The 57671-nt window shown below is 69.0% G+C and carries 46 protein-coding genes (1 of these 46 running past the window's edge); 19 read left to right on the plus strand and 27 right to left on the minus strand.

Translation table 11 applies throughout. The annotated features are described in order from the left end of the window. The coding region (locus tag AC16DP_RS18210; protein WP_483956812.1) for a hypothetical protein at window positions 1-680 on the plus strand (680 nt) is incomplete at its 5' end. Between the two features lie 77 nt (window positions 681-757). On the opposite strand, the gene AC16DP_RS18215 is transcribed toward AC16DP_RS18210, so the two are convergent. From AC16DP_RS18215 to mraZ, 18 genes are all read right to left on the minus strand, one after another. Then, entirely contained in the window at window positions 758-7048 is a 6291-nt protein-coding gene (locus AC16DP_RS18215; RefSeq protein WP_329725765.1) for a DEAD/DEAH box helicase, read from the minus strand. Then, window positions 7048-10461 (minus strand): STY4851/ECs_5259 family protein, encoded by a 3414-nt coding sequence (locus tag AC16DP_RS18220; RefSeq protein ID WP_329725766.1) that lies wholly within the window; start codon window positions 10459-10461, stop codon window positions 7048-7050. Before AC16DP_RS18220 ends, AC16DP_RS18215 begins: the two co-directional genes overlap by 1 nt. Before the next feature lie 277 nt (window positions 10462-10738). Further along, complete coding sequence (gene ftsA / locus AC16DP_RS18225; protein ID WP_047859677.1) at window positions 10739-11971, minus strand: cell division protein FtsA; 1233 nt, start codon at window positions 11969-11971, stop codon at window positions 10739-10741. A gap of 45 nt (window positions 11972-12016) precedes the next feature. Then, a complete protein-coding gene (locus AC16DP_RS18230; protein WP_329725767.1) occupies window positions 12017-12868 on the minus strand; it encodes a cell division protein FtsQ/DivIB in 852 nt (283 codons plus the stop codon). A 132-nt stretch (window positions 12869-13000) separates the two neighbouring features. After that, window positions 13001-13945, minus strand: coding sequence for a D-alanine--D-alanine ligase (locus tag AC16DP_RS18235; RefSeq protein WP_329725768.1), 945 nt, complete (start codon window positions 13943-13945; stop codon window positions 13001-13003). Next, window positions 13942-14877, minus strand: coding sequence for a UDP-N-acetylmuramate dehydrogenase (gene murB / locus AC16DP_RS18240; protein ID WP_329725769.1), 936 nt, complete (start codon window positions 14875-14877; stop codon window positions 13942-13944). Before murB ends, AC16DP_RS18235 begins: the two co-directional genes overlap by 4 nt. Window positions 14878-14880: 3 nt before the next feature. Continuing rightward, the gene (murC, locus tag AC16DP_RS18245; protein WP_414640665.1) at window positions 14881-16311 is read right to left on the minus strand and encodes a UDP-N-acetylmuramate--L-alanine ligase; all 1431 of its coding nucleotides are present in this window, start codon (window positions 16309-16311) and stop codon (window positions 14881-14883) included. Between the two features lie 13 nt (window positions 16312-16324). Further along, window positions 16325-17542 carry an undecaprenyldiphospho-muramoylpentapeptide beta-N-acetylglucosaminyltransferase gene (gene murG, locus AC16DP_RS18250; protein WP_329725771.1) on the minus strand — a complete coding sequence of 406 codons (1218 nt, stop codon included), beginning with the start codon at window positions 17540-17542 and terminating at the stop codon, window positions 16325-16327. Beyond that, window positions 17539-18708, minus strand: a complete 1170-nt coding sequence (ftsW, locus tag AC16DP_RS18255; protein WP_329725772.1) for a putative lipid II flippase FtsW — start codon at window positions 18706-18708, stop codon at window positions 17539-17541. Before ftsW ends, murG begins: the two co-directional genes overlap by 4 nt. 4 nt (window positions 18709-18712) lie before the next feature. After that, a complete protein-coding gene (gene murD, locus AC16DP_RS18260; RefSeq protein WP_329725773.1) occupies window positions 18713-20089 on the minus strand; it encodes a UDP-N-acetylmuramoyl-L-alanine--D-glutamate ligase in 1377 nt (458 codons plus the stop codon). A 22-nt stretch (window positions 20090-20111) separates the two neighbouring features. Further along, window positions 20112-21293, minus strand: a complete 1182-nt coding sequence (gene mraY, locus AC16DP_RS18265; RefSeq protein ID WP_329725774.1) for a phospho-N-acetylmuramoyl-pentapeptide-transferase — start codon at window positions 21291-21293, stop codon at window positions 20112-20114. Then, window positions 21294-22694 (minus strand): UDP-N-acetylmuramoyl-tripeptide--D-alanyl-D-alanine ligase, encoded by a 1401-nt coding sequence (locus AC16DP_RS18270; protein ID WP_329725775.1) that lies wholly within the window; start codon window positions 22692-22694, stop codon window positions 21294-21296. 21 nt (window positions 22695-22715) lie between these two features. After that, entirely contained in the window at window positions 22716-24233 is a 1518-nt protein-coding gene (locus AC16DP_RS18275) for a UDP-N-acetylmuramoyl-L-alanyl-D-glutamate--2,6-diaminopimelate ligase (RefSeq protein ID WP_329725776.1), read from the minus strand. 49 nt (window positions 24234-24282) lie between these two features. Further along, the gene (locus AC16DP_RS18280; protein ID WP_329725777.1) at window positions 24283-26289 is read right to left on the minus strand and encodes a penicillin-binding protein; all 2007 of its coding nucleotides are present in this window, start codon (window positions 26287-26289) and stop codon (window positions 24283-24285) included. An 11-nt stretch (window positions 26290-26300) separates the two neighbouring features. Beyond that, a complete protein-coding gene (gene ftsL / locus AC16DP_RS18285) occupies window positions 26301-26711 on the minus strand; it encodes a cell division protein FtsL (RefSeq protein WP_329725778.1) in 411 nt (136 codons plus the stop codon). After that, window positions 26708-27667 carry a 16S rRNA (cytosine(1402)-N(4))-methyltransferase RsmH gene (gene rsmH / locus AC16DP_RS18290; RefSeq protein ID WP_329725779.1) on the minus strand — a complete coding sequence of 320 codons (960 nt, stop codon included), beginning with the start codon at window positions 27665-27667 and terminating at the stop codon, window positions 26708-26710. Before rsmH ends, ftsL begins: the two co-directional genes overlap by 4 nt. Then, on the minus strand, window positions 27624-28001 hold the full coding sequence (locus AC16DP_RS18295; RefSeq protein WP_329725780.1) for an STAS domain-containing protein: 378 nt from the start codon (window positions 27999-28001) through the stop codon (window positions 27624-27626). Before AC16DP_RS18295 ends, rsmH begins: the two co-directional genes overlap by 44 nt. 47 nt (window positions 28002-28048) lie before the next feature. Further along, window positions 28049-28498 (minus strand): division/cell wall cluster transcriptional repressor MraZ, encoded by a 450-nt coding sequence (mraZ, locus tag AC16DP_RS18300; protein WP_329725781.1) that lies wholly within the window; start codon window positions 28496-28498, stop codon window positions 28049-28051. 270 nt (window positions 28499-28768) lie between these two features. Here mraZ and AC16DP_RS18305 point away from each other — a divergent pair, with 270 nt between their 5' ends. Then, complete coding sequence (locus AC16DP_RS18305) at window positions 28769-29377, plus strand: hypothetical protein (RefSeq protein ID WP_329725782.1); 609 nt, start codon at window positions 28769-28771, stop codon at window positions 29375-29377. A gap of 87 nt (window positions 29378-29464) precedes the next feature. Further along, complete coding sequence (locus AC16DP_RS18310) at window positions 29465-30187, plus strand: PilZ domain-containing protein (RefSeq protein ID WP_329725783.1); 723 nt, start codon at window positions 29465-29467, stop codon at window positions 30185-30187. Window positions 30188-30208: 21 nt separating this feature from the next. On the opposite strand, the gene AC16DP_RS18315 is transcribed toward AC16DP_RS18310, so the two are convergent. Continuing rightward, window positions 30209-32014 (minus strand): acyl-CoA dehydrogenase family protein, encoded by a 1806-nt coding sequence (locus AC16DP_RS18315; RefSeq protein WP_329725784.1) that lies wholly within the window; start codon window positions 32012-32014, stop codon window positions 30209-30211. Window positions 32015-32159: 145 nt separating this feature from the next. Here AC16DP_RS18315 and AC16DP_RS18320 point away from each other — a divergent pair, with 145 nt between their 5' ends. Both AC16DP_RS18320 and AC16DP_RS18325 read left to right on the plus strand, forming a co-directional pair. Then, complete coding sequence (locus tag AC16DP_RS18320) at window positions 32160-32504, plus strand: hypothetical protein (RefSeq protein WP_329725785.1); 345 nt, start codon at window positions 32160-32162, stop codon at window positions 32502-32504. 132 nt (window positions 32505-32636) lie between these two features. After that, window positions 32637-33359, plus strand: a complete 723-nt coding sequence (locus tag AC16DP_RS18325; protein ID WP_329725786.1) for a hypothetical protein — start codon at window positions 32637-32639, stop codon at window positions 33357-33359. An 11-nt stretch (window positions 33360-33370) separates the two neighbouring features. Here the strand turns inward: AC16DP_RS18325 and AC16DP_RS18330 are convergent, their stop codons facing one another. Then, window positions 33371-34171, minus strand: a complete 801-nt coding sequence (locus AC16DP_RS18330) for a hypothetical protein (RefSeq protein WP_329725787.1) — start codon at window positions 34169-34171, stop codon at window positions 33371-33373. After that, window positions 34168-34329: a hypothetical protein gene (locus tag AC16DP_RS18335; RefSeq protein WP_329725788.1), complete on the minus strand. Its 162-nt coding sequence runs from the start codon at window positions 34327-34329 to the stop codon at window positions 34168-34170. The genes AC16DP_RS18330 and AC16DP_RS18335 overlap by 4 nt, the downstream gene beginning before the upstream one ends. A gap of 252 nt (window positions 34330-34581) precedes the next feature. On the opposite strand from AC16DP_RS18335, the gene AC16DP_RS18340 reads away from it, so the two are divergent. From AC16DP_RS18340 to AC16DP_RS18360, 5 genes are all read left to right on the plus strand, one after another. Beyond that, a complete protein-coding gene (locus AC16DP_RS18340; RefSeq protein ID WP_329725789.1) occupies window positions 34582-35619 on the plus strand; it encodes a CarD family transcriptional regulator in 1038 nt (345 codons plus the stop codon). A 25-nt stretch (window positions 35620-35644) separates the two neighbouring features. Next, window positions 35645-36157, plus strand: a complete 513-nt coding sequence (locus AC16DP_RS18345; protein ID WP_329725790.1) for a hypothetical protein — start codon at window positions 35645-35647, stop codon at window positions 36155-36157. After that, window positions 36144-37106, plus strand: coding sequence for a hypothetical protein (locus tag AC16DP_RS18350; RefSeq protein ID WP_329725791.1), 963 nt, complete (start codon window positions 36144-36146; stop codon window positions 37104-37106). Before AC16DP_RS18345 ends, AC16DP_RS18350 begins: the two co-directional genes overlap by 14 nt. After that, a complete protein-coding gene (locus tag AC16DP_RS18355) occupies window positions 37103-38935 on the plus strand; it encodes an ArnT family glycosyltransferase (protein WP_329725792.1) in 1833 nt (610 codons plus the stop codon). The genes AC16DP_RS18350 and AC16DP_RS18355 overlap by 4 nt, the downstream gene beginning before the upstream one ends. Window positions 38936-39077: 142 nt before the next feature. After that, a complete protein-coding gene (locus AC16DP_RS18360) occupies window positions 39078-39704 on the plus strand; it encodes a hypothetical protein (RefSeq protein WP_329725793.1) in 627 nt (208 codons plus the stop codon). A 131-nt stretch (window positions 39705-39835) separates the two neighbouring features. Here the strand turns inward: AC16DP_RS18360 and AC16DP_RS18365 are convergent, their stop codons facing one another. From AC16DP_RS18365 to AC16DP_RS18375, 3 genes are read right to left on the minus strand one after another with little or no spacing between them, the layout of a single operon-like run. Further along, window positions 39836-41020, minus strand: coding sequence for an iron-containing alcohol dehydrogenase (locus AC16DP_RS18365; RefSeq protein WP_329725794.1), 1185 nt, complete (start codon window positions 41018-41020; stop codon window positions 39836-39838). A gap of 9 nt (window positions 41021-41029) precedes the next feature. Continuing rightward, a complete protein-coding gene (locus tag AC16DP_RS18370; protein WP_329725795.1) occupies window positions 41030-42490 on the minus strand; it encodes a glutamine synthetase family protein in 1461 nt (486 codons plus the stop codon). 52 nt (window positions 42491-42542) lie between these two features. Next, window positions 42543-44033: an aldehyde dehydrogenase family protein gene (locus AC16DP_RS18375; RefSeq protein ID WP_329725796.1), complete on the minus strand. Its 1491-nt coding sequence runs from the start codon at window positions 44031-44033 to the stop codon at window positions 42543-42545. Between the two features lie 120 nt (window positions 44034-44153). On the opposite strand from AC16DP_RS18375, the gene AC16DP_RS18380 reads away from it, so the two are divergent. The 3 genes from AC16DP_RS18380 to AC16DP_RS18390 are packed head-to-tail and all read left to right on the plus strand — an operon-like array spanning window position 44154 to window position 46599. Next, complete coding sequence (locus AC16DP_RS18380; protein WP_329725797.1) at window positions 44154-44912, plus strand: glutamine amidotransferase; 759 nt, start codon at window positions 44154-44156, stop codon at window positions 44910-44912. Window positions 44913-44917: 5 nt separating this feature from the next. Then, window positions 44918-45376, plus strand: coding sequence for a hypothetical protein (locus AC16DP_RS18385; RefSeq protein ID WP_329725798.1), 459 nt, complete (start codon window positions 44918-44920; stop codon window positions 45374-45376). Between the two features lie 32 nt (window positions 45377-45408). Continuing rightward, entirely contained in the window at window positions 45409-46599 is a 1191-nt protein-coding gene (locus AC16DP_RS18390; RefSeq protein ID WP_329725799.1) for an AI-2E family transporter, read from the plus strand. Between the two features lie 160 nt (window positions 46600-46759). Here AC16DP_RS18390 and AC16DP_RS18395 read toward each other — a convergent pair whose 3' ends face one another. Both AC16DP_RS18395 and rho read right to left on the minus strand, forming a co-directional pair. After that, window positions 46760-47074, minus strand: a complete 315-nt coding sequence (locus AC16DP_RS18395) for a hypothetical protein (protein WP_329725800.1) — start codon at window positions 47072-47074, stop codon at window positions 46760-46762. A gap of 21 nt (window positions 47075-47095) precedes the next feature. Beyond that, on the minus strand, window positions 47096-48721 hold the full coding sequence (gene rho / locus AC16DP_RS18400; RefSeq protein ID WP_329725801.1) for a transcription termination factor Rho: 1626 nt from the start codon (window positions 48719-48721) through the stop codon (window positions 47096-47098). Between the two features lie 276 nt (window positions 48722-48997). On the opposite strand from rho, the gene ligA reads away from it, so the two are divergent. From ligA to AC16DP_RS18430, 6 genes are all read left to right on the plus strand, one after another. After that, window positions 48998-51025, plus strand: a complete 2028-nt coding sequence (gene ligA / locus AC16DP_RS18405; protein ID WP_329725802.1) for an NAD-dependent DNA ligase LigA — start codon at window positions 48998-49000, stop codon at window positions 51023-51025. A 13-nt stretch (window positions 51026-51038) separates the two neighbouring features. Continuing rightward, the gene (locus tag AC16DP_RS18410) at window positions 51039-51323 is read left to right on the plus strand and encodes an acylphosphatase (protein ID WP_329725803.1); all 285 of its coding nucleotides are present in this window, start codon (window positions 51039-51041) and stop codon (window positions 51321-51323) included. Further along, entirely contained in the window at window positions 51320-51766 is a 447-nt protein-coding gene (locus tag AC16DP_RS18415) for a DUF3052 family protein (protein ID WP_047859710.1), read from the plus strand. The genes AC16DP_RS18410 and AC16DP_RS18415 overlap by 4 nt, the downstream gene beginning before the upstream one ends. A gap of 552 nt (window positions 51767-52318) precedes the next feature. Next, window positions 52319-54925, plus strand: a complete 2607-nt coding sequence (locus AC16DP_RS18420; RefSeq protein WP_329725804.1) for an Rne/Rng family ribonuclease — start codon at window positions 52319-52321, stop codon at window positions 54923-54925. Window positions 54926-55036: 111 nt separating this feature from the next. Then, complete coding sequence (locus AC16DP_RS18425) at window positions 55037-56494, plus strand: YhjD/YihY/BrkB family envelope integrity protein (RefSeq protein WP_329725805.1); 1458 nt, start codon at window positions 55037-55039, stop codon at window positions 56492-56494. A 124-nt stretch (window positions 56495-56618) separates the two neighbouring features. Further along, on the plus strand, window positions 56619-56957 hold the full coding sequence (locus tag AC16DP_RS18430) for an HU family DNA-binding protein (RefSeq protein WP_329725806.1): 339 nt from the start codon (window positions 56619-56621) through the stop codon (window positions 56955-56957). A 7-nt stretch (window positions 56958-56964) separates the two neighbouring features. Here AC16DP_RS18430 and sctV read toward each other — a convergent pair whose 3' ends face one another. Beyond that, on the minus strand, window positions 56965-57671 hold the 3' end of the coding sequence (sctV, locus tag AC16DP_RS18435) for a type III secretion system export apparatus subunit SctV (protein ID WP_329725807.1). Its footprint extends 1381 nt past the window's final position; 707 of the gene's 2088 nt are visible here — the last part of the coding sequence; its start codon lies off the right edge, out of view — the gene reads right to left on this strand; it ends in the stop codon at window positions 56965-56967.

Genomic DNA, 57671 nt, shown 5'->3' on the forward strand with positions numbered 1-57671 from the left:
TGGTGCTCAAGCTCAACGCCGGGCAGGACGCGGCGGCTCTGAAGGACCTGCGGGTGAGCCTCATCTCCTCGTCGGCCTCACCTGGATACATCGCCATGCAAGTGGAGCAGACCGCGTGGTCCAGGGCCCCCGACAGACAGTCCGTGGAGTCGCTGGTGTTCACCTTCGAAGGTGTGCGCGAGGCGGTGCGGCGCATGGCCCGCGCCGTCCCCGAGGACTATGACTCTCGCCCCCAGTCGCGCCTGCGGTTGGGCGTAGCGAGCGCCGCCGTGGTGTGCGCCCTGCTGCTGGCGCTGGTGTGTCTGGTCCCCGAGTCCCGACCTCCGAGCGACCCGGCGCCATCGACGAGCGCTCCGCCTGCACCCATGAGCTACGAGGAGCCCATGGCATCAGATGCGACCGTGGATGTCACGGTTCTTCTCGATGCGCCTGCCGTATTGGTTCAGACTGTTAGCTTGAGCCCCTCCGCCATCACCTATCCGATCCCCAAGAAGCCCTTCCGCAATCAGGCCAAGGTCCCCTGCCTGCCCAGGAAAGGCGAAGTGGAGATCAACGGCGGATGCTGGATCGAGTTGGCGAAACGCCCCCCCTGCTTCGAGGACCAGGCCGAGCACCAAGGCAAGTGCTACATGCCCGTCGCCGAGCGACCAAAGCCCGAGCCGAGTGCCATCCAACCGTGACATCAGGCTTCCCGCGTCGCATGAGCGCGGGGCTAACACGAACCGAGGGAGAGCCACACAGACGGGATAAGCCCGGCCTACTTCGGCGGCATGACGTCGGACACGTAGAGGTACGTCGGGCTCGGGTTGTTGCGACGCTCGACTCGGAACACGTCGGTGGCGAGTCTCCGGGCCTGTTCAGCCGTGGCCAGACCAAAGTCGAAGGTGCGTCGTGGATTGGAAACGAGGAACCCGACCCCCTCATCTAGCCTGATTCGCGCCTCTTGCCCATCCGCCCACCGAAGAAGCAGCGTGCGCGCGTGCGCGACCCCCTCCCTCGTGTCCACTTGCAATTGGAACGACCAGCCCTTGAGCAAGGCAGAAAGCACGGCATCACGCTCCGCCGTGCGCATCCAGTCGTGCTCCACCTGGCGTCCCGGCCTCAGGTTGGAAGACTCCTCGAGACGCGTGGTGCGCAAGAGCACCTGCGTGTTGGAAGTGATGACACCGGGCCGTTCAGCCAGGGCTTGCACCAGTTCCCGCACCAAGCGAACCGTGAGTGGGGAGCGGACGTACCGGTCTGTGTAGGAGACCTCCACGAGGGGCACCTTCTGCTCCAGGCGCGCCTTCAGGGTAGGCGCCTTCCGGCAGACCAAGTCCCAGAGACGCCGGCCGGCGGTGTGTATGGGGCCGTCCAACTCCCCACGGATGGGCAGTTCGTGCAGGCCTCCAGGCATGGCGGGGCGAAGACGTGCCTCGGAAACAATTGTCCCCTGAAGGCTGGGAAGCGACGCCTCCTCCGCAATGTGCACGCAGTGCTCGCCTCCCCCCCCCGTGCCCCAGCGCTCTCCGGGGGCCTGGGCACCACCCGAGGTCCATGCCCAGCGCCAGTGGCGTTTGTCTCCGCCCACCTCTGCGGCCAGCGCCAGCCCGTTCACGGAGGGCAATTGCTTCATGGTGCGAACCTCCACCCTCGCCACGGAAGCCAATCCCGCAAGAGGGCTGAGCACTGACTCACCCAATTGGGACAAGTGGGCCTCCGGCAGGAGGAGACGGATGACCCGCCCTGCCCCCGCCCACTGCAGGAGCCGCGACCGCAGAGGCCACATCACCACATCCCAATCCGCGGGAGTCCCCCCCAGGTAGAGCCGTAGTTCGGTCGCTTCCGCACGCTGCATTTCTCGCGCGAGGGCGTCCTCCAGCAGTTCGTACTCGAGCTGCGTCTTCGCACCAAACACATTCCAGGCGGATGGCAGCTCGAGTCCCTGGAGAAATGTCGGGTCGAGCAGGGACAGGGCCTTGTGCCGATCCAACCGCTCCACATCCCGCTGCGTGTCGTAGCTCAGCAAGCAGGCATGGCACGCGGCATCGCATTGACGAGGGCACTGCAGGATCTTCCGCGCCGCATTCAGAAGCGCCGGCAGGTGGACGCCAGCGTTCGTCGCGTACCCCGCTCCTCCCGAAGCAGTGTCGTACAGGATGATGGAGCGGGTGGGCTCCCCTCCGGCGGCGAGCGCGGGAACAGCAGCCCACCCGAGCTCGCGCTCATTGATGCCCAGCTTCTTCGCCAGGGCCTCGCGCAGGGCAACGGCCACGGACGCGGCCGTGATGTCGTCGATGAGCGGGAGAGCAGTCTGGGTGTCCGCGAGTTGCAACTCGAACACGTCGGTGCGCACGGTGGCACCCAGCCACTGGTGGCGCTTGACGCCGAATTCCCGGAGGTTGCCCTGGCACTGACCATCCTCCAACCGGGCCTTCCCGCCACGCAGCGGCGCGTGACCGCGAATCCCTGGAGGCAACTCCTCCCCATCGCTCTCCTCGGACTCGGTCCGGCCGCAGACCAGGCAGATAGCGAAGCCTTCCGCATGCGTACCACCGTTGCGGAAGAAGAGCTCTCCATCGTGTGCGGAGCGGAAGCGGCCCGCCTCGCTCCGGGGCAGGGCGAGCCAGGCCCCACCGCCGGTGGAAATCCAGGGGGGCCGGGGCGGCACGTATGTCTGGGCCGACAGGTCCGTATGCGTCTTGTAGGCCAGGGGGACGGCGAACCCCGCGGGCTCCAGGTAGGGAATGCGGCGCAGCAACTTCGCGTCAGCGCCGCACGCAGGACATGCCTCGACCTGGGCACTGCTGGAACCGGTGGCCCCACAATGACACCGCCAGGCCGTCCGGAAGGACTGCAGTTCGTTGAACTGCTGGTCCGAGGCCGGGATGTGCCAGTTCAGCGTCACGCCCCCTGAACGGTAGACAAGGCCGTCCACCACCACGTCCGTCCCCGGCGCGTACTCACGCAGCGCCATGGGCAGGTCTCGGGAGGGATATCCGCGACGACGTGTAAGCGGCTGGGCATTTTCCACGCCCGCCCCGTCCGCCTTCTTCTGCTTCCGGGCCTTCTCCTCGCGCTCGAGTTGCTCGCGCGTGGTGTTGACGAACGAAACCACCCCGGTGGGAAATCCGTAACCGGGCAGGAAGCCGAGCGAGGACAGCTCCCCCAACAGGTACTCCCCCTCGACACGGCCCAATTGTCGGGTGAGGGCGAGTTGGGGCGCCGATGCGGCCTGGCCGTCCTCCTTCACCGGACCGCCTGCAAGTTGGAGCTGCTCGGTGAGCGCTTCCCATTCGGAGCGCCAGCGATTGCGCGCGCGCTCCATCTGGTCCGCAGTGCCCGCGAGCAACCGCGGCTCGGGAATGCCTTCCAGGAAGGAGCCAGTGACGACACTTCGGATGCCACTGGTCAGCCACGGATCCGCCAGGGCGCCATCGTTCTGGCGCAGCCAAGCCTCGAAGTGCTCGGCGGGGCTGGAGCCCCCTGGCACCGGGCGGAAGAAGGTTCCCGCCCGAAGCGCCAGGCCGTTGGCCCCCTGGAGCGCAATGAAGCGAGTGAGCGCGAGCGCGTTGATGTGCCGCTGGACGATGGGCTCGCTCTGCAGCGAGACGCGGGGGACGAAGATGGGCGTGACGAAGGGCCACATCGGGTTGCGGAAGACTGCCTCACCGTGTGGGACGGCCTTGCACAGGGTGAGCGTCACGGCTGCGGTTTCCTTGCGCCGGCCCGCGCGGCCCGCGCGCTGCAGGAAGTTGGCGGGCCCGGGGGGAGCGTTGTTCATGGCCACCGCGGACAGGCCGCCGATATCCACCCCCATCTCCATGGTGGTGGAGCAACTCAGGACGTTGATGTCCCCCTGCTTGAAGCGGTCCTCCAGCTCGCGCAACCGCTTACCGCTCTGCTGAGCAGAGTGCTCCGCCGTCTCGAAGTACTCCGCCGAGGCCGCCAACCGGTCGCTGAACTCCGTCCACACGCCCCGCGCTCGAAGCGCCCGGACGCGCTCGTCCCCCTCCAGCCACGCCCGGCGCTCATGCATGGGGATGACCCGATCCGCCGCATCCCTCCCGTTGGGATAAGCGAGCTGCGGCATGAGGATGCGCTCGCACTTCATCTCCTCGGAACGCAACTCTGGAGTGAGGTAGGGCGTGAGGCCATAGAAGGCGGTGTCCAGCACCCGCCGGGTCACCGGACACAGCCACGCCTCGTTCACCGTCGCCAGTTCGGCATGCCGGGCGAGGTTCATCTTGCGGCCGTCCGCGAACTGCTCCAGGAGACCCAGGCGCAGAAGCGTCTGCCAGGCCTCGAGCAACAACTCGTTGATGAAGGCGCGATCCTCATCGGAGTCACGACTCAAGCCGAGCGCATTGGCGAGCAGGAGCGGTAGGCGGGCCCGGGTGTTCTTGGACGCGAGCGGCCAGAGGAAGAAGCGCTCCATCACGGGAGGCCGGGTAGCGTTCGGCCCGAGGAGGAACTTGGGCTTGATGGCCACGCCCATCCAACGGAGGAACTCGTCATCGAGGGTCACCGCCGTCCGGCCGCGGACGATGAAGTCGATGGCCACCTTGAGGAAGTTACGCCACTCCTGGATGGGGAGACTGCGCGCGCGCCAAGCAGCGGGGGCATCACGCGCATCCAGCCGATCCACCGCCGGATAGCGGATGGCCACCAACCCGAGCGTCTCCAGCGAGCTCTGCCGCTTGGGGCGGCGGATGAGCTCGCGGAAGAGCGAGAACCGGGCGAAGTCCTTCGGCTGCATCTCCTCACCCGCGCGCCGCTGCCACGCCGCATACATCCAGTCCTTCACGGCCGTATCCTGGAGCAGCACCTGGACCGCCTCATCCCAGGAGAGCCGGCCCTCCGCAGGAGCGGACAAGCGGTCCAGCTCAAGCTTCTTCTGGTCCAGCATGCCCGCGATGATGGGGTTGGTCGCCGCCAGCGGCTCGAGCGTGGAGACTTCCTTGCGGAGCAGCTCCACGGACGGGCCAGAGCCGGACCGGGCAGCGGCGCGATCCGCTTGGAGCTTGTGGTAGAGCAGTGTCCGGATGCGATTGCGCTCCGCCTCCAACTGCGTTCCGAGCGCAAACTGCGCGCTTCCCTGGCGGCTGTCCGTGAAGGTGATGAGGCGCCGCCCCTCGAAGGGATGCAGGCGCTTCGTGTCGTGGAATACGGGAACGTGTTCGAGCAGCGTCGGAATGGCCACCCCCAGGAAGAAGGGGCCGCCCGCTCGCAGCGCCCGGAAGAGCTGACCCGGTTCCTGCTCGCGCTCGAGACAACGGCCGCAACGCAAGGCGCCGTCAGGAAGCAGGTAGCGAACGACAGCACCCGCAGACGGATCCACCAATGCGCCCGTTGCTGGCTCCAGGTGGCCGGTCCTCAGCTCGCACAGCTCCGCGCGCCCGTAACGGCCGAGGAGCCGGAGGCCGACCGTCGATGCCGCAGACGGGCCCTCCTCCTCGTCGTCATTCTCGAGTTCGCTCTCCACGCTCTCGTCCAGGGCGGCGTCCTCCTGCGACAGCTCGTGCTGGATGAAACGCCGCTGGACATCCTCCCGAGAGCCTACCTCGCGCGCCAGGAGGTACTCCGCGCCACAACCGCCGCAGAGCACCATCTGGAAGACCTTCGCCCCGCACTCACAGTGCTCCCGGCGCTCGAAGTAGATGCGGCCAAATGGCCAGTCCGGGCTGGTAAGCGGACCCTCCCGCTTCGAGCAATCCGACCGGAAGCACGCCCACACCCCACGCTGGGTGCGGTGGAAGAAGTGTGCGCGCAGCGGAAGAAAGGGATTGTCCTCCAGCACCGCCGAGCGCGCCACGTCCAACAGGCGCAACGTCTCCTGCCTGTCCGTCTCGGTCACGTGCTCGACGGGCCGGCCACGCAGCTCAGCAGCCAACTCGGAGAGAGGACGAGCCTGCCCCTTGGCGAGCAGTGCGCGGATGCCGCGAGCCCTCGGAGAGCGGACCAGGGTGCGGAAGCGCTCCGCGGGCTCCTGCGCTCGGAGCGACTCCAGAGCCGGAAGTTCCTCCGACCGCGCGGCATCCGCTTCGGGCAGCGGAGGAACGAAGCGTTTGCCCTCCACGACGTGGACCAACTCCTCGCGAGTGCCCGCAATATCCGCGAGGAAGCGGCGAAGATCCCGGCGCGCGGTATCGCCGTCCGTCCCGCTCAGCGTCGCCGAGGTGGCCACGAAGCGCACGTCCCGAGGCCGGACGCCGAACGCATGCAGGACACGCCGCAAGAGCAGCGCGACCTCCGCAGCCTGCGAACCAATGTAAGTGTGGGCCTCGTCCAGCACCACCCAACGCAGCATCCCCTGGGACTGCTCGAGGATCGGCTGGTCCTCGTGCCGCACCAGCATGTACTCCAGCATGGTGGCATTGGTGACCAGGAGTGGCGGAGGTTCCTTGCGCAAGACGCGGCGACTCAGCACCTCCTCGGGCTTTGATTGCTCGAGCAGGGATTGGGCGTCGTTCGGAGTCTCGCCGTTGTAGAGACAGAAGCGCACCTTGCCCTTGAGTGGCCGCGTCCACCCGGACAGGCGCTCGCGCTGGCTGTTGATGAGCGCGTTGAGCGGGTAAAGGAAGAGAGCGCGCACTCCGGTGAGGCGTCCAGCGGTGCGCGCCTCTCTCAGCAACGAGCTCAGGATGGGAACCAGGAAGCATTCCGTCTTTCCAGAGCCCGTTCCACTCGACACCACGGCGGACTGGACCTGCTCCGCCAGGAGGATCCGCCAAGCCTCCTCCTGGTGCGAGAACGGGTGGCGGTCGCGAGGGAAGCAGACGTCCGGGTTCTCCGCCTCGGCCATGGCCTCCACCAGGGAGGGAGCCAGCAGACTGCCAGAGAGCGTCTGCATGACATGCGGGGAGGTGCGCCACCCGAAGGTAGCCTCCAGCACCGGCTCGGACAGGAAGCCGCCAGCCGTCCCGACCGGGACGTCCAACCGGCGGAAGAGCTCCCGCCGCAGTGGGTCCGAAATGGGCCCCAGCTTGCTGACCACCGCGCGCGCAGCACGGTGCCCGAGTTCCTCCGCCAGCGTGGTGAACAGTTGCGTACCGAGGACCTCGCTCATCACTTCTCCTCGTTGAGGCAGATGGAAGCCACGTAACCGAAAGCGAAAGAGAACCAGCTGGGGTGCAGCTCGCGCAGGGTGCGCAGGGCGAACTGCGTCTCTGCGGGTAGCCTCTGGTCGTAGACCACTGACAGCGCTGCGAGCACGGGGGCATTCAGTAGGGGAAGGGACTCGGCAATGCCCTGCAATGGAGCAAAGATGTACCGCTGCGCGCTAGCGGAGAAACGTCGCAAAGGCGCCTCGAAGGACGATCCGTAGTTCGACACGGACGGCCAGGGGACGTCCGCGTGCACGCGGCGCAGTTGCCGCAACTCATCATCGAGCGCCAACCGGAGGGGCTCGGCCACCGCAGGTGCCGGACCAGGACGCTTCCGCACCAAGGACGGGTCGCGGCCAACAATCCGGCGGCCCTCCCGCGCGGGAGGCATCAACTGCTTCCCCACCCACTGGAGGACCGCCTCCAGCCCGGCGAAGCGGCTCTGTGCCCCCCTGCATACGTCCTCATACCGCTCGCGGAGCATCAGTTCGAGGCTGGCGCGGAGTTCCGGGGTGAAGGCCGACGCCGAACCGAGCCAAGCCCTCGCCGCTTCCAGCCACGCCCGCGCGGGGACGAGCGGCCATTGAAAGGGAAGCTCCTCGAGCCCCACCCAGACGCGGCCGCGGTCCGGCTCCGAAAGGTGGAACAGGGCGAGCGTGGCTGTCCGAGGATGGTCTACCAGTTGCCGGACGGCGTCGAACGTCTCGGGGGGCAGTTGCCCCACACTGCGCAGATACGTGAGGAGCGTAGGCCAGTCGGGATGGTTCGCGTCGCCGCCAAGCGCCTCAAGGGCGGCGTCCAGTTCCGTCTTGCGCCGCTGGGGATGGGAGACACAAACCGCGCGCTGGAGGGGACCGAGTACGGGCGCCCCGCTCTCCTCCCCTCCGGAACGAACGCTCCAGAGCAGTGGGCGTGCGCGGTACCACCCCCCTTCCCGGCCCGTGACAAGCCAGGGGCCTGGAGCCAGGTCCGCGGGCACGCGCCACGTTCGGGGGCCCACTCGCTCCAGCGCGCGCTCAGGTGCCGCGGGATGGATGAGCGGACGGAACTCCACCGAGAGTGCCTCCGGCGCGGCCGCCCCCGCCAAGTCGTCATCCGCCAGCCGCACCACGGACGCCTCCCGGTCCGGAGTCAGCCGCAGGTCATAGCGGCCCACGCGGAGCACCGCGGGGCGCATATCGCTCGCCCCACGGACCCGGAGCCGCAGCTCGTAGAACGCGTCCAGGCCACCGAAGCTCGCGAGCCTCTTCGCCAGCGCGGACTCGAGTTCCCCGAGGTTCAGCTCGAGGGTTCCCGGGGAGATGCTGCGGAGGGGCACCTTGAGGCGAAAGAACGGATCCAGGTGATGGGCCGTCCCGCCTGGAGCCGCATCCAACTCTGCCGAGGCCTGGAGTTGTGAGGTCCTGACCAGCGCACGAACGCGCCCAAGCCGCTCCAGCGGCACGAGGGTCCCATCCTGGAGGGGGCGCGCCGAGGTGTCGGTGAAGCCAACCAACTGCCGTGGAAAAGGCACTTGAAGCGAGCAGGACTGCCCTCCGGGCCAACTCACATCGAGCAGCACATGGTCCGGTGCTTCGCCGTCGCAGCGAAGCAGGACCTCGCTCCCCGTCCCGAGTGTCTGGACGTCCGCGTGAACATGAGGGACGGGTGGCACCTTCACGGCGGCCATTCCGAGCCCACCGATGCGGAGGCGACCCTGACGGGCCCCCTCGGGATGCGATTGCAGCGAGGCCCCGGAAGGCAGGACGAGCGCCCGGGTCTGGAAACGCAGTGCTCCCCCGGAGACATAGCGAAGATGCACGTCGCCCAAACAGGCTCCGTCTACACGCTGCCACGTCTTCGTTCTCGCCGAGCGGTACTCAAGCTCTCCCTTGTCGCGGCGCTGCTCGACTCCCGTGGAGAAGCTCACCCGGAGAGCGGGGACGCCGAGGAACCCGTCCACTCCCGGGAGCAACTCCACAGGCTCCGTCTCCAGGCGGCAGTGCTGCGCCTCGTCCGTGGCGGCGCCTGTGCTCACCTGGCAGGTGCCGACATCCGCGAGCACCACCTCCACGCCTCCATGCACCCGGAAGACCTCACGCTCCAGCACGAGCGGACCGAGGCGCTCCCAATGAGCCCCAGGCCCCCGCATCGTCAGGATTGCGCCCTTGGGAACAGCGACCAGGAGTTCGGGGACACGAAACCGCCCGGAGCCCGTACCCGCCAGACGCCAGGACCCCTCTGCTCTGGCCTGAAGGTCAGGGACGAAGAGCCAGGGCAGCTCGCCGAGCTCCTCGCCCCGAGGCAGGACGTGCCGTCCCAGTTCCTGACCCGAGGACCACGCGGACAACAAAACCGGCCCGATCCACGTATCCCCCGACAGTTGCACGGAAGTGCCGTGGGACGTCTCCACCAGGTACTCGACATCCGAGAGCTGGGTCAACATGGCTAGCGGCAGCCTCGTGCCGTCGCGTGCGAGGGCGATGAGCTGCAGGCGTGCGGGAAGCTCCGCCTGCTTGAGGATATGGGCGAGCCCGGAGAGAGAGAGCCGGCGCGGCAGGGAGACGGCCCGTTCGAGGACGTAGCCCTGCTGCCACGGAAGCAGCCGTGTGGTGACCTTCAGCTCACCCTGACCGGCAACGGGCTCGTGGGCAGCCTGGATCAGACCGCGCAGCAGCATCTCCGCGGTCTTGTGATGCAGATCCAGGGGCAAACGCTCCCTCCAGTCCGGCACTCGAGCGTCAAGGGCTTGGTAGGGGTCCTCCTCGCCCCGGACCTGTCGCTGGAGAAGCACCACCCCGGCGGCAAGCTCGGCGCTGAGCGTGAGCACCGTGTCGTTCTGGAGGGACGTGGGCAGGACATGGCGGGAGCGCTGTGCCAACTCCAGCGCGGGCAGGTTCGGCTCGGGGAAATCTCGCACCTCCTGGATGAGACGAAGAAGGAAGCGCCCCACATGAGTGTCCGGCCGTTCCACGAGCCGGAGCGGCATGCCGCCCTCGAGCGCGAGTGACAGGAGGTACTCCTGACGTCCGCCGCGCTCACGGACGCGCCGATTCCAGAAGCGGAGCCCCCGTTCGGTCAGCTGGGCAAGCTGGGCGTGAGGCACCTCCCCCCCCACTCCCATGGCATCAAGGAGTCCCCTCCAGGTCCAACCCCCTTCGCGGTAGTCACGGCGCCACCACTCCGCGGCACAAAGGCAGAACAGGGCCGCTGTCGCACTGTCCGCGGCGCCATCCAGCCGTCCCCGAAGCCGTTCGCGCAGCAATTGCCGGAGTGCCTCAAACTCGGAGTTCTCGCAGCGATAGCGGAAGAGCAGCCGGCCATCCGGCAACCGCTGTGAAGCCACCCGGCGCCGCTCCAGGAAAGACTTGAGCCAGACGTCGAGGGCAATGGACATGCTGCCTGCTCCGGGCAAGTGAGGACATTTCAGGCGATCATCGGAAAAGAACTCCGTCCGATGAGGGGGCGAGCCCACGAGCGACGCTACCTACGCACCCCGTAGCAGCTCGACTCATGTCACCCAATCTAACATCGGCGACGATCCGGGCCATACCACCCAGGGAGTACGCGGGAAGCGCCCACATCACGGATAGAACCGTGGTCACCCACGAAACAACCGGGGCCGCTGGGAGGAACGCGGCCCCGGTGGGGTACGGCAATGCTGACAGAACTGCCTAGAAGATCTCCTCGAGCCACTCGCGCATGCGGCCCTTGACCTTCTTGTAGACGTTCTCCTCGCGGATCCGGAACATCCGCCGGTCCAGGTGCTTCGCCCCGTACACCACCAGGCCCACGCCCGTCGCGTACATGGGGCTCTTCACCACGTCCACCAGTCCGCCAATCCCGCGCGGCATGCCCCGGCGCACCGGCAGGCCAATCACTTCCTCGGCCAGCTCCGGCATCCCCGCCAGCAGCGTCGAGCCACCCGTGATCACCACGCCCGACGCCAACAGGTCCTCATAACCGCACTTCTGGATCTCCCGGTGCACCAACTGGAAGATCTCCTCCACCCGCGGCTCCAGAATCTCACACAGGATCTGCCGCCCCAGCACCCGCGGCTGCCGGCCGCCCACGCTCGGCACCTCGATGGTCTCGTCCTTGTTCACCATCGACGCCAGCGCGCACCCGAACTTCTGCTTGATCCGCTCGGCCTCGTGCGCCGGGGTGCGCAGGCCAATCGCGATATCGCTCGTCAGGTTGTTGCCGCCCAGCGCGATCACCGCCGTGTGCACGATCGACCCGCCCGAGAAGATGGCGATGTCCGTCGTCCCCCCGCCGATGTCCACCAGGCACACGCCCAGCTCCTTCTCGTCCTCGCCCAGCACCGCCTCGGCCGACGCCAGGGGCTGCAGCACGATGTCCGCCACGTTCAGGCCCGTGCGGTTCGCGCACTTCACGATGTTCTGCGCGCTCGACACCGCTCCCGTGACGATGTGCACCTTCGCCTCCAGGCGCACGCCCGCCATGCCCAGCGGCTCCTTGATGCCGCCCTGGTCATCGATGATGAACTCCTGCGGCAGGACGTGGATGACCTCCCGGTCCAGCGGAATCGCCACCGCCTTCGCGGCGTCGATGACGCGGGCAATGTCCGGCTCGCGGACCTCCTTGTCCTTCACCGCCACAATCCCCTGCGAGTTGAAGCCCTTGATGTGGCCACCGGCGATGCCGGTGTACACGTGGGAGATCTCCGCCCCGGCCATCAGCTCGGCCTCCTCCACCGCGCGGCGGATGGAGGACACGGTCGCCTCGATGTTGACCACCACGCCCTTGCGGAGGCCCTTCGACGGGTGCGTGCCGATGCCGATGATGTCGATCCCGTTGTCGGTCAGCTCGCCGACGATGGCGCAGATCTTCGTCGTGCCGATGTCGAGGCCGACGATGATCTCCCCGGACTTCTGCTTCGCCATGACAACCCTCCCAGGCCCCCCACTCTCGTGAAAGGGGCTCGTTCCCTACTGCGAGGCCCCGCTCCTCTCGGACGCGGGGCTCGAAAGCTTCACCGCCACCCAGCCGGGCCGCGCCCGGTTCTCCAGGTGGATGATCTCCGCGGACAGGCCGCGGGCACGCAGCTCCTCGCGCACGCGCGAGAGCCTCTGAAGTTTGGCGTCCGTGTCCCCCTCCCCCAACCGCGCCTCCGTCCCGTCCGCCAGCACCAGCACCAGCCCCTCCGCCCCCACCCGCACCTCGCTCAGCCGCTCGCGCTTGACGGGCTCGGTGGCCGCGTAGGCCCTCGCCACCTCCAGCGCCTGGCGGAAGCGCTCGCGCGTCTTCCCCTCGTCCGCCAGGTACCCCTCCCGGTCCATGCCGGAGATGAGCGGCAGATCCAGCTTGTCGCCGGGCTGCAGCCGCTTGAAGGGCTCGCCGTCCTCGTCCACCAGGTACAGGTCCCCCAGCACCGCCAGCGCGGCCGGCACGTGCTCGGACACCTCCACGGACACGCTCGAGGGGAAGTGGCGCCGCACCTCCACCGTCCGCACCCAGGGGTGGGCGGCCATGGTGCGCTCCAGCATCTCCACGTCCAGCGCCCACAGGTTCTGCCCCACCGTCAGCCCGGACAGCTTGAGCAGCTCGCCCGGCGCGGCCCGCTCCAGCCCGCTGAAGATGGTCTCCTTCAAGAGGAACGTGGGCGAGGTGAGCGCCCAGCGGCGCAGCTCGATGCCGCCCCACACCAAGGCGCATGTCAGACCGGTCAGTAGAATCGCCTTGAGCACGCCGGGTCCGTGCGAGCGCACGGCTCCCTTCACCGCCTCCTTCGTCTGGGCGGCATCCTGGCGACGACGATTCTTGGACTTACCGAAAGCCATGGTGTGCGTCGGCGCATGCTGCGCCGGGTTGGATCTCCACGCCAGTTTTTCGCTACAGCCACGTCGCTGTAGCGCCCGGGAGCCCTGAAGGGGCCCCGTACGTCCACTTCCACTCTGGGGAGGGGGGCCCTCTCAGGCCTTGAGGCAAGCGCCTTGCAGGAGGCGCTCGCACAGGCCCGGGAAGTCGATGCCCCGGCCCGCGGCGATCTTCGGCAGCAGGCTGGACTCGGTCATTCCGGGCAGCGTGTTGATCTCCAGCAGGAAGACCTCACCGGACGGCGTCAGGATGACGTCCGAGCGGGAGCCTCCACTGCACTCGAGCGCGCGATGGGCGGCAAGGCAGACCTGGTTCACGCGCTCATACTGATCCGGCGGGAGGGGGGCGGGGAAGAGGTACTGTGTCGTTCCGCCGGACTGGTACTTGGCCTGGTAGTCGTAGAACTCCCGGGCGGCCACCACCTCGATGACGCCGAGGGCCTCGTTGTCCAGGACGCCGCCCTGCACCTCGCGGCCCTTGATGTACTGCTCCACGAGGATGGAGCCGGCCAGCTTGGAGGCGTCCTCGACGGCGGCGAGGTACTCGTCACGGCTCTTGCAGATGTGGACGCCCACGCTGCTGCCCTCGCGGGAGGGCTTGACGACGACGGGGAGGCCGAAGGGGAGCGAGTCCACGGCGGCGCGGGCCTCGTCGCCGGAGCGGAAGGCGCGGTACGGGGGGGTGGGGATGCCGTGGGCGATGAAGACCTGCTTGGCGAAGACCTTGTCCATGCCCAGGGACGAGGCCATGACGCCGCTGCCCGTGTAGGGGATGAACATGCACTCGAGCAGGCCCTGGACGCAGCCGTCCTCGCCGTAGCGGCCGTGGAGGGCGATGAAGGCGACCTCGACCTTCTCGGCGGCGAGGCGCGCGGGCAGGTCCTTGCCCACGTCGATCTCCACCACGTCGTAGCCCAGGCCGCGCAGGGCCTTGGAGACGGCGGCGCCGGTGCGCAGGGACACCTCGCGCTCGGAGGAGAGGCCCCCGAACAACACACCCACCCGCTTCCGCTTCAGCTCGTCCTTGGAGAAGCCGCTCATGGCTGGAAGACCCCTACACGCTTGACTTCGGGTTGGAGCTCGACACCCCGCTCCTCGCGCACGCGAGTCTGCATCAGGGTGAGGAGCGAGAGCACGTCGTGGGCGGTGGCCCCGCCCAGGTTGACGATCCAGTTGGCGTGCAGGGTGGACACCTGCGCGCGGCCGATGATGTGGCCCTTGAGGTTCACCGACTCGATGAGGCGCCCGGCGAAGTCGCCCGGCGGATTGGCGAAGACGCTGCCGAAGTTGGGCTGGCTCAGCGGCTGGCTCCGCTTGCGGTAGGCGAGGTCCTCGTCCATGGCCTTCTTGGAGGCCTCGAGGTCGCCTTTCGGGAGCAGGAAGCGGATGCGCGTCACCACGCCGCCCCTGGGCAGCTCCGTGTGGCGGTAGCCGTGGGGAATCTGGGACTTGGGAATCCACCCCACCCCGTCCGCGGTGGCGACCTCCACCGCCTCCACCACGCGGTAGCACTCGCCATTCTTGGTGCCCGCGTTCATGGTGACGGCGCCGCCCAGGGTGCCGGGGATGCCCGCGAGGAACTCCGCCCCCACCAGGCCGTTGGCCCGCATCTGGTTGCAGAGCCGGACGATGGCCGCGCCCGCGCCGAGGGTGAGTCTCCCCTCCTCCGCGCCCACGTCGGCCAGCTCGGGGAACAGATCGCCCGGGAGCTTCACGGTGACGCCGGGGATGCCGCCATCGCCCACGAGGGTGTTGGCACCGCCGCCGAGCACGGTGAGGGGCACGCCCTCCTCGCGCAGGAAGCGCAGCAGGGCCACCAGGGCGTCCGGAGAGCGCGGGCGGACGAGCGCCTCGGCCGGGCCGCCCACGCGCACGCTGGTGAGGGGCGCGAGCGGCGCACCCGCCGTCACGTCAACGCCGGACAGGCGCCCCAGCCGCTCGGGCAAGGACGATGAGGAGAATCCCGCCGCCATGCCCTAGTCGCCCTTCGCCGTGCCGTGTTGCTTGAGGAGCTCGACGAGCTCGGGGCCCACCTGGGTGATGTCGCCCGCGCCCAGGGTGAGGACGATGTCGCCCTCGCGCAGCCGGGGCAGCAGCGTCTTGGCCAGGTCGGTGCGCTTCTCCACGAAGGTGACGTCGCGGTGGCCGTGGGCGCGGACGGCGTCGGCCAGGGCGTCGCCGGTGGCGCCGGGGATGCGATCCTCGCCCGCGGCGTAGACGCTGGTGACGAAGACGACGTCCGCGTCGTTGAAGGAGGTGGCGAACTCGTTCAGCAAGTCATGCGTGCGCGTGTAGCGGTGGGGCTGGAAGGCCACCACGGTGCGCCGGCCGAAGGCGCGCCGGGCGCCCGCGAGCGTGGCCTGCACCTCGGTGGGGTGGTGCCCGTAGTCGTCCACCACGGTGACGCCGGCCACCTCGCCGCGCACGGTGAAGCGCCGCTGCACGCCGCCGAACTCGGACAGGGCGCTGCGCACCACGTCCAGGGGAATGTCCATCTCCTCGGCCACGGCGATGACGGCCAGGGCGTTGAGGGCGTTGTGCGCGCCCACCATGCGCACGCGGAACTCACCGAGCGGCTCGTCGCGCCGGAAGGCCTCGAAGCGGGTGGTGAAGCCCTCCAGCCGGATGCCCTCCAGCCGGTAGTCCGCCATGTGCGAGCTGCCGTAGGTGACGAAGCGCTTCTCCAGGCGCGGCAGCAGGGACTGGACGTTGGGGTTGTCCAGGCACAGCACGTTGAGGCCGTAGAAGGGCACGCGGTTGCAGAAGGCCGTGAAGGCGTCCTTCAGCTTGTCCAGCGTGCCGTAGTGGTCCATGTGCTCCGGGTCGATGTTGGTGACCACGGTGATGGACGGGTGCAGGTGCAGGAAGCTGCCGTCGCTCTCGTCGGCCTCCACCACCATCAGCTCGCTCTGGCCCAGGCGGGCGTTGGAGTCGAGCACGTTCACCTTGCCGCCCACCACGGCCGTGGGATCCAGGCCCGCGGCGGACAGGACGGTGGCGACCATGGAGGTGGTTGTGGTTTTGCCATGGCTGCCGGCGACGGCGACGGCGTACTTGAGCCGCATCAGCTCGGCGAGCATCTCCGCGCGGGGGATGACGGGAATCTTCCGCTGGCGCGCGGTGACGACCTCGGGGTTGTCCTTGCGCACCGCCGAGGAGATGACGACGACGTCCGCGTGGACGAGGTTCTCCGCGCGGTGGCCCTCGAAGATGGTGGCGCCCATGCCCTGCAGGCGGCGGGTGATGTCACTGGCCTTGAGGTCCGAGCCGGACACCTTGTAGCCCTGGTTGAGCAGCACCTCGGCGATGCCGCTCATGCCGATGCCGCCGATGCCCACGAAGTGCACGTACGCGGCGTGGCGCGTCTTGAAGAGGCTCGCGGGCCTGGCGGGGCGGGTGTTCGTCACGGATGTCATCTCCTCAGACCTGCTTCTCGTTGCCGCCCGGCTGCGTCTCGCCACCGCCGGGAGGCTTCTCGCCGCCGTTGGACTTCTTGGGCTTCTTCGGGTTGGGGTCCTCGCCGCGGGCCTCGGCCCGGCCGTAGGGCCCATACGTCTTCACCATCAGGTCCACGAGCACGTCCGCCAGCTCCTTGGCGGCCTCGGGGCGCCCCAGCAGGCCCGCCTTCTTCTCCATCTGGCGGCGCGCCTCGGGGTTGTCCTTGAGGCGGCGGATCTCCGTGGCCAGCTGCTGCCCGGTCAGCTCCGACTCGCGGAACATGAGGGCCGCGCCCGCCTTCACCAGCGCATGGGCATTCACCTCCTGGTGATTGTCCGTGGCGAAGGGGAACGGGATGAGGATGCTGGCCTTCTTGGCCACCGTCAGCTCGGACAGCGTGGTGGCGCCCGCCCGGCAGACGACGAGCTCCGCCTTGGCGTAGGCGCTGGACATGTCCTCGATGTACTCCACCACCTGGGCCTGGCCGTCGAAGCCCTTGTCCGCGTAGCCCTTGCGCACCGTCTCCAGGTCGTTCTTGCCCGTCTGGTGGATGATGTGGAGCTGGTCCTTGATGTCCTGGAGGTGGTCCAGCGCGTCGATCATCCGCTGGTTGATGCCGCGGGCGCCGAGGCTGCCGCCGAAGACGAGCAGGGCGAACTTCTCGTGCGCCACGCGCGAGCGCAGGAAGTTCTCCATCAGCTTGCGGCGGATGGGGTTGCCCACGAGCTGCACCTTGCGCGAGGGGAAGAAGCGGGCGGCGTCCTCGAAGGCGGTGAAGACGACGCGCACGAACTTCCCGAGCACCTTGTTGGTGAGCCCCGGCAGGGCGTTCTGCTCCTGCACGGCGGTGGGGATGCCCATCAGCGCCGCGGCGAGCACCACCGGGCCGCTGGCGTAGCCGCCCACGCCCACCACCACGTCCGGCTTCTGGCGCTGGAGGATGCGGATGGACTCGATGAAGGCCATGGGCAGCGCGAGCAGGCCCTTGATGAGGCCCACCAGGCCCTTGCCCTTGAGGCCCTGCGCCCGGATGGTCTCCAGCGGGTAGCCCTCACGGGGAACCACGCGGGCCTCGAGGCCCCGCTCGGTGCCCACGAAGACCACCTTGTTGGCGTGATGGCGCGTGACCACCTCTTCGGCCAGGGCAATGCCCGGGTAGAGATGACCGCCCGTACCGCCTCCCGCGATGAGCACCTTCACGCCGCCACCTCCCTCATGTCACCGCCGGAGCGCAGGGTCCGGTTGCCAGCACCTTCCGCGCTGGCACTGAGCGAGAGCAATACACCGGCCGCCCCCATGAGCACCACCAGCGAGGTGCCTCCGTAGGACACGAAGGGAAGCGTCAGTCCTTTAGTGGGCAACAGCCCCATGGCCACGCACATATTGACCGTGGCCTGGAAGGCGATGATGGAGGTGAGGCCCAGGCCCAGGTACGTGCCGAACGCCTCCGGCGCCGCGAGGCTCGCGCGGATGCCGCGCCAGATGACGATGCCGTAGAGCGACACCAGCAGCACCACTCCGACGAGCCCCAGCTCCTCGCCGATGATGGCGAAGATGAAGTCCGTATGGGCCTCGGGGAGGAAGAAGAGCTTCTGCCGGCCATCTCCCAGCCCCAGGCCGGTGAGGCCGCCCGAGCCGATGGACATGAGGGACTCGGCCACCTGGTAGCCGATGTCGTGGCGGTGGGCCCAGGGGTCCAGGAAGGCCAACACGCGCTTCATGCGGTAGGGGCTGGTGGCCACGGCCGCGTACGCCAGGGGCAGCGCCAGCAGCACCGAGCCCACCAGGTAGCTCAGCTTCGTGCCCGCGGCGAACAGGAGCGCGAAGAGCAGGAACACCAGGAGCACCGAGCTGCCGAAGTCCGGTTGCAACATGCACAGGCCCACCAGCAGGCCGCACAGCATCAGGTGCGGGAGGAAGCCCACGGAGAAGCTCGCCACCTTCTCGCGCTTCTTGGCCAGCGAGTAGGAGAGGTAGACGACCCAGGCGAACTTGGCCACCTCGGCGGGCTGCAGGCCGAAGCCCGGGAAGCGGATCCACCGCCGCGCGCCGCCCGCCGTGGTGCCGACGCCCGGGATGAGCACCAGCACCAACAGCACCAGCGTCACCAGCAGCAGCGGGTACGCGAGCCGCGCCAGCCGGCGCCAGCCCAGCTTCATCCCCACCGCCATCGCCACCACGCCCATGCCGGCCGCCATCAGCTGCCGGTTGAGGAAGTAGAGGCTGTCACCCAGCTTGTCCTGGGCCATGACGGCGCTCGCCGAGTACACCATCACCAGGCCGAGCGAGACGAGCGACAACACGGCGCACAGGAGCAGCGGGTCGAACCGCACCGGGGCGGAGGACGGAGCGGCGATGGCCTTCATGGGCTCAGAGCTCCCTCACGAGGCGTTTGAACGTGTCGCCCCGGTGCTCGAAGTTCTGGAATTGATCGTAGGAAGCGCATGCGGGCGACAAAAGTACAGTGTCGCCGGATCCTGCCAGGGCCTTGGCCCGCCGTACAGCTTCCGCGAGCGTTTCGCAGGCGTATACGGGACAGCTGCCCTCGTACGCCTGGGCGATCGTCCCGGCGTCCTGGCCGATGGTGAGCACGCCCTTCACCTTGCCGCGGCCCTCGTCGACCATGGGCTGGTAGGGAGCGCCCTTGCCCTTGCCACCGGCGATGAGGAGCACGTCCTTCTGGAAGGCGCGCAGGGCCACCAGCACCGAGTCCACGTTGGTGGCCTTGGAGTCGTTCACCCACTCCACGCCATCCAGCACGCGCACGCTCTCCAACCGGTGGGGGAGGCCCGGGTAGCTGTCCAGTCCGGCCTGCACCGCCTCGTGCGCCACGCCGGCCAACCGCGCCAGCAGCGCCGCCGCCATGGCGTTCTGCGCGTTGTGGGCCCCGCGCAGCGCGCGGTTGGTGAGGGAGAAGGACTCGCCCTTGTCCCCTGCCCCCTCGAAACGGAAGCCGCCGGGCTGCACCACCGCCATGCCCGCGAGCTTCGGCGCCGCGGCCACCGGACGCCCGGTGAGGCTGAAGCCGTAGACGGGCACCTTCGCCGCCTCGGCCAGCCGCAGCACGTGCGCGTCGTCCGCGTTCACCACGACGAAGTCACCCTGCGCCTGGTTGCGGAAGATGCGGGCCTTGGCCTCGCCGTAGGCCTCGTGGCTCGCGTACCGGTCGATGTGGTCCGGCGTGAGGTTGAGGAGGGTGGAGCCCCGGGGCCGCAGGGTGTCGATGCCCTCGAGCTGGAAGCTGGAGAGCTCCACCACCAGCGCGTCCCAGTCACCGGGGGACAGGGCCGCCTCGGCCAGCGGGCGCCCGAGGTTGCCACCCACGAAGGTGCGCCGGCCGCTGCGCGAGAAGAGCTCCCCGGTGAGCGCCGTGGTGGTGCTCTTCCCGTTGGTGCCGGTGATGCCGATGAGCGGCAGGTTCGAGAGGTAGCGCCAGGCCAGCTCCACCTCGCCCCAGACGGGCACGCCCGCGGCGCGAGCCTTCTGGATGTCCGGCAGCGCCAGCGGCACGCCCGGGCTCACCACCACGAGCTGCTGCGACTCCAGCAGCCCCGGCGGCGTGGGGCCGGTGACGAGCGTCACACCCTGCGCCTTCAGCTCGCGCGCCGTGTCGCCCAGGGCCTCCTCGGTGCGAGCGTCCAGCGCCGTCACCCGCGCGCCCTTCGCCTGCAGCAGGCGGATGGCGGCCAGCCCGCTCTTGGCGAGCCCATACACCACTACCTTCCGGTCCTTCAGGTCGGGCGTCATGCGCGCCACCCCTCCACACTGCCTACCGAAGCTTGAGCGACAGAATCGCCACGCCTCCACAGAGGATGGCGACGATCCAGAAGCGGACGATGATCTTCGGCTCGGCCATGCCCTTCAGCTCGAAGTGATGGTGCACGGGCGCCATCTTGAAGACACGTTTGCCGGTGAGCTTGAAGGACGTCACCTGGATCATCACGCTGAGGATCTCCGCGAAGAAGACCCCGTGGATGATGGCGGACACCACCTCGTTCTTGGACAGCACCGCCAGCCCGCCCAGGGCACCGCCCAGCGCGAGCGAGCCGATGTCCCCCATGAAGACGGAGGCCGGGTAGGCGTTGAACCAGAGGAACGAGATGCCGGCACCCACGATGCTGGCGCAGAAGACGGCCAGCTCCGCGCCGCCGGGCACCTCGGGGACGCCGAGGTAGCGCCACAGGGGCACACCCACCAGCCGCGTCACGCCGTTCACCGTCTCCACGTCGGCGATGCGCGTCAACGAGCCCGCCACGTAGCAGAGGATGGCGAAGGTGGAGGCCGCGATGATGGTGGGCATGATGGCCAGGCCGTCCAGACCGTCCGTCAGGTTGACGGCGTTGGAGGTGCCCACCACGACGATCCACGCGAAGAAGACGTAGAACCAGCCGAAGTCCGGGTTGAACCAGCGCGTGGGCACGAAGGGCAGCGTGAGCTTCGTGTCGATGAGCAGCCTGGGCCCGGTGAAGGCGCCATCCGGCCCCGTCCACGCGCACATGATCCCGAAGACGGCCACCAGGTAGAAGACCGTCTGGAGGACGATCTTGTACCGGCCGGCGAGCCCCTTGGAGTTGCGCTTGGACAGCTTGAGCCAGTCGTCCAGGAAGCCGATGAAGCCGTAGCCCATCGTGAGCACCAGCGCCGCCCACACCGCGCGGCTCTTCAGGTCCGCGAACATGAAGGTGCCGAACGCGATGCACATGAGGATGAGCGCGCCACCCATGGTGGGCGTGCCCTTCTTCTTCTGGTGCGTGTCCGGGGTGTCCTCGCGCACGTTGCTCTGCCCGTGCTGCTTGAGGCGAAGCCGGGCGATGAGCCGCGGGCCCACGAACATGCCCAGCAGCAGCGAGGCCACCGCCGCCGCGACGATGCGGAAGGTGGGGTAGCGCAGGAAGTTGAGCAGCCGCGCGCCTTCCGTGCCCTGAATCCACTCGTAGATGAGGAGCAGCACCTAGTGGCTACCTCCAGGCGCGGCGGCACCCGTGAGGCCCGCCACGACCCGCTCGAGCCGCATGCCACGGCTCGCCTTGACCAGCACCACGTCGCCCGCCTTCAACCGCGGCTGCAGCCAGGCCAGCAGCGGCTCCACCTCGGTGAAGTGCGCCGCCTTGTCACCCAGCCCCGCCGCCTCGTAACCCTTGCGCGAGCGCGGCCCGAAGAAGGCCACCAGCTCCGCCTTGCCCGCCGCCAGCGTGCCCAGCGCCGTGTGCTCCTCCAGCTCGCCGGGCCCCAGCTCCAACATGTCCCCGAGCACCGCCACCTTCCGGCCACCGGGCTGCACCAGCGAGCGCAGCGTATCCAGCGCCGCCGCCATGGAGGCCGGGTTGGCGTTGTAGCAGTCGTCCACCACGGTGATGCCGTGCAGGCCGTCCACCACGTTGAGCCGGCGCGCATACGGCCTCGCCGCCTCCAGGCCCTTCACGCACTCCTCGGGGGAGTACCCGAGCGCCACCGCCAGCGCGAAGGCCCCCGTGGCGTTGAGGGCGTTGTGCTCGCCGATGAAGGACAGCTTCACCGGCCAGTCCTTCCCCTGGTAGTGCACCGTGACGGCCAGACCCTCGCGGCCTCGCGGCGTGACGCCCGCCAGCCGCACGTCCGCGTGGGCGGCCCGGCCGAAGGTGAGCTTCTTCGCCCGGCTGCGCGCCGCCTGCGGCGGAATCAGCGGGTCATCCACGTTCACCACGGCCACGGCCTCGGGCGGGAGCTCGCGGAACATCTCGCCCTCCGCCTCGGCCACGCCCTCGATGCTGCCCAGTCCCTCCAGGTGCTCGGGCTGGATGATGGTGATGACGGCCGCGTCCGGCTTCGACACGCGGGTGAGCCGCTCCATCTCCCCGGGACGGTTCATCCCCATCTCCACCACGGCCGCCACGTGCGAGGGCTCCAGGCGGAACAGCGTCAGGGGCACCCCCACCTCGTTGTTGAGGTTGCCCTCCGTCTTCAGCGCGGGACCCCGGACGGCCAGGATGGCGCCCACCATCTCCTTGGTGGTCGTCTTCCCGTTGGAGCCACCCACCGCGCCCACCGGAATCCGGAAGCGCTCGCGGTGCGCGCGCCCCAGCCCTCCGAGCGCCGCCAGGGTGTCCTCCACCTCATAGAGAGCCAGGCCCTCCGGGAGTGGGGGAAGCGCCCTGCCCTTCTTCACCACGGCGCCGGCCGCCCCACCCCTGACGGCCTGCGCGAGGAAGTCGTGTGCATCGAAGCGCTCGCCCTGCAGCGCCACGAAGAGGCACCCGGGCACCAGGGCCCGCGTATCGGTGCAGACGGCCGGGAACTCCGCCGCGGGCGTACCGCCGCGACGGGTGGCCCCGGTCGCCTGCACCACCTGCTCGTCCGAGAATCGTACGGGCATAGAGAGGGTCCGCGCTCTCCGTCAGGTGCGGATGGCGAGCGCCCGGGCCGCCACTTCGCGGTCATCGAAGGCGCGCTTCTCGGTACCGATGATCTGGTACGTCTCGTGGCCCTTGCCGGCGATGAGGACCACGTCGTCCTCCTTCGCCAGGGAGATGGCCGTCTCGATGGCGGCCTTGCGGTCCGCGTCCACGAGGTACCCCTTCTCCCCGCTCTTCGCCTTGCCCGCGGAGATGCGGCGCATGCCGCTCTTCTCCAGGCCCGGCGTCACCTGCGAGATGATGTCCTCGGGATTCTCGGTGCGCGGGTTGTCGCTCGTCACGACAGCCAGGTCCGCGGCCTCGGCGGCCGCCGTGCCCATGAGCGGACGCTTGCCCTGGTCCCGGTCCCCACCGCAGCCGAACACCACGATGACGCGGCCCTTGGCCATGGCCCGCGCCGCCTCGAGCGCGCGCTTGAGCGCGTCATCCGTGTGCGCGTAGTCCACCAGCACCGCCGGAGCCTGCGCGGGGCCGTGGTTCTCCACCCGCTCCATGCGGCCGGGCACGCCACCCATGCGCTCGATGCCCAGCTGCACGTCCTTGCGCCGCGCGAAGCCCGCGCCCAGCGCGAGGCCCGCCGCCGCGAGGATGTTCTCCAGGTTGTGCGGCCCCAGCAGCCGGCTCTTCACCGGGATGTCACCGGCCGGCGTCTTCAGCACGCCCTTGATGCCCTGCAGGCTGAAGGACGCGTCCGTGGCGGAGATCTCCCCGTTGCCCAGGCGGCTGAACTTCCACGCCATGCGCTTCTGGCCGCGCAGCTCGTTGTAGATGCGGGTGCCGTAGGTGTCGTCGCCGTTGACCACCGCCACGCCCGTCTGGGACAGGTTCTCCACGAAGAGCTTCCGCTTGGCCTGGAAGTACTCCTCGATGTCCTTGTGGTAGTCGAGATGGTCGCGCGTCAGGTTGGTGAAGGCGGCGGCCTTGAAGGTGATGCCGTGCACGCGCTCCTGCAGCAGCGCATGGCTGGACACCTCCATCACCACCGTCTCGATGCCCGCGTCCACCATCTCCTTGAGGATGCGGTGCAACTCCAGCGGGTCCGGCGTGGTGTGGGCCGTGGGGTGGAACTGGCCCCCCACCTTGTAACCCAGCGTGCCGATGACCCCCGTCGAGGAGTAGGCCGCGGTGGCCATGGCCTCGAGCAGATAGGTGGTGGTCGTCTTCCCGTTGGTACCCGTGACCCCCAGCATGGTGAGCTTGTCGGCGGGCCGGCCATGGTAATTGGCCGCGATGAGTGCCAGCGCCTTGCGGGCGTTGGACACCTTGAAGAAGGGCACCTGCGAGGACAGGGACTTCTCCGACACCACCGCCACGGCCCCGCGGGACACGGCCTCACCCACGAACTGGGCGCCGTCCTCCTTCGTACCCGGCACGGCGACGAACAAGTCGCCCGGCTTCACCTTGCGAGAGTCCTGCGACACCCCCGTCACATCGGCCGGGGTCCGGCCGCCCGAGGTCTGCTCGGCACCACACCCTGCAAGGACATCCGTCAGCTTCATCGTTTCCCCTTCACATGCAGCCGCAGCGAGGCTGAGCTGTCCCGCGGCCTCATTGCCGCGCCGCCAGCTCCAGCGTCACTCGCGCACCCTTCTCCACCAGCGCACCGGCGGCGGGACTCTGCGAAACAACGCGTCCACTACCTAACAATCGAGGCTCCAGGGCCGAGGAGAGCAGCTTCGTCACCGCCTCGCGCCCCGCCTGACCAACGACATCCGGAACGCGGACGGAGCCAGGCTCCACGTTCTCGGTGACAGCCTCCGACACCACGGGCCGGGCCGTCTCCGCGCTCGCGGGAGGGGGCTGGGCGGCCGCCACCGGCATGGCGGTGGGCGGCAGCGGCACCTCTCGAGAGGGAGGGACGGCCAGGTGGGCCATGGCGGCGGTAGCGATTTCCTTGAAAGCGGGGGCGGCCACGCTTCCCCCGTACACGTCCGTCTTGGGCTCGTCCACAATCACGAGAATGACGGCGCGAGGATTCTCGGCCGGTACCACGCCCACGAAGGAGGCGAGCCGCTTGTCGGAATACCCCCGGGCCACCGGATCCGCCTTCTGGGCGGTGCCCGTCTTGCCAGCCACCCGGTAATCCTCCATGGCGGCCTTGGGAGCGGTCCCCTCCTTGGTCACCACGCTCTCGAGCATGGAGACGACCTTCTTCGCCGTCGCCGCGGAGACGGCCTGGCGCACCTCGGTGGGCCGGTTCTCCAGCAGCACCACCCCGTCCGGGTCTACTACCTTGGAGACGAGGTAGGGGCGCATCAGCACGCCATTGTTGGCCAGCGCGCCCCAGGCGGCGGCCATCTGCACGGCGGTGGCGCTCATGCCCTGCCCGAAGGACTGTGTGGCCAGCGACACTTCCGCCTTGGGGAACGGGATGGAGCCCCGTCCCTCTCCGGGCAGCGCCAGCCCGGTGCGCTCGCCGAAGCCGAAGTCCCGGTAGGCCTTCACCATCCGCTCGCGGCCCAGCTGCTGGGCAATCTTGGAGGAGCAGATGTTGGAGGACTCGCGCAGCACCAGCTGCGGGGTGAGCCAGCCCAGCGGGTGGGTGTCGTGGATGGTGTGCCGGCCGATGGTCCACGCGCCGTTCTCGCAGAAGAACAGGTCGTCCTGCTTGATGACCTTTTCATCCAACGCGCTGGCCACGACGAAGGCCTTCATCGTCGAGCCGGGCTCGAAGACGTCGAGCGCGGCGCGGTTGCGCATGCTGGCACGCGCCTCCTTCTCGGGGGCGTTGGGATTGAAGCGCGGGTGGTTGGCGATGGCGAGGATCTCCCCCGTCTTCGGCTCCAACACGATGGCCATGCCGGCCACCGCCTTGGCGTCCTCCACCGCGCGGCTCAGGGCGCGCTCGGCGACGAACTGGAGGTGCCGGTCGATGGTGAGGGTGACGGAGGCGCCCTGGCGCTCGATGGTGTCCGGAGCGCCGGAGACGAGCAGCTTGCGGCCCTTCGCATCGCGGAAGCCGGACAGGCGCGAGTTCTGGCCGGACAGCTCGTCCTCGAAAGCCAGCTCCAGGCCCTCGAGGCCGTGGCCGTCCAGGCCCACCATGCCCACCACGTGCGCGCCCAGCTCCTTCTGCGGGTAGAAACGCTTGGGCTCCTTGGTGAAGCCGAAGCCGGGCAGCCCGAGGGCCTTCACCGCCTCCACCTCGCGGGGCGTCACCTGACGCTTCACCCAGGCGAAGCGCCTGGCGCGGGTGAGCCGGGCCTGCAGGTCCTCCACGTCCAGCTTCAGCACCTTGGCGAGCAAGCGCGAGGCCTGCTTCACATCGGGCAGCATGGAGGGGTCCACCCAGATGGAGTCCACCTCCACGCTCTGGGCGAACGGGGTGCCACGGCGGTCGAAGATGTCACCCCGGCGGGCGGGGATCTCTATCTGGCGGACGTACTGGTCCTGGGCGAGCCCGCGCAGCTTGTCGCGCTCGAACACCTGGAGTTGCACGGCGCGGCCGAAGGCGGCCATCAGCAGCAGGACGAAGAAGCAGGCCATCAGCTTCACGCGAAGCCGCAGCCACTTCTGGTTGGGCTCGGGCGCCCGCGCTGATTTGAAGTCCCTCACGGCCAGTCCCCTCAGTGCGGTGCACCGCGCTCGGCCACGCGGACGCTCCGGGCGTCACGGGCCTCCACGCGGGCGTTGCGCTTCTTGCCCGGCATCTCCGCCGGCAGCGCGATGACGAGCGAGCCCGCGGGCATGGACATGCCGAGCTTCTCACGCGCCAGCTTCTCGAGCCGCGCCGGGTTCTTCAGCGTGGCGAGCTCCAGCTTCAGCCGATCATTCTCCCGGATGAGGGCACGCTCCTCGGCCTCGGCCTTGGAGAGGCGGTAGCCCATGTCCACCACCAGCACGCGGCTCGTCACGTGGACGAAGCCCACGGCGGCGAAGAGGGCGAAGAGGAACACCGCGGGCAGCAGGTGCAGCAGCACCTGGCCCACCGACACTCCACTCCCACTGCCACGGGACACGGGCTTGATGCGGCTCATCGGATCTTCTCCACCACGCGCAGGTGCGCGCTCCGGGCACGGGGGTTGGCGGCAATCTCCTCGTCCGAGGGGGCAATGGCCTTGCGCGACACCAGGGCGAAATCTCCCTGGCCGCCACAGACGCACACCGGAAACCCGGGAGGGCACTTGCAGCTGCCCACCATGTCCCGGAAGGTCTCCTTCACCTTGCGGTCCTCGAGCGAGTGGAACGAGATGACGGCGGCGCGGCCCCCCACCTTCAGCAGCCGGGGCAGCGCGGCGAGCAGCGACTCCAGGGACTCCAGCTCCTGGTTCACCGCCATGCGCAGCGCCTGGAAGGTGCGGGTGGCCACGTGGATCTTGTTGGGCCAGGCCTTGCGGGGCACGGCGCGCTTGACGGCCTCGGCGGCCTCCAGGGTGCGCGTGGGCAGCGCGCGCTTCAGCTCCCGGGCGATGGGCCGGGCGAAGGGCTCCTCGCCGTACTCCTCGAGGATGTGGCGCAGCTGCGCCTCGTCCTCCTCGGCGATCAGCTCGGCGGCGGTGCAGCCCGTGTCACCCATGCGCATGTCCAGCGGGCCCTCCTTCTGGAAGGAGAAGCCGCGCTCGGCCACGTCGAGCTGGGGCGAGGACACGCCCAGGTCCACCAGCACGCCATCCACCGGCAGCAGGTCCGAGGCCACCTCGAGCAGGTCCCCGAAGTTGCCCTGCCGGGCGCTGAAGGCGGGGTACGCGGCGAGCCGGGCGCGGGCGGCCTGGAGCGCGACCGGATCCCGGTCCACCCCCAGGACGGTCGCACCCCGGGCGAGAAGCGCCTCGGAGTGACCCCCACCACCCAGTGTGCCGTCGATGATCACCTTCCCCGCTCCCGGTCGAAGGACGTCCACCGATTCACTCAGGAGGACGGTCTGATGGCTGAAGTCAGCCAAGGGGCGCCTAGACGAACGGGGCCCGCGCGAGCGCGAAGGCGGCCCGGGCATCGTTCATATGCGGGTAGAGCTCGAAGACATCGTGAGCCCCCGCGGCCCGGAGGATCGCGGCCAGGTAGGGAGACAGCCCGGACAGCTTGATGTCTCCGCCGGCCTTGCGGAAGGCCTCGGCACGGGCCACCAGGGGCTTCACGCCGCGGTAGTCCAGGTGCCGCACCTCGGCGAGATCCAACACCACGTTGCGCAGGCCCCGCTGCATGCGAAGCCCGAGCTGCTCGCAGAGCTGGGTGAGGTCCTTCTCCAGAAGCTCCCCCTCGAGCATGAGGGTCTCCACGCGCCCACTGGAGACCGCGCGGATGCCCTGTGCTTCGGCTGCCTGGTTCATGACACCACCTTCCCGGGTTTCCCGCTTCCCGTCGAAAATTCAGCCCACTACTGGCGCAGCTCGGTGAGCACGCGCATGACGTCCGCGCTGGAGGCTTCCTTGCGGGCCTCCTCCTGGGCTCTGGCCCAGCCCTCGCGGCTCCACAGTTCGATCACCTTCACCATCCCCGCCCACACCACGTCCTTGTCCAACCCCGCGTGGGAGCGCAGCGACGGCGGAATCAGCACGCGCCCGAGCTTGTCGAGCGGGCACTCCTGGGCGCTGGCCACGTAGAGCCGCATGAGCGTCTTCACCCCTGGCTCCATCGGGTTACGTTTGGCGAGCGCCGCCTCGAGCTGCTCCCACTCGCGCACCGGGTAGGCATGGAGACAGGGGTCCAACGCCGTCGTGATGATGAGGCGCTCGTCGTACGAGCCCACGAGCGTCTCGCGCAGCCGGGCCGGGAGGCTGGTGCGCCCCTTCGCGTCGATCTGGTGCTCATAGACGCCTCGGAACACGCGAAGAAGTCCACCTTGTCAGCCCGGCCGATCCACATTACGCCACCCCTTCCCACTCCGATCCACTTGGGCGGCGGAAAATACGCGCGGCCCCCTACCCGGTCAAGAAATGCAACAGGCGCGTACAGGCCCGTGTCACACGGGGGAAACATGGACGAGAGGGGCCCGACTCTGCATAACTGCCGCCGCTGAGCGCCTGTGCAGGGCCGCTCACGCCTCGCGTCCTGGCCGGGGGAGCGGGGCCCTCACTCGAAAACGTAAGGTGGACACATGACCCGCTTGACTCGTCTGACGATGCTCGCCGCGATGACCCTGGGCCTGGTGGCCTGCGGAGGCGGCGCGAAGCTGGGGGGTGGTGAGAAGGGGGCGGCGCAGGCCGCGTTCCAGGCCTCCCAGCCGGTGGGTCGCAACGGCAACACGTCCGCGAACGCCCTGGTGCGCCAGGCCCTGGCCAGCGGCGCCCTCACGGTCTCCGACTCCCACCCCTGCTACAAGGGCGGAGAGGTGAAATGGAGCGTGGATCTGACCAACTCCGGCCAGACCGGCACCTTCAACTACGACGTCACCTACGACGGCTGCAACGAGGACGGGAAGAACGAGTACAACGGCAAGATGGTGTACGCGATGCGCTTCGACCTGCACCCGGACTTCACCGGCTTGTCGGTCATCACCACGATGAAGGGCCGGCTGACCATCGAGGGGGAGATCTCCGACTACATCGAGGCGGACGTGGCGCTGACCATGGCGCTCACCGCCACCTCGGCGCACTCCGGCAACGTGACGATGGTGCTCGACGGCAGCATCAAGACGTCGGAGGGCAGCCACGTGTACACCCAGGACACCCTCTCCATCGTTGCTGGCGAGCTGCCGAAGGCCTAGTTGCCCGCCCGCTGTCGCTTTTCCGAGGCCGGACTTCCAAACTGGAGGCCCGGCCTTGCCACGCCATTCCAGGGGAGTACCGCTGCCATGAGCCAGACCGCGACGAACCGAGCCCAGGGCGAGGTACGCCTCAAGGTGGCCTACAAGAAGCCCGAGGCGCTGCTGAGCGAGTACACGCGCAGCATCGGCCGGGGAGGCGTGACGCTGCAGACGCAGAAGAGCCTGCCGGTGGGAACGCGCTTCGTCTTCGAGATGCACAACCCCGGGGTGGCCACGCCCGTGGAGGTGGTGGGCGAGGTGGTGCGGGTGACACCGCAGCCTAACGGGCGCCACATGATCACCGTGAAGTACGACCCGGGGCAGGATCGGGGCGGACTGGACGCGGTGCTGCAGCGCATCTTCGATCTGCAGGAGTTCGAGAAGCTGCGCCGCTACCCGCGCATCCCGCTGCACCTGCCGGCGATGGAGGAGGAGACGCCCTTCGCGCCGCCCTTCTTCGTGCGCGACCTGTCGCGGGGAGGCGTGGGGCTGGAGGTAGAGGCGCCCGCGCTGCCGGCCGCGGTGAAGGTGGGCATGCCCTTCATGCTGGAGATGGACCTGGCGCTGGGTCCGATGATGCTGCACGGCGAGATCGCGTGGACGTCGGCGGGAGGGCCCGAGGTGCTGCCCACGTTCGGCGTCACCTTCGGCACCCTGAGCCCGGAGTCGGCGGAGCGGCTGGAGAAGCTGCTGTCGCTCGAGTCCATGCCGCCTCCGCCCTGGCGCGCCCGCGTCTGCTTCGGCATGGACGCGGTGATGCGCATGCCGTGAGCGGTAACGCTCCTCCGGGCCCTACACCGCGGACAACGGATAGCCGCTGGCCTTCTCCACGGCCTGGAGGATCGTCTCGCGCAGCTCCACCGGATCGTACGGCGTGAAGAGCTCCAGCCGAGCCACCTTCGCCAGGTGCTCCTTGAGCGTGTCACCCTTCACGGTGGCACACAGCGCGCGCCGGGTCCGGGCGTAGGACTGGACGTTGGCCTCGGTGGCGTACTGCCGCGCCATCGCCACCCGCACCGCGTCCAGCTTCCCGTCCACCGCCGCCTGCCTCGTGCGCGTCACCATCGAGTCCAGCGCGTACGCGTCCATCACGATGTCCGCCACCGTCGCCAGCACCTCCTGGCGCTGCTCGATCTCCGCCCCGAACGTCTCCGCCGCCACCTTCAACGCATAAATCGCCAGCCGCTTGAGGTTCTCCGCCGCCTGCTCCTCCGCGGCCAGCTCGTCCTGCACCCGCGCCTTCGGCAGCCGCCCCGCCCCCAGGTCCTCGTCCACCGCCTGCGCCACCTCGAAGAGCGGCAGCGTGCCCTTCATCGTGCGCTTGAGCAGCATCCCCGCGATGAGCATCCGGTTGATCTCATTGGTGCCCTCGAAGATGCGGTTGATGCGCGCATCCCGGTACGCCCGCTCCACCGGGTACTCCTCGATGTAGCCCGCGCCGCCGTGGATCTGCACCGCGTCATCCGCCACGTACCCGAGCGCCTCCGAGCCGTACACCTTCATGATGGAGGACTCGATGGCGTACTCCTCGATGGCCGCGATGAGGCGCGCCGGGTAGTCGGCCGCCGACTTGTCCGCCCCCGCCAGCACCGCGTCCACCAGGCCCGATGTGCGGTACGTCATGCTCTCCACCGCGTGGATGAGCGTGGTCATCCGCGCCAGCTTCTCCCGGGTGAGCGGGAAGCTCACGATGGCCGTCTGGAACTGCTTGCGCTCCTGCGCGAAGAGCAGCGCGTTGCGCAGCTGCAGCTTCATGCCACCGAGCACCCCCGCCCCCAGCTTCAACCGGCCATAGTTGAGGATGTTGAAGGCGATCTTGTGCCCCTTGCCCACCTCGCCGAGCAGGTTCTCGCGGGGAATCCGCGCGTCCTCGAAGTAGAGCGGGCACGTGGAGGAGCCACGGATGCCCATCTTGTGCTCCTCGGGCCCCACGGTGAAGCCGGGCGTGCCGCGCTCCACGATGAAGCCGGTGAACTTGTCGCCGTCCACCTTGGCGAACACCACGAACACGTCCGCGAACGCCGCGTTGGTGATGTAGAGCTTCGAGCCGTTGAGGCTCCACTCCTTGCCGTCCGGAGACAGCACGGCCTTCGTCTTGGCCCCGAGCGCATCCGAGCCACTGCCCTGCTCCGTGAGGGCGTAGGCAGCCACCAGCTCACCGGTGGCCAGCTTCGGCAGGTACTTCTGCTTCTGGGCCTCGTTGCCGAACCAGACGATGGGGAGCGTGCCGATGCCCGTGTGCGCCCCGAAGGACACGGACCAGGAGCCCTGCAGGCTCATGGCCTCGGCGATGAGCAGTGAGGTGGTCTTGTCCAGGCCCAGGCCGCCGTAGGCCTCGGGGATGTCGATCATCAACAGGCCGAGCTCGCCAGCCCGGCGCAGCAGGTCGCGCAGCAGCGCGTTGTCCTTGGCCTCGATCTTCTCGGCCTGGGGGAGCACCTGCTCGGTGGAGAACTGGAGCGCCGTCTTCAGGTAGAGGCGCTGCTCCTCGGTGAACAACTCGGGCGTGGTGATGCGCACCGAGCCCACATCGTTGAACAGGAAGGCACCCCCGACGGGGACCGCACCGGAACGGGGCTGCTCGAGCACTGCTGCCATTCGGAATCCTCCAGGAGGTCGCCTCCTCGCTCGGGAGGCAGTTGTGCCACCGCGCCGGGCAAGATATGGCGCGGTGCATCAGGGCGGTAGTAGCCACAGGCCCGCCCCTTCTCAACCGAGTTGGACTCGCGGAGGAAGTGACGCCATGAAGCTGCGCTGGAACGTGCTGGGAGCCGTGCTGCTGGGAGTGGGACTCGTGGGCTGTGGCGCGACGGTGGGCGACGCCTGCACCACGGACGCCGACTGTGGCGACAAGGGCTTCTGCATCAACAATCAGACCTTCACGCCGGGAGGCTACTGCTCGCAGTCCTGCGTGCCCGGCAAGGACGAGACCTGCCCCACGGGCAGCAGCTGTGTGAGCCAGGGCTACGCGGAGGACGTGTCCGCCTGCTTCCTGAAGTGCCGCTCGAACGATGACTGCCGCACGGGCTACAAGTGCGAGGGCGGTTTCCGGGGCAATCCCGGCTCCGTCTGCGTGGCCACGAACTGAGCGCCCCCGAGGCCGTGCGCCCCGAGCCGCGCGGCCTCCCCTGTACGCTGCCCTACGAGCCAGCCGCGGGCCACGCGCCACGGCTGCTCATCCCCGGAGACGGGCCGGAGATCTCTGCTAGGAAACGCGGGCATGAAGAAACTCGTGCCGCTCCTCGCCCTGGCCTTCACCGCCTGCAAACCCGCCACCCTCGACCGGGACCTGAAGGACATCCCCGGACTGACCTTCCACGCCCTCTACGACGGCGCGGGTGACGAGACCGTCCTGCTCCAGTACGACAGCCCCGCGGGCTCTTCGTGCTACCGCATCCCCACGGACACCACCCTCACCGTCAACGGAGAGGTCTTCACCCTGGAGAAGCGGGGCGAGTCCTACGACACCCCCAGTGGCTTCTTCGATTGCGAATTCCCCCGGTTCAAGGGCCCCGCGAGTCCGACCGAGGAGTCCCTGACGGACTACGTCCTCACGGATGGCAAGTCGACCCTGCGCGCCGCCTTCAAGCAGCTCCACGCCACGCGCAGCATGCGGGTCAAGGTGAATGGCACGGAGCAGACCTCGCTCCGCAACGGGTCGGCCGTGGACATCGAGTGGTTGCCGGTGAGCGACGTCCTGGAGAGCGCGCAGGTCGCCTTCCGGCTGGACGGGACGCCGGAGGGAGAGGAAGACACCTATACGATGCAGGGCGTCCGTCTGGACGCCAACCACATCCGCTTCATCCTGGACGTGCGGAAGACCGGCGACTTCACGCTCCGCGTCACCGCCAGGGGTCAGGCGGGACTGGAGTCCTGCGAGGGCTTCACGAAATGCGAGGCGGACTTCGTCGCCGAGCTGCGGGTCCCCATGCCCATCGAGTAGCGGCCCGGGCCCTACTGTCCCGCCGGAGCCCCGGCCACGGCGGGCGCCCGGGGCGTCGGGTAGATGAAGCACAGCGTCTCGAAGTAGGGCTCGCCGGGCGCCGCGTACACCCCACCGAGCGCCCGCGCCGCCTGCGCCAGCTCCGTGCCGAACGAGGGCACGAGGCAGATGTCCTCGGAGGTGGTGAAGCGCCCCTTCAACCTCCCGAGCCCCTTGCGCAGCGTGGCGATGTCCTGCCTTCCACCGCGCACGGGGACCGAAGGCCCGTTGGCGTCCGGGCCCGGCAGCTTCCCCACGCTGGTGGTGAGCTCGAAGCCGTCCTGCCGCTGGATGATGCGCAGCTTGCCGGGAGCGGCCTCGGCCAGCCACGCCTGGAAGCCCTGCTCGTCGCGCAGCACCAGCGGGTAGGCGACCGGGGCGTCCGGGTGGAGCAGCCACACCTCGCGCGCGGACTCACGCAGGACGGCGAGCAGCTCGGAGGTCTGCGCGAGGAACGTGTCCGCGTCCGGCACGAGCAGCACGCCCTGCTCCTTCACCCGCTCGCGCAGCCGGGCCTGGTCCTCGGGTTTGGAGGGCACGAACCGCTCCCCGCCGAGCCGCACGGCCTCTCCCGCCAGCTCCACCCGCAACACCTTCCCGGGCACGGGCTCGCCATACACCTCGGCCGGAGCCACCTGGAAGCGCGCGTCCTCCTCCGCGACGAGCGCCGGGAGCGGCGCCGGCTTGAGCGACGAGAGCGGCTCGGCCGGCTTCTCCTCCGTGCACCCCATGGCCAGCACCACCACCGGCCCCAGCACCCACCTCAGCCTCATGGCGCGTCCTTCTCCACACGCGCCGCCGGGGCAAACGCGGCGGTGACGCACTCCTGCCGGGCGAGTCCCGCCTGCGCGGCATGCAGCGCGGCCGTGCTCGCGTCCTTGAAGAGCACCATGTCGTGGAAGCGGCTGGCATCCGCGGTGGAGGCGTTCACCAGGAGGAACCTCGGGCAAGTGTTGAGCGGCGCATGATACCCGGAGCCCACGCGCCAGAGGGCTCCCGGCGCTTCGGACCTGTGGCGTCCTGTAGCGGAAAAAGACCCTCCCCATCCCTCCGGGCCCCGGGGCGCCCGCCCGGCTGGACGCCCGGATCTCCTGGGACCGGACATCCGCCCCTCGTAAGTCGTGGCATCCGTTGAGGGTTGATGCTACGACCTCTCACTGCTCTCGCGTCTCATGAGGGGGACATGCCAGAAGGCTCCGCGTCACTCCAGCTCGCGGTTGGCGACCGGGTGGTCTACCCGAATCAAGGGGTCTGCCGCGTCTCGGCCATCGATGTGAAGGAGGTGGCTGGTCAGAAGCTCACCTTCGTCACCATGCACCGGGAAGAGGATGGGGCGAAGGTGATGGTGCCCCAGACCAAGGTGATCTCCATCGGCGTCCGCAAGGTGGCGGGCCCCGAGGACGTCAAACAGGTCTTCGAGTTCCTGCGCTCCGACAGCGACAAGGCGGACCTGGACTGGAAGATGCGCGCGCGCACCAACCAGGACCGCATGGCCCAGGGTGGCCTCATCGGCATGGCCGAGGTGGTCAAGGGCCTGCAGGTGCTCAGCGAGCTGCGCCCGCTGCCCACCAAGGAGCGTGAGCTGTACGACAACGCTCGCCACCTGCTGGTGTCGGAAATCGCCGCCGCGCTCAACACCTCGGACTGCAACGCCGAGGACGCCATCGACCTGGTGCTCTTCCCGCCCGGCCGCGAGCGTCCCAAGCGCACCGCCGCCGAGTTCGCGCCCCGTCCTGGGGAGGGCGACGAGGATCTCGGCCTGGACGCCGACCTGCTCGGGCTCGACAGCGAGCTGGACCTGCCTCCGGACGAGGAGGAGGCTCCGCAAGAGGAAGAGGAGTCCTCCGAGGAAGCCGGCGAGGAGGACGAGGAGGGCGAGGAGAAGCCCCGCAAGAAGGCCGCCGCCATGCCCGCCGAGGGTGGCGCCGACGCCGCGCCCAAGAAGCGGGGCCGTCCGCCCAAGCCCAAGCCGGAGGGCGCCGAGGCCGCCGCGCCCAAGAAGCGGGGCCGTCCGCCCAAGCCCAAGCCGGAGGGCGCCGAGGCTCCCGCGCCGAAGAAGCGCGGCCGCCCGCCCAAGGCCAGGCCCGCCGAGGGTGCCGAGGCCGCCGCGCCCGCGCCCAAGAAGCGCGGCCGCCCGCCCAAGGCCAAGCCTCCCGAGACCGAGGAGGCAGAGGACCAGGATGCCGACCTCGATGACGACATCGAGGCCGATGATGAGTGAGACCCGTCTTTCGAGGTGACGCCCCGTGATTCGCGTCGTGACGCTGGACTCCTTCGACGAAAAGCAGATCGCGAAGCTCTGCCAGACGCTCTATACGGCGTTTGGCGTGGGCAGCGAGCACTCCGGCCAGAAGGAGGTGCCCGCGGGCATGTCCGACCCGCTGGATGCCGAGAAGCTGCTCACGGAGATGAAGGGCATCCGGGCCTATGAGGACGACAAGGTCCTCTTCATCACCTCGCGCAAGCTGAAGGAGCGCGAGCTGGCCGGAGGCAAGGGGCCCACCCCGGGCTTCGCCTGGTACAACAAGAGCCGGGCCATCATCAGCACCCACGGGTACAAGGACCTCGAGACGTCCTTCAAGCCCGTGGCCCGCAACGCGCTGCAGCAGATTGGCCACCTGTGGGGCCTGCACCACTGCCTGGATCCGCGCTGCTCCATGTATCCACCCTGGACGCCTTCGTTCTCCGCGGGTGAGCCCACCTTCTGCACCTTCTGCCGCGACAAGAGCGAGCAGAAGCTCCGCCTTGCGAAGTCCTAGGTCCCTCCCGCGCGCCCTTCCCCTGGTGGAGCTGGGGGGGTTGCTGCTCGTCGCGCTCGTCTGCCTCGTCTTCCAGCTCCGCCTGCCCGGCCGCCTCGTCTCCGAGGCGGACTACCGCGAGGTGGAGGGCTGGCTGCGTGCCGAGGCCCGTCCCGGCGACGCGGTGCTGCTCTTCCCGTGGTGGACCGAGCGCGCCCGGCTCTACATGCCGCCGGAGCTGCCGGTGTACGGGTACCTCGGCTCGGACAAGGACGACCTGAGCGCGCACCCGCGCATCTGGGTGCTGGGCCAGCCGGAGCTGCCTCGGGCCGGGGAAGCGGACTTCCGGGCCGCATTCCTGCCCGGGCGCACCGCCGTGGGAGCACCGCGTCGCGCGGGAAACCTGGAGCTGACGCTGTACGAGAACGGCCGCTACCGGCCCCGGCGCTTCGTGGCGTCGGAGGCGTACGCGAAGGCCCACGTCTACCTGGAGGCCCAGGACGGGACGAGGACCGACTGCCCCTTCGACGGACGGGTGCACCGTTGCCCCGGGCCGCCGCACCTGTACGTGGCGCCCGAGTGGCATGAAATCCACTTCGAGCCGCGCCGCTGCCTGTGGATGCACGCGCCGGGCGGGACACAGCGGCTGGTGGCCGAGTTCGCCGGAGTGCCCGCGGGCACGGAGCTGCGGCTGGAGGGCGGCCTCATCTCCGAGTTCGCCTCGAACCACGACGCGCAGCTGAGCACCGCGTATTACGGCGTGGAGGACGCGGCCACCCGCGAGCCGTTGCTGGAGATTGCGCAACCGCCGGGCCTGGAGGGCCTGCAGAAGGCATGGCGCGCGCTGCCGCCGGGCGAGCCCCGCACGGTGAAGGTGTGGGTGCGGGCGCAGAATCCGGAGCGGCGGCAGGTGTGCCTGGACGTGTTCGCGCTCGGAGACGGGGCGGTGGTTTCCAGGGAGGGCACATGACGGCGGGCCGGGCCGCGACGCGGGACGAGCGCTGGCTGGCGCTGGGGCTGTGGGTGCTGGGCTTCGTGGCGCTGTGGGTCACCGAGTCGGCGGTGGGCTTCACGCGCGACGAGAGCGTCTACTTCTACGCGGGCGAGGGCTATGCCCGCTGGTTCCAACAGCTCTTCCACGAGCCCGCGCGGGCGCTCACGGACGCGGCCATCGTGCGCGCGTGGGACTACAACCACGAGCACCCGGCGCTGATGAAGGAGCTGTTCGGGCTCTCGCACCTGCTCTTCCACGAGACGCTCGGGTGGCTGCGCCCGGCGGCGGCCTTCCGGCTCCCGGCCTTCGCGCTGTCGGCGCTGGTGCCCGCCCTCACCTTCCTGCTGGGCAGCGCGGTGTATGGCCGCACCGCGGGACTGTTCGCCGCCCTCTCCTTCCTGCTCGTCCCGCGCCAGTACTTCAACGCGGAGCTGGCCTGCTTCGACATGCCCATCGCGGCCATGTGGCTGCTGGTGGTGTACGCCTTCTGGCGCGCACTGGAGGACCGGAACTGGGGCGTGCTGTGCGGCGTCTTCTTCGGCCTGGCGCTGTGCACCAAGCACAACGCGCTCTTCCTGCCCTTCATCCTCGCGCCCTTCGCGCTGTGGCGCGCGTGGACCACCACCGTGGACAAGCCGGAGGCGCGTGTCTGGTTGTGGCGCGTGCTGGGGCTCTTCGTCGCGGTGGCGGTGCTGTATGGGCTGCTGGTGGTGAGCCTCGGGCTCGAGGACTTCCAGCGGAAGTTCTTCCTGCTCAGCCCGCACACGCTGCTCTTCGCGGTGCTGGCGGTGGGCGCCCTGGGGATGCTGCACCTGCAGAACGAGGTGCACCCGCCCTCGGCGCTCGCCCTGCTGCCGCTGGCCACCATGGCGGTGTTCGGGCCCATTATCTTCTACCTGCACTGGCCCTACCTGTGGCACGCGCCGGTGGACCGGACGGCCTGGTACCTGAACTTCCACGCCACCCACAACCACTACACCTGGTTCTACCTGGGGAAGCTGCTGCGCGAGCCGCCCTTCCCGCTCGAGTACGTGGTGGTGAAGACGGCGCTCACCGTGCCCACCAGCCTCTTCGTGCCGATGGTGACGGGATGGCTGGCGCTCGCCGGCCGCGCGGTGCTGAGCCGCTTCGAGCGCACGAAGTCCCTGGTGCGCGTGCCCTCGATAGCCGAGTGCCTCATTGGCCTCAACGCGGTGGCGTCCCTCCTCATCATCAGCCACCCGCGGGTGCCGCACTTCGGAGGGGTGAAGCACTGGCTGCCGTCCATGCCCTTCCTGGGGATTCTGGCGGGCGTGGCGGTGACGCGGGGCTGCGAGGCGTGGGTGGAGCGGCTGCGCGTGCGCTGGCCGAGGCTCTCCCTGGCGGCGGTGGCGGCGCCCGTCTTCGCGCTGCTGATGCTGCCGGCGCTGCTCGGGCTGGTGCGCGTGTTCCCATACGGGACGAGCTTCTACTCGGAGCTGGCGGGAGGCCTGCCGGGCGCGGCGTCGCTGGGGATGCAGCGCCAGTTCTGGTCGAGCAACGTGACGGCGGTGCTGCCGTGGATCAACGAGCACGCACCGCGCAACGGGCGCGTCTTCCTGCACGAGGTGCACGGCCTGTCGTTCCGCGACTACCAGAACAACGGGATGCTGCGGAGCGACCTGCGGCCGGGTGGGCCCTTCGACTCGGACGTGGCGGCGTACCAGTACCACCAGGAGTTCCGTGAGCACGAGTTCAACGTCTGGCAGGCCTACGGGACTCGGACGCCGAGTACGGGTCTGTACCTGGACGAGACGCCGCAAATCGTCGTCTACCAGCGCCGTTGAGCGATGACGCGGCGCGTAGGCGCGCGGTGGCGATTTCACTGACTGTTCAAGGCGAGACGGCGGGTAGCCCCCCGGGGCAGGACGCATGAGTTCCGGGTTAGGCTCGGGTCACGACCATGGTGGATGTCTTCTGGAGGGGCACATGACTCGGTGGATGAAGGCCGTAGCGGTGGTGGCACTGGGCGCGGTGGGCTGTACGCAGGAGCAGAAGCCGGCGGTGGCCAGACGCGCGGAGCTCAAGGCGGTGAGCGGCTCCACGATGGAGATCGTCCCGGCGCCGGGGCAGTACCCCTACTGCATGCTCTTCACGGTGTCGGAGAAGGGCATCATCCGGCAGCTGACGATGACGCGGGAGAACCGGTCCATCAAATGCGAGGCCGGCAAGCGCATCTACAACTCGAGCTTCCGGGTGCCGGTGGAGGAGGGAAAGGTCAAGGCGTACATCCTCTTCTCGGACCAGCGCATCCAGGCGGGTTCGGTGGCGCAGCAGCTGTATGACCTGAGGGACAAGCCGCGGTTGACGGCGATGGACTTCCGGCTGCCGGGCTCGGTGTCGGTGGAGATGCTGGAGTTCACGCCGAAGCCGGGAGGCGAGCCGGTGACGGGAGCGGTGGTGGGCACCACGGACATCGAGGGAGCCGCCGAAGGCAGCCAGACCGAGGAGGCCGATGTGGAGGATCCGGGGCAGGACGTGGCACCGCCGAAGATGACGCCGCCGCCGAATGGTGGAGGCAGCGGCACGGCGACGGCCACGGACGCCGTGAAGTAACGCCGTCCACCCCTCAGCAGTTCCAATCGCCCCACTCGCCCCAACATCCCCTCTCCCTTCGGGAGAGGGACGGGGTGAGGGTATCCGGGCCCGTCCTCCCCGCTGTGACAAGGAGAGGGCCCGGAGCCTGACTAGAACGACTCGCGGAGCATCGCGAGCAGGTCCTGCTGGGTGCACGGGCGCGGGTTGGCGCGGTGCGAGGCATCCACGAAGGCCTTCTCGGAGATGCGGACCAGGTCCTGCTCCTTCACGCCCGCGTCACGCAAGCGCGAGGGAATGCCAATCACGGCGTTCAACTTGCGCACGCGCTCGATGGCATTGCCCGCGAGCACCTCTTCCCGAGCATTCGAGGTATCCCCCATGGCGAGCGCCACGCGAGCCAGGCGCGCGGTGCTGACGGGGCGGTTGAACTCCATCACCACGGGCAGGACGATGGCGTTGGCCAGGCCATGGTGCACGCCGGAGATGGGCGTGAGGGCATGCGCCAGCGCGTGGCAGGCCCCGAGCCCCTTCTGGAAGGCCATGGCGCCCTCCATGGCGGCCACCATCATGTCGGTGCGGGCTGTGAGATCACGCCCGTCCTCGAACGCCCTGGGCAGCGAGCGGGCCACGCGGGAGATGCCGTCGATGGCCACCGCGTCCGCGAGCGGGTGGAAGCCGTTGGACAGGTAGGCCTCCAGGCAGTGGGTGAAGGCATCCATGCCCGTGGCCGCGGTGGGCCCGGGAGGCAGGCCGAGCGTCAGCTCGGGATCGCAGATGGCCGCCTTGGGCATGAGGAACGGGCTGAAGATGACCGTCTTGCGCCCGGTGTCCGAGAGCGTCGCCACGCCCGAGCGGCTCACCTCCGAGCCCGTGCCCGCGGTGGTCGGGATGGCGATCAGCGGCGGCATGTTGTCGCGCACGTACTGGTCCCCGCCCGTGGCGTCGTCATAACGCGACAAGGGCGGCTCGTGCGTGGTGAGCACCTGCACCAGCTTCGCCGCGTCCAGCGGACTGCCACCGCCAATCGCGATGATGCCGTCGCACTTGTTGGCCCGGTAGGCCTCCAGGCCCGCGAAGGCATCCCGCTCGGTGGGGTCGGGCTTCACCTCCTCGAAGGTGGCGAAGCCGACCCCGGCCTCCGTGAGGACACCGTACAGGCGCTGAGCCAGTCCGGCCTTCACCACGCCCGCGTCGGTCACCACCAGGGGGCGCTTCATGTTCAGCCGCGCCACCTGTGCGGGAAGCCGCTGCAGGGCTCCGGCCCCGAGGACGATCTTCGTGGGCCAGGACAGCTCGGTGATGCGCGGCTCGCTCGGCATGTCGAACGGTTTCATCGATATCTCCTAGATCAGCTCCATGTAGCGCTCGAGCTCCCAGTTCGTGACGGCGCGCTCGTACCGCCGCGCTTCCCAGTCACGCGTGCGCACGTAGTGGTCCACGAACTCCTCGCCGAGGATCTGCCGGGCCCGCTTCGATTCCTTCAGGAGCGTCACGGCCTCGCGGAGCGAGCGCGGCAGCACCGGCGCCTCGGCCGAGTACCCGTTGCCCGCGCACGGCTCGGGGGGCTCCACCTCGTTCTCGATGCCCCACAGGCCCGCCGCGAGGCTCGCCGCCATGCCGATGTACGCGTTCATGTCCGCGGCCGTCTGGCGGTACTCGATGCGCATGGACTTGGGGCTGTCGCCGATGACGCGCACCGCGGTGGTGCGGTTCTCCTTGCCCCAGGTGGCCGACACGGGCGCCCACGTGTTCTCCACGCTGCGCTTGTACGTGTTCACCGTGGGCCAGTAGAGCGCGGTGAACTCGGGCATCAGCTCCAGCAGGCCGCCGATGTAGTGCCGCATCGTCGTGCTCATGCCGTCGCGGGCATCGGGGTCGTGGAAGGTGTTCTCGTGCGTCTTCAGCGACCACAGCGACTGGTGGATGTGGCCCGAGCACCCCGGCAGCTTCTCGTTCACCTTCGCCATGAAGCAGGCGGTGAGCCCGTGGCGCGAGCAGATCTCCTTCACCACCGTCTTGAAGAGCGCCGCCTTGTCCGCGGCCTTCTCCAGGTCGTCGTAACGGATGGCGGCCTCGAAGACGCCCGGGCCCGTCTCCGTGTGGAAGCCCTCCAGCTCCAGCCCGAAGTCCCGGCACCCGTCCATGATGGCGTGCACCAGCGGCGCGTTCATCGAGGTGCGCAGCCACGAGTAGCCGAACATGCCCGGCGTCAGCGGCGTCAGATGCTCGTAGCCCTTCTCCTTCAGCGACTGTGGCGTCTCCTTGAAGATGAAGAACTCGTACTCGGCGCCGAACTTCGGCTGGAAGCCCATCTCCCGGGCGCGCGCGCTGATCTTCTGCAGGAGCTGACGCGGACTGGGCTCGAAGGGCGAGCCGTCCGGGTTGACGAAGTCGAGGAGGAAGGCGGCGGTGTCCGGCTCCCAGGGGATGATGCGGCCGGTGGACATGTCCACCCGGGCCTGCCCGTCCGGGTAGCCCGTGTGCCAGCCCGTCACGCGCGTGTTGTCGAGCAGCTCGTCGGTGATGTCCCAGCCGAACACCACGTCACAGAAGCCGAGCCCGCCCTTGCACGCGGAGAGGAACTTCTCCACGGACACGTACTTGCCGCGCCAGACGCCGTCCACGTCCACTCCGCCGATCTTCACCTGGCGGACGCCGTTGTCCTCGAGCCACTTGTGCAGCACGTCGATGTCGGACGGCTCGCGCAGGGGCCTGACATTGCCGCGATCCTTGTCCTTGGAGCGCGCGCGCCTGCCCGCTGGCTGCGGCAGGGTGATGACCTTCGCCTTGGAACGGTTCGCCATTGGCCTCTTCCCTCTCCTTCGCCCGACGCCCATGACCGCGCCCGGCCTTTCCTCAAATCTCCGAAGGCAGCTTCGTCCACACCGCCTTCGTCTGGAGGTAACCCTCCAGGGCGTGATGCGACAGGTCCCGGCCCCAACCGGACTCCTTGTAGCCACCGAAGGGCGCGGCATCGTCGAACTCGTTGTAGCAATTGATCCACACCACGCCGCTCTTCACCCGGCGCGCCATGGCGTGCGCCTTGGCCACGTCCCTCGTCCAGATGGAGGCCGCCAGGCCGTATTGTGTGCCGTTGGCGATCTCCAGCGCCTGGGCCTCATCCTTGAAGCGCAGGCAGGCGAGCACCGGGCCGAAGATCTCCTCCTGCGCAATCCGCATGTGCGGCTGCACGTCGCCGAAGATCGTGGGCTTCACGAAGTTGCCCCGGGCCTTGGCGCCCTCGGTGTCGCGCGAGCCGCCGGCCAGTACCTTCGCGCCCTGCTGCTTGCCGCTCTCGATGTAGCCGAGGATGGTCTCCAGCTGCTTCGCGCTCACCTGCGCGCCCATCTCGGTGCTCTCGTCGAGCGGGTTGCCCACCTTCATCCTGCTCGCGCGCTCGGCCAGCCGGGACACGAAGGCGTCATAGGCCTGCTCGTGCACCAGCACGCGGCTGCCCGCGTTGCAGATCTCCCCCTTGTTGCTGAAGATGCCCCAGAAGCACGCCTCCACGGCCTTCTCGAAGTCCGCGTCCGGCAGGATGATCTGCGGGCTCTTGCCGCCCAGCTCCAGCGTCAGCTTCTTGAGGTTGCTCGCCGCCGAGGCCTGCAGCAGCCGCCGCGCCGTGCGGCCCGAGCCGGTGAAGGAGATCTTGTCGATGTCCGGGTGGCGGGCCATGGCCTCGCCGGTGGGGTCGCCGTAGCCCGTCACCACGTTGAGCACGCCGGGAGGAATCCCCGCCTCCAGGGCGAGCTGCCCCAGCCGCATCGCCGTGAGCGGAGTGATTTCGGAGGGCTTGAGCACCACCGTGCACCCGGCCGCCAGCGCGGGGCCGAGCTTCCAGCACGCCAGACAGGTGGGGTAGTTCCACGGCACGATGGCGCCCACCACGCCCACCGGCTCCTTCAGACAGTAGGTGAGGAAGGGCCCGTCCACCGGCAGCACCTCGCCGCGGATCTTGTTGGCCCAGTCGGCGAAGTAGGACAGCGTCGCGGCGCCCGGCCCCACGTCGCCGCGCATGGCCTCGCGCAGCGTCTTGCCGTTCTCCAGGGACTCGAGCAGCGCGAGCGACTCGCGGTTCTGCCACAGCAGCTCGGAGAAGCGGCGGATGATGCGGCCGCGCTCGCTGGCGTTCATCCGCCCCCAGGGGCCGGACTCGAAGGCCCGCCGAGCGGCCTTCACCGCCTTGTCCACATCCGCCGCCGTGGCGGAGGGCACGTCGCAGATCTTCTCACCCGTGGCGGGGTTCACCACGGGAAGGGTTCCTCCCTCCACGGGGTCCACATGCTGGCCATCGATGAGCAGCTTGAGCGCCGGAAGCTGGGGAGAGAGCGAGCGAGCGTCGGTCATGAAGATTCCTCGGGAGCCCGGGCGCGCACCGGTGGCACGTGCGGGCGTCAACAACAGGAAGCGGCAGCCGAAGCTAGGGACCGCCATCCGAGGCGGCAACCCGGCCCACCGAGAGGCGAGATGAAGAACGTTCTTCTTTTGAAAGCTGGTGACGCGGCCCACGCCGTGAAGCTGAGCGTCGGTGATTACGAGCACTGGTTCGTCGAGTCGCTGGGGCGCGGAGGCTGCCGGTTCGACATCCTCCACGTACACCGGGGCGCCCGGTTGCCGGACAGCGCGGAGGGCTACGACGCGGTGATGATGACGGGCTCACCGGCGTCGGTGACGCAGCCGGAGCCGTGGATGGAGCGCTCGGCGGCGTTCATGGTGGACGCGGCGGCCCACGGCATCCCGGTGCTCGGGGTGTGCTTCGGGCACCAGTTGCTCGCGTACGCCCACGGGGCGCGTGTGGTGCGCAACACCCACGGGCGGGAGATTGGCACCGTGGAGGTGGCCCTGAGCGAGGCGGGCCGCGAGGACCCGCTCTTCCACGGCCTGCCCGAGCGCATCACCGTCCAGGCCACCCACGAGGACATCGTCGAGCACCCACCCCAGGGGGCGACGGTGCTGGCGGGCAACGCGAACACGGCCGTGCAGGCCCTGGCCTTCGGGCCGCTCATCCGGGGTGTGCAGTTCCACCCGGAGGTCCACCCGGCGGCCATGCGGGCACTGATTCTCGCCCGCGCGGAGAAGTTGGAGGTCGAAGCAACGAGCCGGGGCCATGCGCCCGGGGAGCGGGTGAACCGGCTGCTGGCGGGGCTCGCTCCCACGCCGGCCGGGCAGCGAATCCTGAGCAATTTCGTGGAGCGGTTCACCTCAGGGCGGGGCTGGGGTAGGTAGACGGTATGGCCTCGCGCTGGGACTACCTCTTCGAGTCGAAGCCCGTCCCCCTCATGGACCACATGCTGGAGGAGGTGGCGAAGCTGCTCGCCAAGGACCTCCAGCAATGGCCGCCGCCCGTCCAGGAGATCGATCTGGATGTGGGAGGCCAGTTCGCGCCGCTCTTCACCGAGCCGCCCCCGCGCCCCGTCCGGGCCGTCTACGACGAGGCGCTCCGGCTGTCGCGCTGGGAGCTGGCCCGGGAGTTGGAGGCGTACGACGACTACATGCGCAACAAGCGCTACCTGGAGCGGGGGCTGGCGCCCACGGACCGGCTGGTGCTGCTGTTTCTCAACCGGTGGATGGTGGACCACATGCTGGGCCTGGGCGAGGCCACGGAGGGGCGCGTCAACCGGCGGCTGATGTTGCAGTGCCTCGACCGCCTGGAAGCTCGCCTGAGGTTGGTTCAGACGCCCTTCTCTTGAGACCCGCCCTCCCCTCTGCGATAAGCCCGCCCATGCTGCAGCCTCACGAGTTGAATCTCCCGGCGGAGCAACGCCGCAAGCGCCTCTACATCCTGGCGGGGTTGTGGCTGACCGTCGTGGCGGTGCTGGTGCTGTTCCACTCGGTGCTGCTGCCCTTCGCGAGCGCCGCGCTGATTGCGTACCTGGTGCACCCGCTGGTGACGCGCATCAGCCACATGCAGGTGCGCGGGCGGAACATCCCCCGCTGGGTGGCCATCCTGCTCATCTACGCCCTGTTCTTCCTGGTGGCGTATCTGTTCTTCATCACGATGGTGCCGCAGCTCTACCGGGAGCTGGCGCGCATCAGCCGGGATGGGGTGGCCTTCCTCAACTCGCTCACGCCCGAGCGCATCCACCTGCTGGCCGACCGCGCCGAGGACTGGCTGCGCGCCAATGGGATTCCGGTGGCCATCGCCACGCCCGAGGACATCCGCAGCGGCGTGCCCACCACGGGCCTGTCGGTGAACCTGGAGAAGACGATCCAGGACACGGCCATGAGCCTGTCGGCCCTGGGGCGCGAGCACCTGGGGGACATCGTCACGGTGTCGCGCAACATCATCACGTCGGTGGTGGCCGGCGTGTTCATGATGTTCTTCATGCTGATGGTGGCGGCGTTCTTCTCCATCGATGCGCAGGCCATCGTGCGCTACTTCACCACGCTGGTGCCGGTGGAGTACGCGAGCGACGCGAACCTGCTGCTCGAGCGGATTGATCGCTCGCTGTCCGGCGTGGTGCGTGGGCAGGTGACCATCTGCATGGTCAACGGCGTGCTGACGGGGATTGGCCTGGTGCTGTTCGGGGTGAAGTTCGCGTTCCTGCTGGCCACGGTGGCCACGGTGTTCAGCCTCATCCCCATCTTCGGGACGATCCTGAGCTCGGTGCCCATCGTGCTGATCGCGCTGGCGGATGGGTTCCAGAAGGGGTTCGCCATCCTGCTGTGGATCATCGGCATCCACGCGCTGGAGGCGTACTTCCTCAACCCGAAGATCATGGGCTCGGCGGCGCGCATCCACCCGGTCATCGTGGCCTTCAGCCTGATTGCCGGAGAGAAGATGTTCGGGCTGGTGGGGGCGCTGTTCGCGGTGCCCGTGGCCTCCATCGTGGTGGCCTGCTTCGACTACGCCCGTCTCAAGGCCCAGCCCCGGCTGGGCGAGGTGCCCGTGCACCTGGAGCCGCCGAAGTAGCCAATATCCCCTCTCCCGACGCGGGTTCCAACCCGTTCACCCCCTCTGGCTCACGGGTTGGAGAACGGACCCATGTACCCTCACCCCGACCCTCTCCCGGAGGGCGAGGGAGGAGTGGGGAACCCGGGTTCCGCTGGTGACGGGAAGTGTTGCGGCGGGCTCAACCCTGGCAGGCGGCCTCGCAGCGCGAGTTCCGGCAGAAGACGTAGCAGCGCCCGCAGTCGAGCCCATCCGCCGGGCAGTTGTTGGTGCACCGCACGTTGCTGCAGTCGGGCCCGTCCTGCACGTGGGTGGGGTTGGTGCCCAGCCCACAGCAGGCGTTCCCCGTGCAATCCGAGTCCTGGTAGCAGATGCGATTGGACAACGGCGCGGGGTTGCCGCCGGAGTCCGGGTCGATCGGCTCGCACCCGGTGGCCAATCCGAGCACCGCCCCCAGCACGAGGGCGGACAGAGACACAGAACGGGTGCGGCGCATCGAGCGACTCCCTCCCGGGGACTACCGGTTCATCGAGCCAAGGAACTCCGTGTTCGACGCGGTCGAACGCATGTGCTTGAGCACGAACTCCATCGCGTCGATCGGCGTGAACGGGTGCAGCACCTGACGGAGCGCCGTGATCCGGATGAGGTCCGCGGCGGGCAGCAGCAGCTCTTCCTTGCGCGTACCGGACTTGTTGATGTCCAGCGTCGGGAAGATGCGCTTCTCCATCAGCTTGCGGTCCAGGACGATTTCCGAGTTACCGGTGCCCTTGAACTCCTCGAAGATGACCTCGTCCATGCGGCTGCCGGTGTCGATGAGCGCGGTGCCGATGATGGTGAGGCTGCCGCCCTCCTCGATGTTGCGCGCGGCGCCGAAGAAGCGCTTGGGCTTGTGCAGCGCGTTGGCGTCCACACCGCCGGAGAGAATCTTGCCCGAGGCCGGCACCACCGTGTTGTAGGCGCGCGCCAGACGGGTGATGGAGTCCAGGAGGATGCACACGTCGTACTTCTGCTCGACCAGGCGCTTGGCCTTGTCGATGACCATCTCCGCCACCTGCACGTGACGCGTGGCCGGCTCGTCGAAGGTGGAGCTCACCACCTCGCCGCGCACGTTGCGCTCCATGTCCGTCACTTCCTCGGGGCGCTCGTCCACCAGGAGAACAATCAGGTACACGTCCGGGTGGTTCTTCGAGATGGCGTGCGCGATGTTCTGCAGCAGCACCGTCTTACCGGCCTTCGGGGGCGCGACAATCAGGCAGCGCTGGCCCAGGCCGATGGGGCAGAACATGTCGATGATGCGCGTGGTCATCTCCGAGCCCTCGTGCTCCAGCTTGAGCTTGCGGGTCGGATAGAGCGGCGTGAGGTTGTCGAAGAGGATGCGCTCGCGGGCCGCCTCGGACAGCGGATCCGTGAAGTTGACCCGGTCCACCTTCTGCAGCGCGAAGAAGCGCTCGCCCTCGCGCGGCTGGCGGATGGGGCCCGTCACCGTGTCGCCCGGCCGCAGGTTGAAGCGGCGCACCTGCGACGGCGACACGTAGATGTCGTCCGGGCTCGGCTGGTAGTCGCTGTCCGCGCTGCGCAGGAAGCCGAAGCCGTCGCTGAGCAGCTCCATCACGCCCTCGGCGTGCACCTCGAACTTCTTGTCCGCGATGCCCGACAGCAGCGAGAAGATGAGATCCTGCTTCTTCAGGCCCTGGTAGCCCTCGACACCGAAGTCGTGGGCCATCTTCGCCAGGTCGGTGATCTTCATCCGCTTCAGGTCATTGAGCTTGATGACCTGCATGGGAGCGCCGTCGCGCGTCACCTCGGTGACCACGGGCGTCTCGGCCGGCTCGGGAGCCGCGGGCTGCGCGGCGGGCTCCTCGTCGTGCACGGCGTGGGCGCGGACCTCCTGGTACTCCTCGTCTCTGAGGGGGTGGGAGGGCATCGGCGTCAGCACCGGGCGCGGCGTCTCGGCCACGGCGGGAGACTCGGACTCGGTCTCGGTGTCGGTGTCCTCCTCCCGACGGCTCGTCGCCCGGCGGCGCGCCGGCTTGTCGGTGTCGTCCCGGTCCGCGGTCTTCGCCCGCGTCGTGCGACGCTTGGGCTTGTCCTCGACTTCGACGGGAACCAGGAGCTTCTCTTTGGGGGAACGGGCTTTGGCCATGATGTGGGGGGATTGCTGCTTGGCTGGGGCGCCCTGGGGTACGCGGTAGGCGAAACACCCTCAGAGCGGCACTCGGGCTCCCTTCTTGCCGGGACCTCGCGAGTGGTGGAACCTTGCGCTGGGAAGAGATGGGGCTTGGAGGTGGGACAACAACCCTCATGAGCCGCTGCAAGAGGTTATTGACCACCTCCGGAGCTGTCAAGGCATCCTCGCTTCCTGCCCAGTCAGGCAGCCGACGCCCCGAATTTTTTCAGTCCAGCCGCCGAGCCTTCATCCTTGAACTCCTCGAAGACCGCCGACGCCGCCCGAATCGAGCAACTCCGCCGCGAGCTCGCCCACCACAACCACCGCTACTACGTGCTGGACTCGCCGGAGATCAGCGACGCGGAATACGACCGGCTCATCCGCGAGCTGCAGGAGCTGGAGGCCCGGCACCCGGACCTCATCACGGTGGACTCGCCGACCCAGCGGGTGGGCGGAGCGCCCGCCGAGAAGTTCGAGAAGGTGGTCCACCGCGCTCCGATGCTCTCGTTGGCCAACGTCTTCGGCGACGAAGAGCTTTCCGATTTCGACGAGCGGATCCGCCGTCAGACGGGCCTTTCGCAGGTCGCCTACGTCTGCGAGCCCAAGCTCGATGGCCTGGCCATCACCCTGCTCTACGAGCAGGGCCGCTTCGTCCGGGGCGCCACGCGCGGTGACGGCACCGAGGGCGAGGACGTGAGCGCCAACCTGCGCACCATCCGCGGCCTGCCCATGGAGCTGCTGCCCCAGGACGGGGTGAAGGTGCCCGGCTCGCTCGAGGTGCGCGGCGAGGTCTTCATCTCCAAGAAGGACTTCAAGAAGCTCAACGACGCGCGCGAGCAGGAGGGCGAGCCGCTCTTCGCCAACCCGCGCAACGCCGCCGCCGGCAGCCTGCGCCAGTTGGACCCGCGCATCACCGCCTCGCGCCCGCTCTCCGTCTACCTGTACGAGTGCGTGCCCGGCGAGGGCGTGCCGGCCTTCCGCTCGCACGCGGAGAAGCTTGAGTACCTCAAGTCGCTCGGGCTGCCGGTGAACCGGTACGTGCGCGTGCCGGGGGTGGACGGGGTGCGCGAGCAGTACCGCGCCTCCGTCGACGGCCGCCATGCCCTGCCCTTCGAGGTGGACGGCATGGTGGTGAAGGTGGACGAGGAGGACCTGCGCCAGCGGCTGGGACAGATTTCGAAGAGCCCGCGCTGGGCGGTGGCCTACAAGTTCCCGCCCGAGGAGGAGGCGACCCTGGTGGAGGACATCCAGGTGTACGTGGGCCGCACGGGCGCGCTCACGCCGGTGGCGCACCTCAAGCCGGTGAAGGTGGGCGGCGTCACCGTGAGCCGCGCCACCCTGCACAACGAGGACGAGCTGCGCCGCAAGGACGTGCGCAAGGGCGACACCGTCTTCATCCGCCGCGCCGGGGACGTCATCCCCGAAATCGTGAAGGTGGTGGAGTCCAAGCGGCCCGAGGGCGCCCAGCCCTTCGTCTTCCCCACCGAGTGCCCCGTCTGCCACGCGGCGGCCGTCCGGGATGACGAGGGCACCATCATCCGCTGCACGGGCGCCACCTGCCCCGCGCAGCTGGTGGAGAAGGTGCGCCACTTCGCCTCGCGCACGGCCATGGACGTGGACGGCCTGGGCGAGAAGCTGGCCGCGCAGCTGGTGGAGACGGGGCTGGTGAAGAGCTTCGCGGACCTCTACCACCTCACCAGGGGCCGGCTGCTCGAGCTGGAGCGCATGGGCGAGAAGAGCGCGGACAACCTGCTGTCCAACATCGAGCGCTCCAAGCAGACGACGCAGCCGCGCTTCCTCTACGCGCTCGGCATCCGCCACGTGGGCGAGGCCACCGCCAAGACGCTCGCCGAGGCCTTCCCGGACGTGCGCCAGCTCTTCGACGCCAGCCTGGAGGACATCACCCGCGTCAAGGACGTGGGCCCCACCATGGCCCAGGTCATCCACTCCTTCTTCCGCGAGCCGCGGAACCGCGAGGCCATCGAGGCCCTGCTGGCCGCGGGCGTCACGCCGGCCGCGCCCCGGGTGGTCAAGGGCGGCGTCTTCGCCGGCAAGACGGTGGTCCTCACCGGCGGCATGAGCGGGATGAGCCGCGACCAGGCCAAGGAGGAAATCGAACGCCGGGGGGGCAAGGTGTCGGGAAGTGTCTCGCGCAAGACTGACATGGTGGTGGCGGGCGAGGACGCCGGTAGCAAGCTGAAGAAGGCCCAGGAACTCGGGGTAAGAATCCTGGACGAGCAGGCGTTCCTCCAGCTTTTGCAGTCCGACGCCAGAGGGTAGAAGGGCGGGCACCATGGACAGGCGGCGAGCAAGCCTCCGGATTCGAGGCAAGGTGCAAGGGGTGTTCTACAGGGAGAGCGCCCGCACCGAGGCGTTGCGTCTCGGCCTGACGGGATGGGTACGCAACCTCTCCGACGGGTCCGTGGAGGCCATCGTGGAGGGAGCACCGGAGGTCATCGAGTCGTTCGTCACCTGGTGCCATCGTGGCCCCACGCAGGCCCGGGTGACGGATGTGGAGCGCGCCGATTCCGAGGCGCGTGGGGAGTTCAGCACCTTCACCGTGGAGCGTAGCTCATGACTCCCTATGCGCTGGCTTCTCTGCCGGCCATGCTGGGTATCAAGTCCGGCAGCAAGGTTTCCGTCATCAACCCCCCGCGGGGGTTCGTCCAGCGGCTCAACCCGCTGCCCGAGGGGGTGGAGTTCCTCATCACCGCCCAGACGGGCCTGGACGTCATCCTCTTCTTCACCCAGGACGCGCACGAGCTCGTCCAGCGCCTGCCGGCCCTCTCGCGCGCCATGGCGCTCACCGGGGGCATCTGGGTGTGCTGGCCCAGCGGCGAGGGGATTAAAACGTCCCTCTCCGAGGACTTCATCCGCCAGGCCGCGTTGGACATCGGCATGGTGGACAACAAGATCTGCATCATCGACAGCACCTGGACGGGCCTGCGCCTGGTGCGCCGCCCCCGGGGAAGGCTGGACAAGCCGGAGAACCGGAAGAAGGCGCCCACCGCCCAGGCCTAGGGGCGGCCGGGCGAGCTGCTGGAAGGCGGACATTTTCCATGTCTCGCCTTTACAGGTCGTATCAGGCGTGAAAACCTTTTGGCGTTTTCGGGCCTTGGGACGTTCCACCAGGGGTGGGGCGTTCGGGGTCCAAGTGGATTTTTGATTTTTGAGACGGGTGCGTTCCCAGGACACCAGGGGGCGCCGCTGCACCGGGTCTCTATCGCCCCCCCAAGGCGCCCGCGGATGGGCACCGACCGGGTGTGGAAGGAAGAGGACGGGCGGTAGGCGTGCCAGGGGACTCCGGAACGCTCGATTGGAAGTGAGTCCCCGCCCGGCAGGGTGCCGGTAGCCGCGGGGCCAACATGAACTCGGAGGAGCAGGCCCTGGTCCCCTCAACCCTCACCCGCTCGGAGACAGCCGGAGGAGCCCCCGCACAGGGGCCGTCCAGCGTCCGCGCGCGCCGAGGGCCTGGGGCCGCCTCTCCCCTCGCAGCGCGCTCGGAAGCGGGAGACGCCGTCGCCTCCCGTCCGCCGGAGCTCACGCATCCGCGCGCGCGCCCAGGATTCATCAATGAGCAGCATCCTCGTCATCAACGCGGCGGGCCGGGAGACCCGTGTGGCCCTCGTCGAGACCGGGCACATCGCGGAGTTCTACCTCGAGCGTAAGAAGGACAAGGGAATCGTCGGAAACATCTACAAGGGCCGCGTCGTCCGGGTGCTCCCGGGCATGCAGGCGGCCTTCGTGGATATCGGCCTGGAGAAGGCCGCGTTCCTGTACGTCAGCGACGTCGTCTACGACCCGGACTTCGCGCGCGCCCAGTTCGAGCTGACCGAGGGCGAGCACGACGACGCCCCGGAAGTGCCCGAGGAGTCCGAGGCCATGGCCGCCGAGGCCGCCCATGATGAGTCGGGCGCCGAGGTGGACGCCGAGGTGCACGAGCACGCCGCTCCCGGTGGCGAGGCGCCCCCCGCCGTCGAGGAGCCCGAGCACCACGCCGAGGAGCACCGCGCCGAGGAGCCCGCCCCCGTGGCCGCTCCCGCCGAGCCGGTGGCCGCGGCGGCTCCATCCGAGCCGGTGGCCGCCGCCGAGCCCGTGGCCGTGGCCGCCCCCGCCGAGCCGGTGAACGTCTCGCAGGCCTCGATGGCGCCGGTGGAGTCCTCGCCCGTGAGCGTGGAGGCCCAGGTGGCTCCGGCCGCGGAGGCCGTCGCGGCGATGCCCGCCACCGAGGGCTCCGTGGCCCTGGCGCTGGCTCCCGAGCCGTCCACCGTCCCCGGTGAGCAGGCCGCCGTGGCCCCCGCCGCCCCGGCCGAGGCCCCCGCGCAGCGTCCCGAGACGGCCGCCGGTGAGCGCCGGGCTCCGCGTGAGAACCGCGAGGCCGCTCGCGAGGCCCGTGAGGCCCGCCGCGAGCAGAAGGACCGCGAGCGCGAGAAGGACAAGGCCCGCAAGCAGCGCGAGGAGCAGCAGCGCAAGCGCGAGGAGGAGAAGTCCAAGCCTCGCAAGACGGCCAAGATCGAGGAGCTGCTGAAGGTGGGCCAGGAGGTCGTGGTCCAGATCTCCAAGGATCCCATCGGCACCAAGGGCGCGCGCCTCACCTCGCACATCTCCATCCCGGGCCGCCACCTGGTGTTCATGCCCACGGTGGACCACGTGGGCATCAGCCGCCGCATCTCCAACGAGAAGGAGCGCAAGCGCCTGCGGGAGATTGTCGACCGGCTGCGTCCGCCCGGGACGGGCTTCATCGTGCGCACGGTGGCCGAGAACGTGCCGCAGGAGAAGCTCGAGACCGACATCCGCTTCCTCATCGAGGTGTGGAACCAGGTGGTGCGCCGCAACGAGAAGCGCGGTGGCCCCGGCCTGCTGCACCCCGACCTGGACCTCATCCTGCGCGCCACGCGCGACCTCTTCGCCCACGATGTGGAGAAGCTGGTGGTCGATGACCGCGAGGAGTACGAGCGCATCCTCGGCTTCGTGAACGCGCAGGACCCGGCGCTCAAGGACCGGGTGGTGCTCCACGAGTCGGACGAGCCCATCTTCGACGCGTACGGGATTGAACACGAGCTGCAGCGCGCCACCCAGCGCAAGGTGTGGCTCAAGAGCGGCGGCTACCTGATCATCGACCAGGCCGAGGCGCTCACCGCCATCGACGTCAACTCGGGCCGGTACGTGGGCAAGAAGAGCCTCGAGGAGACGATCACCAAGATCAACGTCGAGGCGGCCAAGGAGATCGTCTACCAGCTGCGGCTGCGCAACATCGGCGGCATCATCATCTGCGACTTCATCGACATGGAGAAGCCGCAGAACCGGGACAAGGTCTTCAAGTCGCTGCAGGAGGCGCTGGGCCGGGACAAGGCCAAGACGAACGTGCTGCGCATCTCCGAGCTGGGCCTGGTGGAGATGACGCGCAAGCGCGTGCGCGAGTCCATCGGCCGCGTGCTGCACGAGGATTGCCCGTACTGCGACGGCAAGGGCTTCGTGAAGACGGCGACCACGGTGGCCTACGAGATCTTCGGGGAGATCCGCCGCGAGGCGCCGGGCTACAAGGACCCGACGCTGGTCATCAACTGCAACGCCGAGGTGGCGCGGCTGCTCCAGGGCGAGGAGCGGCAGGAGCTGCGGCACCTGATGGACCGCTACAACAAGTCCATCCAGGTGAAGGCGCAGCAGAACTACCACCGCGAGCAGTACGACATCTACGGCCGCAGCGCGCAGGGCGGGGACCACAAGGTGGCCTCGTCGCCGGGCTCGGGTGACGGCGAGCTGTCCATGCAGCGGCGGCCCGAGAGCGGCGGTGGCGAGCGGAGCCTGCGCGAGGGTGGCCGTGACCGCGATCGTGACCGGGGTGGTGGCCGTGACCGGGGTGAGCGCGGCGAGCGCGGTGACCGGGGTGGTGGTGGTGGTGGCCGTGACCGCAACGAGCGGGGCGAGCGTGGCGACCGTGGAGAGCGCGGGGAGCGGAGTGGTGGTGGCCGTGACCGCGACCGTGACCGGGGAGACCGGGGCGGTGGTGGCCGCGACCGGGACCGGGACCGCAACCGGGGCGAGCAGCAGCGCCGACCCGAGCAGCGTGAAGGACGTGGCCAGCAGCAGGGACAGGCAGGCGAGCAGCCGAACGCGGGTGGCACGCCTCCGAAGCCGCCGAGCGGCAATGGCGGCAACGAGTCCGGCGGCAACACCTGAGCCCAACCTCCCCTCTCCCCTCGGGAGAGGGACGGGGTGAGGGTGCCGGGCCCACCGTGGAGCACCACCGTGGGCCCCGAGCCCCCTCCCCCTGGCCGAGCCGCCCTGGCATTGGCTAGCCTTCGCCTCCCCCGGATGCGGCCCTTCACCCCTCTCTTCCTCAAGCGACTGCGCACCAACGCGCTGCAGTGGGCCCGGCGCACCTGGGCTCCGCTGGAGCGAACGCGCATGGGCCGCTTCGCCACGGACACGTTCGTGGCGGTGCGCGGCCTCGCCCGAGGCTTCCAGGGCGAGAACATCCGCCTGCGGGCCGCGGCGCTCACCTACATCAGCGTCTTCTCCCTGGTGCCGCTGCTGACGGTGGTGGTGGCCCTGCTGGGCGCCTACCACCAACAGGCGGTCCAGCATCGCCTGCGCGAGTTCATCTTCGCGGTGATGGCTCCGGGCGTGCGCGAGGAGTCGGCGGCCTTCCTCGAGGGCTTCCTGGAGCCGGGACACACGACGGCGATTGGAAGCGCGGGCTTCCTCGGACTGCTCTTCTCGGCGGGCTCGCTGCTGCACAACATCGACGTCTCGCTGAACGAAATCTGGGGCGTGAAGAACCACCGCTCGTGGGTGGTGCGCGGGCTCATCTACGCGGGGCTGCTGTTGCTGGGGCCGCTGATGCTGGCCATCTCGCTCACGGGGACGGGCGTGGTCCGCTCCTTCCTGGAGGGCACCCACGCGCCGCTCGTCGTGGACCTCTTCGAGCTGCTGTTCGGCGCCCTGTCTCCGCTCGTCGCGGCGGGTGGGCTCACCCTGCTCTACTACGTGACGCCCAACACCCACCTGCGCCTGCGCTCGGCGCTCTCGGGAGGGCTGGTGGCGGGGGCGGCCTGGAGCGTGGCGCGGCATGTGTACACGGGCGTCGCCGCGTACAGCTTCCGCCACAACCCGCTCTACGCCTCGCTGGGCGCCCTGCCCATGTTCCTCGCGTGGCTGTACGTGGACTGGCTCCTCTTCCTCATCGGCGCCCGCCTCTCCTACGCGGTGGAGCACGCCACGTTCCGGGACTCGCTGTGGGCCTTCGGGGCCCACCCGCGCGCCCGGGAGCTGGTGGCGGCCCGGGTGGCCCAGGAGGCCACGCTCGTCTGGTTCGACGGAGGAACGCCCCCGCTCCCCCGCGACCTGGCCCTGCGCCTCCGGGTCGCCGAGGCGCTCGTCGACGAGGTGGTGGACCACCTGGAGGAGGCGGGTCTGCTCGAGCGCCACCGCAATGGAGGCCTCCTGCCAGCCCGTGCTCCGGCCGAGCTGACCCTGGCCGACCTGACGCTCGCCGTCCACGGTGTCTACAACCCTGTCGAGCCGGGAACCCACACCACCCCACGCGCCGCCGGTTTCGAGGTCCTGAACGCCTTCTTCCGGGAGTCGGACCGGGCGGGACTCGACGTGCTGCGTCGGACGCGGTGGGTGGACCTCGCCATCCTGGTGCGCCCGGGGCTCGCTGAAGCCCAGCAGGCGGCCACGGCGGCGACCCCGTCCCTGGCACCGTCTCCGAGCGAGACGACGGCCGGAAGCGGAAATCCGTAACGTTTCTAGGAGGTTGGCGGACCTCGCGCCTTGCGCGCCCCACCGGTTCTGTTATCGTTTCGGAATTCGACCACGGGCCAAGCGCCCTGTTTCCGAGGGGTTACGCGGTTTGCGGGAGCGTGCGATGCTGAAGTCCGATCTGATCAACGTCCTCGTCGGCAAGAAGGGGATGACGCAGAAACAGGCCGAGGCCACAGTCGAGACGATCTTCGAGTCCATGAAGGAGGCGCTCTGCCGCGGGGAGAACATCGAGATCCGCGGGCTGGGCGCCTTCCATGTGAAGAACTACCAGGGCTATCAGGGCCGCAATCCGAAGACGGGGCAGATCATCCCGGTGAAGCCCAAGCGGGGCCTGTTGTTCCGCACGGGCAAGGAGCTGCGCGACCGGGTCAACCGGCCGGCCCCCCAGACGCCGCAGTCGGACATCTCGTTCGACCCCAAGAGCGGCAGCGGCACCTACTAACCTCCGCTCACCGCCCCAGGGCCACGGGCGACAGCCGCCCCAGTGGGCGAATCTGCAGGTTCATGTCCAGCTCGCCATAGGTGAGCACCGCGACGTCCGGAAAGGCGCCCTCGCACAGCTTGCGCAGGGTGCGCCGGACGTCGGGAGCCGTGAGCAGCACCGTCTGCCCACCTGAGGCGATGTGCTTCACCCCCTCGAGAATCTCCGCCACCCGCTCGGGCGAGGGCGCTGGCCCGCGGGGCCCACCGGAGCGCAGCGTCTCCTCGATCTCCGGATCCACCAGGTAGGCGAAGAGCGGCCCGGACGGGGCGAACTTGTGGCTGAGGTAGCGGGACAGTGCCTGACGGCAGCGCTCGGCCAGGGCCGTGGCATCACCCTCGGTCGTGGGAGCCACCAGCGCCTCGAGGATGGCGCGCATGTTCCGGATGCTCACCTGCTCCTCCACGAGCTTGCGCAACACCTCGGTGAGCAGCGGCAGCGGGACCTTCTGGAGCGCCTCCTTCACCAACGTGGGGGCCTGGGCCTCGAGCCCATCCAACAGCCCCTGCACCTCCTGGATGCCGAGGAACCCCGCCGACCGTGCGCGAATGATGCTCCGCAGGTGCTCGGCGATGAGCTCCCCGGCGCTCCGAAGCGGCACCTGCGCCAGCTCCAGGCGTGCGCGCGCTTCCGCGGACACGCGGCTGATGGGCTTGCCGGTGGAGGGCTCCAGCG

It is taken from the genome of Archangium sp. (genome assembly GCF_057119385.1).

Coding starts and splice junctions, on each gene's coding strand:
- AC16DP_RS18215 (WP_329725765.1), bottom strand. CDS start 7,048: ATGAGCGAGGTCCTCGGTACGCAACTGTTCACCACGCTGGCGGAGGAA.
- AC16DP_RS18220 (WP_329725766.1), bottom strand. CDS start 10,461: ATGTCCATTGCCCTCGACGTCTGGCTCAAGTCTTTCCTGGAGCGGCGC.
- ftsA (WP_047859677.1), bottom strand. CDS start 11,971: ATGGCGAAGCAGAAGTCCGGGGAGATCATCGTCGGCCTCGACATCGGC.
- AC16DP_RS18230 (WP_329725767.1), bottom strand. CDS start 12,868: ATGGCTTTCGGTAAGTCCAAGAATCGTCGTCGCCAGGATGCCGCCCAG.
- AC16DP_RS18235 (WP_329725768.1), bottom strand. CDS start 13,945: ATGAGCGGCTTCTCCAAGGACGAGCTGAAGCGGAAGCGGGTGGGTGTG.
- murB (WP_329725769.1), bottom strand. CDS start 14,877: ATGGCGGCGGGATTCTCCTCATCGTCCTTGCCCGAGCGGCTGGGGCGC.
- ftsW (WP_329725772.1), bottom strand. CDS start 18,708: ATGAAGGCCATCGCCGCTCCGTCCTCCGCCCCGGTGCGGTTCGACCCG.
- murD (WP_329725773.1), bottom strand. CDS start 20,089: ATGACGCCCGACCTGAAGGACCGGAAGGTAGTGGTGTATGGGCTCGCC.
- AC16DP_RS18270 (WP_329725775.1), bottom strand. CDS start 22,694: ATGCCCGTACGATTCTCGGACGAGCAGGTGGTGCAGGCGACCGGGGCC.
- AC16DP_RS18275 (WP_329725776.1), bottom strand. CDS start 24,233: ATGAAGCTGACGGATGTCCTTGCAGGGTGTGGTGCCGAGCAGACCTCG.
- ftsL (WP_329725778.1), bottom strand. CDS start 26,711: ATGAGCCGCATCAAGCCCGTGTCCCGTGGCAGTGGGAGTGGAGTGTCG.
- rsmH (WP_329725779.1), bottom strand. CDS start 27,667: ATGCCCGGGCCGCCTTCGCGCTCGCGCGGGCCCCGTTCGTCTAGGCGC.
- AC16DP_RS18295 (WP_329725780.1), bottom strand. CDS start 28,001: ATGAACCAGGCAGCCGAAGCACAGGGCATCCGCGCGGTCTCCAGTGGG.
- AC16DP_RS18305 (WP_329725782.1), top strand. CDS start 28,769: ATGACCCGCTTGACTCGTCTGACGATGCTCGCCGCGATGACCCTGGGC.
- AC16DP_RS18310 (WP_329725783.1), top strand. CDS start 29,465: ATGAGCCAGACCGCGACGAACCGAGCCCAGGGCGAGGTACGCCTCAAG.
- AC16DP_RS18315 (WP_329725784.1), bottom strand. CDS start 32,014: ATGGCAGCAGTGCTCGAGCAGCCCCGTTCCGGTGCGGTCCCCGTCGGG.
- AC16DP_RS18320 (WP_329725785.1), top strand. CDS start 32,160: ATGAAGCTGCGCTGGAACGTGCTGGGAGCCGTGCTGCTGGGAGTGGGA.
- AC16DP_RS18325 (WP_329725786.1), top strand. CDS start 32,637: ATGAAGAAACTCGTGCCGCTCCTCGCCCTGGCCTTCACCGCCTGCAAA.
- AC16DP_RS18330 (WP_329725787.1), bottom strand. CDS start 34,171: ATGAGGCTGAGGTGGGTGCTGGGGCCGGTGGTGGTGCTGGCCATGGGG.
- AC16DP_RS18340 (WP_329725789.1), top strand. CDS start 34,582: ATGCCAGAAGGCTCCGCGTCACTCCAGCTCGCGGTTGGCGACCGGGTG.
- AC16DP_RS18355 (WP_329725792.1), top strand. CDS start 37,103: ATGACGGCGGGCCGGGCCGCGACGCGGGACGAGCGCTGGCTGGCGCTG.
- AC16DP_RS18360 (WP_329725793.1), top strand. CDS start 39,078: ATGACTCGGTGGATGAAGGCCGTAGCGGTGGTGGCACTGGGCGCGGTG.
- AC16DP_RS18365 (WP_329725794.1), bottom strand. CDS start 41,020: ATGAAACCGTTCGACATGCCGAGCGAGCCGCGCATCACCGAGCTGTCC.
- AC16DP_RS18370 (WP_329725795.1), bottom strand. CDS start 42,490: ATGGCGAACCGTTCCAAGGCGAAGGTCATCACCCTGCCGCAGCCAGCG.
- AC16DP_RS18375 (WP_329725796.1), bottom strand. CDS start 44,033: ATGACCGACGCTCGCTCGCTCTCTCCCCAGCTTCCGGCGCTCAAGCTG.
- AC16DP_RS18380 (WP_329725797.1), top strand. CDS start 44,154: ATGAAGAACGTTCTTCTTTTGAAAGCTGGTGACGCGGCCCACGCCGTG.
- AC16DP_RS18385 (WP_329725798.1), top strand. CDS start 44,918: ATGGCCTCGCGCTGGGACTACCTCTTCGAGTCGAAGCCCGTCCCCCTC.
- AC16DP_RS18390 (WP_329725799.1), top strand. CDS start 45,409: ATGCTGCAGCCTCACGAGTTGAATCTCCCGGCGGAGCAACGCCGCAAG.
- AC16DP_RS18395 (WP_329725800.1), bottom strand. CDS start 47,074: ATGCGCCGCACCCGTTCTGTGTCTCTGTCCGCCCTCGTGCTGGGGGCG.
- rho (WP_329725801.1), bottom strand. CDS start 48,721: ATGGCCAAAGCCCGTTCCCCCAAAGAGAAGCTCCTGGTTCCCGTCGAA.
- AC16DP_RS18410 (WP_329725803.1), top strand. CDS start 51,039: ATGGACAGGCGGCGAGCAAGCCTCCGGATTCGAGGCAAGGTGCAAGGG.
- AC16DP_RS18415 (WP_047859710.1), top strand. CDS start 51,320: ATGACTCCCTATGCGCTGGCTTCTCTGCCGGCCATGCTGGGTATCAAG.
- AC16DP_RS18420 (WP_329725804.1), top strand. CDS start 52,319: ATGAGCAGCATCCTCGTCATCAACGCGGCGGGCCGGGAGACCCGTGTG.
- AC16DP_RS18430 (WP_329725806.1), top strand. CDS start 56,619: ATGCTGAAGTCCGATCTGATCAACGTCCTCGTCGGCAAGAAGGGGATG.